Below are 56,060 nucleotides of genomic sequence, written 5' to 3' on the forward strand. Positions count from 1 at the left end.
AAGCGCGTGCCTGAACTCATTGAAAAGCTGCCTCCTCTGGCCAAGGAAGCTGCCAGCAACGGCTGGCGTGACTATGGCGAAGTCATCCTCTGCTCCACCCGTGAAGAAGTCGTGGCCAAGTCCGACGAATACGCACCCGAACATCTCGAAGTGCAGGCCACCGACCGCAAGTGGTGGCTCAAGAATCTGACCTGCTATGGCTCCCTCTTCCTGGGCGAGGAAACCACCGTGGCCTTCGGCGACAAGTGCAGCGGCCCCAACCATGTGCTGCCCACCAAGCGTGCGGCCAAGTACTCCGGCGGCCTGTCCGTGCACAAGTTCCTGAAGACACTGACCTGGCAGGAAATGACCCGCGACGCTGCTGTCCATATCGGAGGCGTGGCCGCCCGCATCTCGCGTCTGGAAGGCATGGAAGCGCATGCCCGCACCGGCGATGTGCGCCTGGCCAAGTATGCTCCCGGTCAAACCTTTGATCTGGGCGAACCTGTCAAGGAGTAGTTCTCCTGCCTTTCCATCCCCTGATGCGGGATATGGAATACCGCTTTGAAGAGCTGCCCATTGATTTCTTGAAATCGCGGGCAGCTCTTGGTGGATAAAATGGCAAGTACCGGCCTGCTTTCAGGGCAAAGGCAACCAGCCGTAGGTCCTGTTCGAAAAAGGTGGGCCACCTTAGGAATACCAGCTATCCCGAGGGAACCCTCAAGGAGGCAACAATGAAACTTTCCCTGAACATCTGCATCACCTGCATGGCAGCCGCACTGCTGGTCTTTGCTGGCCCGGCCCAGTCCGCCGAACAGTACAACGGCAAAAAAATCACCCTGCGACTGGCCAGCCCCAGCCCTACGGGCAGCAATATGGTGCGCGGCTACGAAAAATTTGTAGAACTGGTCAAGGAAAAATCCAATGGCAAGGTCCGGGTCAAGCTCTTTGCCAATGCCCTTCTGGGCAGCGACCGGGCCACCATGGAAGCCGTGCAGCGCGGCACGCTTGACATGGCTTCCTGCTCCTCCCCCAATATGGCGAGCTTTGCCCGCGAATACATGGTGTTTGACCTGCCCTACGTCACCTCTCCGGCCCATCAGAAGCAGCTCTATGCCGCTCTGGACTCCGGCGAACTGGGCAAGCGTTTTGACGCCGTGGCCTCCGGCATCGGCCTGAAAACCATTATGTACAGCGAATATGGCTACCGCAACTTCGCTTCCACCAAAAAGCCCCTCAATTCTCTCGAGGATCTGAAAGGCCTCAAGGTCCGCACCACGGACTCTCCCATCGAAGTAGCCGTGGCCTCCGCTCTGGGGATGCAGCCTTCGCCCATTGCCTGGGGTGAAACCTATACTGCCCTGCAGCAGGGCACTGTGGATGGCGAGGGCAATAACTGGGAGCACATGGTCAACGCCAAGCATATCGAAGTGCTCAAATATGCTGTGGATTCCCAGCATAACTACAGTATGCACATCCTCATGATGAACAAGAAGATTTTTGATAGTCTTCCTGCTCCCGTGCAGGATATCCTGATGGAAGCCGGACGTGAAGCACTGCAGTGGCAGCGCGAGATCACGATCGAGCATGAAGCCCGCGCCGAAAAGGCCATGCTGGATGCCGGCATGGTCATTCATCGCCTGAGCGATGAAGAACGCGAAGCCTTCAAGCAGGCCACCCGCAAGGTCTGGGACCAGTTTGCCAACGAACTGGATAAGGACCTCCTGCAACTTGTGCTTGATACCCAGAAGTAGTCTCCTGAGGGCGGAGGCATGCGGCCTCCGCCCTTTTCCATTTCTTTTCCTCTATTTAGATTATTGCATTACAGACAGTTAGGACGAAAAAACTTTTCGCCTCCTTCAACGAGGAATGCTTAATGACAACTCCCCACGATGAACTCCCCCAGACACAAAGAAGCTTTTGGCAGCGTCTTGACGAGGACCTGGAAAAACCAATTCTTATTATTGGTCTATTGGGTGCCATCCTTCTGATTTCCTTCCAGAGCCTTGGACGCTACATCCTGTCCAAGTTCATGCCCGACGTCAGCGTACCTGTGTGGACGGAAGAGCTGGCAAGATTCCTGTTCATCTGGGCCTCCTACATGGCCATTCCCCTGACTATTCGTCTGCGCAACAATATCCGCGTTGACATCATCTACGATAAACTTCCACCCAAACTTCAGGGAATGACATGGATCATTGTTGATCTAGCTTTTCTATCCCTGGCAGCAGTGGTTTTCTATACGAGCACAGGCTATGTAGAAATGCAGATAGAGTTTGAGCAGTATTCTCCAGCCTTGCGTATCCCATACTACATACCGTATCTCGTACTTCCTTTGGCATTTGGCCTCATGATGCTGCGCCTGATACAGGATATTATACGCCAGGTCAAAGAAAGCGGCCTGCTCTACACGCTGCTTGGTGTACTTATCTTTGTGCTGGTGAGCATTCCCATCTTCTATGCAGAGGATGTAAGCGTTGTCTCGCTGCTGTTCGGTTATTTTATTGTTTTCCTGATTCTTGGCGTTCCCATTGCCATTTGCCTTGGCCTGGCAGCCCTTGCCACCATTCTCTGCGCAGAAACCCTGCCTGTGGACTATGTTGCCCAAATTCCCTTTACCTCCATTGACAGCATGCCCATCATGGCTATTCCCTTCTTCATCGCTGCGGGGGTCTTCATGGGCGCAGGGGGGCTTTCCAAGCGCCTGCTTGCTCTGGCCGACTACCTGCTGGGAAGCCTGCCGGGCGGGATTGCCCTGGGCAGCATCGGCGCCAGCATGTTCTTTGCAGCCATCAGTGGTTCTGGCCCGGCCACTGTGGCCGCCATCGGTATGCTGACCATTCCGGCCATGGTGGAACGCGGCTATGACAAGCTCTTTGCCGGGGCCATTGTGGCTGCTGCCGGGGCCATCGGCGTCATGATTCCCCCCAGCAATCCCTTTGTGGTCTACGGCGTAGTCGCGCAGGCCTCCATCGGCAAACTCTTCCTGGGGGGGATTATTCCCGGTATTCTGACCGGGCTTGCACTCATGGGTTTCACCTATTTTTATGCCAAGAAACGTGGCTGGATGGGAGAAAAACAGGAAAGAAGCCCCCGACTGCTTCTAAAGAGCTTCTGGGATGCCAAATGGGCATTGCTTGTCCCTGTCATCGTTCTGGGTGGCATCTATGGCGGCGTCTGTACCCCCACCGAAGCAGCCGCCATCGCTGCGCTGTATGGCATCATTGCCGGGGTTTTCATCTACAAGGAACTGAATCTGCGGTCCTTCCTGACCAGTGTGGTGGAAGCGGCCTCATCCTCGGCTGCCATCATCATTCTTATTGCCATGGCCACGCTGTTCGGCAACATCATGGCAATTGAAGATGTGCCCAGCAGCATCGCCGAATTCATTCTCGGCATTACCAATCAGAAAATGCTCGTCCTGCTGATGATCAACATTTTCCTGCTCTTTGTAGGAACCTTCATGGAAGCTCTGGCAGCCATCGTCATTCTGACTCCCGTACTGCTGCCCGTGGTCACCCAACTGGGTGTCGACCCCGTTCATTTCGGCATCATCATGGTGGTAAACCTGGCCATTGGCTTCGTTACGCCGCCTGTGGGGGTTAACCTCTTCGTCTCCAGCGGCATTGCCAAGGCCAAGATTGCCGACCTTTCCGTGGCAGCCCTGCCCATGCTGCTGCTGATGATTGGTGTGCTCTTTCTCATCACCTACATCCCGGCACTGCCCATGTGCCTGATTCCCGACTAATCGTCGACTCGGGGAAGCCGGCCAGACTGCCACCGGTCTGGCCACAGGCTTTTCTCCCACAGACAGGACAAAACAACGAGGGAGAAACCGTACGGTTTCTCCCTCGTTACTATTCATCTGCCGCAGCGCTCCGGCAGGGACTAGAAGCCTTCCTCCAGCGGAGGCCACACCAGCCACTGCCCGTCAGGCTTCTGCCGGGGTCTGTCCGAAGGCGCTAGGTAGACCTGCCGGCCTGTCACGGTAATGCGCTCTTCGGCCAGCCATTGCAGGGCCTGCGGATAGATACGGTGCTCCATGATGTGAATGCGCTGCATGAGGCTGTCCTCGTCCTCACCGGCATTGACCGGCACAGCCGCCTGGATGATGACCGGGCCGCTGTCCACGGCCTCTTCCACAAAGTGCACCGTGCATCCGCTCAGCTTGACGCCATAGGCCAGGGCGTCCGCCCCGCCATGTACGCCGGGAAAGCTGGGCAGCAGGGCCGGATGGATATTGATGACGCGCCCGGCAAAGGCAGACAGGAATTCCTGCGAGAGCAGGCGCATATAGCCGGCCAGCACCACCAGTTCCGCCCCGCTTTCGCGGATGCGAGACACCATCTCACGGTCAAAGCTCACCCTGTCGGGAAAGGTGGTGTGATCCAGCTCGCAGGTGGGTATGCCCGCCGCCCGCGCCCGGGCAAAGACGCCGGCGCCGGGCCGGTTACCCGCAATGAGGCGGATATCCACATCCAGCAGGCCCGCACGGGCCTTGTCGATGAAGGCCTGGGCATTGGTGCCGTTGCCCGAGGCCAGAATGGCGATCTTCAGGGGCATGCGTTACCTCGCAAAAGCGTCCGCCACTGCCGCCACCAGAGCCGGAATGGTGTATTCCGCAGGCATGATGTGGCAGGGCAGGCCGTGGGATTCCAGCGTTCTGGCCGTCACCGGCCCAATGGCCGCCAGTCGCACACCGGGATGCGCCAGCAGCGTTTCCGCCGGAATGAGCGACAGGAAGTTTTCCACCGTGGAGGAGGAACCGAAGGTCACACAGTCCAGGGTGCCGTTCGCCATGCGCTCCAGCACCTCGTCCTTGCGGGCGGCGGCGGGCACGGTCTCGTAGGCGCTGATGACCTCCACCACGGCACCGGCCTTGCGCAGCTCGTCGGGCAGTACCTCGCGGGCCTTGGCCGCACGGGGCAGCAGCATGCGCACGCCGGCCACATTGCCGCGCGCCAGCATGCCCTCCACCACGCCTTCGGCCACGTAGCGTTCCGGAATGAAGTCGGGGCGGATGCCCCGCGCTTCCAGAGCCGCGGCCGTGGCCGGTCCGATGGCCGCCACCTTGCAGTGCCCCAGGGCGCGGCTGTCCTTGCCGGCCTGTTCCAGGCGGTTCCAGAACCAGCGCACCCCGTTGACCGAGGTGAAGATGACCCAGCCGTACTCTTCCAGACGGGCAATGGCCGCATCCAGCTCGGCATAGTCAGGCAGCGGACGGATTTCAATGGTGGGGCACTGGATGACCTCCGCGCCCAGCTCGGCAAGCTGCGCTGCCAGCCCGCTGGCCTGTTCGCGCGCGCGGGTCACCACCACGCTGCGCCCGTAGAGCGGCCGCTTTTCAAACCAGCCCAGGCTGTCGTGCAGGGAGCAGACCTTGCCCACCACAATGACCGAGGGATTGGTGAAATGAGCCGCTTCGGCAGCCTGCGGCAGCCCGGCCAGCGTGGACACCAGGCTGCGCTGCCTGGTGGTGGTGCCGCGATAGATCAGCCCTGCCGGGGTCTGGGGGTCCATGCCGGCGGCCAGCAGATTGCGCACGATATCGGGCAGGTTCTTCATGCCCATGACAAAGACCAGGGTGGAGGCGCTGGCGGCCAGGGCCTTCCAGTTGTGCACGGAGCCGGGCTTGTCGGGATTTTCATGCCCCGTGATGATGGTGACGGAGCTGGCAAAGTTGCGGTGCGTCAGCGGAATGCCCGCATAGGCCGGCGCGGCAATGGTGCTGCTGATGCCCGGCACTTCCTCAAAGGGCACGCCGGCGGCCAGCAGCTCCTCGGCTTCTTCCCCGCCACGGCCGAAGATGTAGGGGTCTCCGCCCTTGAGACGGGCCACCACCTTGCCTTCGCGGGCCTTGTCCACCAGCAGGCGGTTGATCTCGTTCTGGGGCAGGGCGTGATTGCCCGCCACCTTGCCCACATAGATGAGTTCCGCATCCTTGCGGGCATGCCCCAGCAGGGCATCATTGGCCAGCGCGTCGTACACCACCACGTCGGCGGCGGCAAGGCAGTCCCGCCCCTTGAGGGTGATGAGGCCCGGATCTCCCGGACCGGCACCGATCAGATAGACTTTCATTTATACACCTCCCCGCGCCAGCTCAAGCAGCGTGCGCGCACCAAAGCCCGTGGCGCCGCAGACGCCCAGCGGCTGCACGCTGTCGGCCCAGTCCACGCCGGCAATATCCAGATGCGCCCAGCGCACGCCGTCGCTCACAAAATGTTTAAGGAACAGGGCCGCATGAATGGCGCCGCCTTCGCGCGGACCCATGTGGCAGATATCCGCCACCTGACTCTTGAGGTTCTTTTCGTAGCCCTTCCAGAGGGGCAGACGCCAGAAGTGTTCCCCCCCCACCTGGCCGGCGGCCAGGATGCGCTCCACCAGAGCATCATCATCGCTGAACAGGCCGGCAACTTCCGTGCCCAGGGCCACGGCGCAGGCGCCGGTCAGGGTGGCAATATCCACCACTGCGGCGGGCGTCCACATCTTCTGCGCATAGCTCAGGGCATCGCAGAGCACCAGCCGGCCCTCGGCATCGGTATTCTGAATTTCCACCGTATCGCCGGAAGCGGCCCGCACCACGTCCCCGGGGCGGCAGGCTCCGCCGTCGGGCATGTTTTCGGCGCAGGCCAGCAGGCCCACCACACGGCGCGGCACATCTTCCTCGGCCAGTGCCGTAAGCACGGCCAGCACGGTGGCGGCGCCGGTCATGTCGCATTTCATGGTGTGCATCTTGGCGCCGGGCTTGAGGCAGATGCCCCCGGTGTCAAAGGTGATGCCCTTGCCCACCAGCACCAGCGGCTTGTCCTGCTCGTGTCCTTCGGGTGCATATTCCAGCACCACCAGACGCGGCGGGCGGGCCGATCCCCTGCCCACGGCCAGCAGGGCGCCCATCTCTTCGGCGCGCAGTGCCTCTTCATCCAGCACGGTGCAGCGCAGGCCCTGCTGATGGGCAATGCGGCTGGCCCGTTCGGCCAGGTCCTGGGGGGCCAGCATGTTGGGCGGCGTATTGGCCAGGTCCCGTGCCAGCATGACCGCCTGCGCCGCGCGCTCCCCACGGCGGGCCGCCGCGTGAGCCGCATCGGGCACATACTCGCCCTCAAAGGCCAGGGTCAGCCATTGCGGATCCACGGGGGCTTCGGGGTCTTCCTTCTTGAGGTCCCGGAAATCATAGAGGGCCAGCAGCGCGGCATAGGCGGCCTCTTCCACCAGGCGTTCCCGGCCGCCGGGCAGCCGGGCCAGCAGCGCTTCAGGCAGCAGCAGGCTGGCGTATCCGTGATCGCGGCAGAAGCGCACGGCCCCGGCCAGGGCCTCGCGCAGCACGGCGGGGGTCATGTCCTCCCGTCTGCCCAGGCCCACGGCCAGCACCCGCGGGATATTCTGCTGGGGATGGCCGTGCATGAGGGCCAGCTCGCTGGTCTTGCCGTGAAAATCACGCGCGGCGGGCGCAATGGCCAGCCACGGCGCAGCCTTGTCCAGCGCGGGGCTGGCTTCGTGCAGAACCTCGTCCCGGCAGACCGGCGCCAGCAGAATGTCGGCTTTCCAGTGTTCGGGACCAAGGCATTGAAAACGCAGTTCCATAGGTGTTCTCCGTACAGTGCGGATTGTCTTTCGAGGAAAGGGAATATACGCTGTGTGACGCCGTTTGCCAAGCCGCGCACCACCGCGCACGACCCACAGACGGCGCGCCTGTCCCGCATTGCCGCGCCCGTTTCCGGGCAGGCTACGTCCTCTCGGCGGAGATGCCATGCTTGTCTATATCCACGTTCCCTTCTGCCGCACCAAATGCCGCTACTGCGCCTTCCATTCCCGTCCCCTGGGGGCAGGAACCCTGCCCGCCGCCACCGCGGACGTGCGCCGGTACTGGGACCTGCTCTTCCGCGAACTGGCCCTCTGGGCCGAACGCCTGCCCGGCACCCCCGTGGAGAGCGTCTTTTTTGGCGGGGGCACGCCCAGCCTGCTGCCGCCGTCATGGCTCCAGGAGGTGCTGGACGCGCTGCGGCACAACTTTGCCCTGGCCCCCGGGGCGGAAATCAGCATGGAGGCCAATCCCGAATCCCTGCCCGACGCCCGCGTGGCGCAGGCCTATCTGCAGGCAGGCATCAATCGCCTTTCCCTGGGCCTGCAAGCCCTGGACGATACCCAGCTGCGCCGCCTGGGACGGCCGCACAGCGCGGCGGACGGCCTGCGGGCCATGGCAGCCGCCCGTGAGGCCGGCTGCCGCAATCTGAGCGTGGACCTCATGTGGGCCTTGCCCGGCCAGCATGCCGCACAATGGCGGCAGACCCTGACAACGATCTGCCGGCTGCACCCTGACCATGTCTCGGCCTATGGCCTGACCCGTGAGGAAGGCACACCCCTGGATGCCGATTGTGCCTGCGGCCGCCTGCACCTGCCCCCTGACGAGGAACAGGACCGCATGTTCCACGAAGGCGCGGACCTGCTGGAAGCGCACGGCCTTTACCAGTACGAAATTTCCAATTTTGCCCGCCCGGGCCGGGAATGCCGGCACAATCAGGGCTACTGGGAAGGGGCGGACTATCTGGGCATGGGGCCGGCGGCCACCTCCACCCTGCGGGGCCGGCGCTGGACCCAGCCGGCGGACCTCAATGCCTGGGCCGCCCGCCTTGCGGCCCGCACACCGGATGCGGATGCCGAAGGGCTTTCCCCGGCCATCCGTCTGCGGGAAACCCTCATGCTGCGCCTGCGCACCACCCGCGGTCTGCCCCTGGCCCTGTATACGTCCCTCACGGGACGCCACCTGACGCAGGACATGCCCGACCTGCTGTCGGCCCTTCAGCAGGCAGGTCTGGCCACCCTGACACCGGACCACCTGCGCCTGACCCGGGACGGCATGCTGGTATCCAATGCCATTCTGGCCCGCTTTTTTGCGGAAACGGATGGTCTGGCCCTGCCCTGAACTGCTGGTACGCAAAAATGACGACGGCGGCCCCGAAGGGCCGCCGCCAGAATCTCTCCGCACAGCGTGCGCCGGCACGCCTGCCTCTAGAAGGTATAGCTGATGCTGCCGGAATAGATATTGGCCGAGGTGCTGGAACTGTGACCGCCCATAATGCCTGTCGAGCTGTCAATACCTGAAGCCCGGGTCTGGTCGTAGTCGACATTGTTGACCCAGAGATGCGCATAGGCCAGGTCCAGTTTCCAGTTGCCCCAGGTGAAGCCCAGGCCCACACTGGCGCCGGTACGCCCGTAGGACGGCACCATGAATTCGGCGTAGCTCTCGTTGGTCACCGGCGTCTCGTACCAGATGCCGGCACGCAGGGCCAGCCAGTCCAGCGGCTCGTATTCCACGCTGGCATTGAAGTTCCAGCCATCGCGCCAGTTCTTGATGCTCTTGGCGTCGTAGCCGGATTCAAAAGAGATGTCCAGGGAATCAAAGGTGGACCAGCGCGTCCACACCGTGCCCACTTCAAAGCTCAGATTGTCCAGCGGCTTGTAGCTCAGGCCCAGCGCAAAGGAATCGGGCATGATCACCGTGCTGCTGGCGCCGCAATCCACGGCATGCGGCACCTGGTTCCTTTCCGCCAGAAAATTCATGCCATGGGTGGCAAAATCGGCTTCGCCGTTGATGTTCAGGGCCACCTGGCTCTTGTAGGCAAGCCCCAGCGACACCGTGTCACTCAGGCGGAAATGCGCGGCCACATGCGCGCCCACGCCCCAGCCCGTGCCGGCAATGTCCAGCTTGTTGTCATCACCCTTTTGAGGGATAAAGCCCCCACCCAGTGTCAACGTCGGAATCTGCTGCCCCATGCCGAAGGAGGCATACATGATGTCCAGACCGGCAGCCAGCGACAGGACATCATTGACCTTAAAAGCCACCGTGGGCACAAAGGAAACGGTCTGGAAATTGACATCCGTGAGATTGTACCTGCCCACCCAGTTGCCGGCAAATTCATTGCCCAGACCGAAGCGGGAAAATACGCCCAGGCCCAGCCAGAAGCGGTCATTGAGCTGGTGGGTCACATAGGCATGCGGCGCGGGCCAGACATTGGGCTTGGTGGTGGTATCCTTGGAATAGCCGCCCGCATGTTCCGTGGAGATGGTGCCCATGGGCGCAATGACGGCAAAGCCGGCCATGATCTGTGTTCCGGGCAGCTGGGTGATGCCGGCGGCATTGTAGGCCAGGGCAGACGGATCATCGGCCCGGCCCACCAGACCCCCAGCCAGGGAGAGGCCGCGAGAACTCCACTCGGTCAGGCCAAAACCTTCCGCCCAGACCGGGGCCACGGCAACAGCCCACAGGGCACAGCTCAACAGAACAAGGCGCAGCGCTTTCACGATTCCTCCAGGGATATGAATACCACAATGCCCGGCAGGAATGGCGGGCACACGCAAAGCATAAAATCGAATCATTCTAGCTTAATAGGAGAGAAAAGGCAAGGCGAAGCGGCAACGAACAATATGGCACGCGCTTCCGCCAGAGTGGAAAAAATGCTCTGCGCCCAGGTTCCTGGGGCAGGACCTGCCCCAGATCATGCCTGCCGAAGCCGCAAAGGCGCTGTTCAGGCAGTCCGTGCCCCGGCAGAGACATTGCCGCAGGCGGAACATGGCCGTGCCCTGAAAAAAAAATGCGGTAGGCTCTCCCGGCAGCACGACCCGTGCCGGAAACGGGGCACACCACACGGAGGTGCCCCGTTCCGCAGCGTCTTTGCAGCAAACGGCATCCTTGCCGGGCCTGGGCACTCCTGCCGGACGCACGCGCCATGCCCATGCCCGGCAGGTCCGATACCAAAGGGCCGGCTACCGGCACAGTGCACGGAGGCACCAGCCTAGACGGCAGCATCCAGCAGCATATTGTCCCGGTGAATGACTTCGGGATAATGGGCATCGCCCAGAATGGCCGCCACCTCGATGCGCTTGAGGCCCATGATCCTGCGCAGGTCTGCCGCGCTGTAGTTGCTCAGGCCCACGCCCAGGCTCCGGCTGTCTTCCGCGCACGCAATGCGCACCAGCGCGCCCTGCTGAAAATTGCCCTCCACCTGACGGATACCGCCGGGCAGCAGGCTGCTGCCGCGATGCTCCAGGGCGGCCGCGGCCCCGGCATCCACCAGCAGCGTCCCCGCCGGATCGGACTGATAGGCCAGCCAGAACTTGCGGCGGGAAATGGCATGATCACCGGGACGGACCCAGGTGCCCGCCTCTTCGCCACGGAAGGCCCGCGTGATGATATCAGGCTGGCGGCCCGGCAGAATCAGGGTGGGCACACCCAGCTGGGCCGCCCGGCGGGCCGCCGTGAGCTTGGAATACATCCCCCCCGTCCCCACGCTGGTCTTGCCGCCGCACAGACGGCCCAGATCAAGGGAAGCCACGTCTTCCACGCAGGACAGCACGCCCGCACCGGGGTCCTCGTCGGGATTGCCTGACAGCACGCCGGGCGCGGACGTGAGATTGATGAAAAGATCGGCCCCGGTCAGGTTCACCAGCAGACTGGACAGACAGTCATTGTCCCCGAATTTCAGCTCCGCCACGGACACGGTGTCATTTTCATTGACAATGGGCAGCACATCCCATTGCAACAGCTCGGCAAAGGTATTGCGCGCATTGAGAAAGCGCTGCCGCGCGCGCAGGTCGTCGCGGGTGAGCAGCACCTGGGCCGTGGGCAGACCGTGCGGAGCAAAGGCCCTGTCCCAGGCGCGCATGAGCTGCCCCTGCCCCACGGCAGCCGCAGCCTGACGGGCCGCCAGGCCCACCACCTCAAAATGCCGTCCGTGCCGGGCCAGCGTGGCGCGCCCCGCCGCAACGGCGGCCGAGGAGACCAGAATGAGCCGGCGGGCCGGGCCGTCGGCCGGCACCTCGTCCATTCCCAGACCGGCGCGCAGGGCCGCCATCTGCGCGGCGATGTTTTCCAGCACGGGGGTGCACAGGCCCTCCCGGTCCGTCAGCACGGCGCTGCCGATCTTGATGATGATAAGACGGGCCTGCGCCAGGGCCTGCCGCTTTTCCACGTGCCAGTCTTGGGGGCGGGTCTTCATACGTCCTCCCGGCGGACCGTGCATGCCCACGGCCCGCGGCTGCGGTTACGCCCTCTGCCGCACACCCCGAAGGGGTGCGCCGGCTCTGCCCTATTCGCGGGTATAGATGACCTCGATGTCCTCGAAGTCCTCGTCGTCCTCTTCCACGGCATCATGGAAGCGGTGCAAGGGTTCGTGCGTCTCCATGCTGTCGCGCATGCGCCACATTTCGGCCACCAGCGGCTCAAGGCCCACCTGGTCACGGGCGGAGATAAAGAATATCTGCCGGCCATCAGCCGCCGCCCGTGCCCGGAGTTCTTCCAGACGCTCGGGCGACACCAGATCGATCTTGTTGACCACCTCAATCTGGGGGCGCGCCCCCAGCTCCTGGCTGAAGCGGCGCAGTTCCTCGTTGATGAGGTTGAAACCGGCCCAGGGATCGTCATCGTCCACATCCTCGATGCTCAGGATGTGCACCAGAAAACGGGTGCGCTCCACATGCCGGAGAAAGCGATGACCAAGGCCCTGCCCCTCGTGCGCCCCCTCGATGAGGCCCGGAATGTCCGCAATGACCATGCGCCGGTCGGGATCATATTCGTCAATCATGACGCCCAGATTGGGCGTCAGCGTGGTGAAGGGATAGGCGGCAATCCTGGGCCGCGCCGCCGATACCCGGGAAATGAAGGTGGACTTGCCGGCATTGGGCAGACCCAGCAAGCCGGCATCGGCCAGAATCTTGAGTTCCAGGCGCAGGTCCAGCACCTCGCCCGGCTCGCCCGGCTGGGCAAAGCGCGGGGCACGCATGGTGGAGGACTTGAAGTGCTCGTTGCCCTTGCCGCCGCGTCCACCCCGGGCGGCCAGCACTTCCTGGCCCGGTTCGCTGAGGTCGGCCAGCAGGTATTCGCCGTCTTCACCCATGGCATAGACCAGGGTTCCCACCGGCAGATTGAGCACCAGGTCTTCGCCCTTGCGGCCATCGCACTGGCTGCCCATGCCGGGCTGCCCGTTGCGGGCCTCGTACAGACGCTTGAGGCGAAAATCGTACAGGGAGAGCAGGCGCGGGTCGGCCCGCAGGATGACGGATCCGCCCGTCCCGCCGTCGCCGCCGTCCGGTCCGCCGCGCGGCACAAACTTTTCCCGCCGGAACGACACGCAGCCGTGCCCGCCCTTGCCGGCGCGCACCTGAATTCTGGCTTCATCTACAAATCGCATACTGGCTCCGGGCCGCCGGCATCCCGGCGGCAAAAGACCGGGCGCGCACCGGGCGCGCCCAACAACAAAGGGGGAAGAAGCCGTGCGGCCCCTTCCCCCCAAAAATCTGTCCGACCGCTGCAGACCTAGCCGACAGCGGGCACTTCCACGTGCACACGGGTCATTTCGCGGCGCTTGCGGGTATACTTTTCGTAGCGCACCACGCCGTCAACCTTGGCAAACAGGGTGTAGTCCCTGCCCATGCCCACGTTTTCACCGGGGTAAATACGGGTACCCAGCTGGCGCACCAGGATGTTGCCCGCCAGCACCTGCTGACCGCCGAAACGCTTCACGCCGCGTCTTTGGCCCGCACTGTCGCGGCCGTTACGCGAAGAACCGCCTGCTTTCTTATGAGCCATGATAAACTCCTTGCTTACGCGCCGTGGCGCGACTAGCCGTTAATGCTCTTGACGCGGATGGTGGTGTAGTCCTGGCGATGACCGCGCAGCTTGCGCGAGTCATTGCGGCGCCAGCGCTTGAAGACCATGACCTTGGCGCCACGGCTCTGTTCCACCACTTCGGCGGTCACCGCGGCATTGGCCACGTAGGGGGCGCCCACCTTGCAGTCGGCACCGCCGATCATCAGCACCTTGTCCAGCGTAATTTCACTGCCGGCCTTGGCGGCCAGCTTTTCCACAACGATTTTGGAACCTTCTTCCACGCGGTACTGCTTACCGCCGGTTTCCACAATAGCGTACATGTCGACCTCCGAAAAGAGAAAGGCTTTTTTGCCTCATGAATATCAAAATGTCAACCGAATTATGCGGTTTTCCCATTTTGTCGCCGTGGCGGCTCTTACCATGCTTTCGGGCGCATGGCAAGCCCGCAGCGGCCGGCCCTTGCGGGACAGCCGGCGAATCCGTACAAGAAGGCATGACCTACCCCCTGCTTGATCTGGACATCCTTGCCCCCAGTCCCGACGGACGCGGTGTGGCCCGTACCCCCGAGGGGGTCGTCTTCGTGCGTGACGCCCTGCCCGGACAGCGGGTGCGCGCCCGCCTGCTGCAACGCCGTGCCCGCTTTGCCGAGGCCCAGAGCGAGACCGTGCTGACCCCGGCGCCGGGGCAGCTGCCCCCCCTCTGTCCGCATCAGTCCCGCTGCGGCGGCTGCCCCTGGCAATGCCTGCCGGCGGAAGCGCAGCACCACTGGAAAACACGCCTGCTGACGGATGCCATGCAGCGCATCGGCGGCTTTGCCCGGCTGCCGCTGGAAACGCTGCGGGCCGCTACGGCCCGCACGGGCTTTCGCAACAAGATGGAATTTGCCTTTGGCCCCGCAGATGACGGGGGGCTGGCCCTGGGGCTGCGGCGGCGCGGCACGCTGGAGGTCATGGACGTGCCGGGCTGTGTCCTCCTGCCGCCGGAGGCCATGGCCATGGTGGATACCGCCCGCCGCCTGGCGCTGGACGCCCGGCAGAACGACCCCGGCCTGACGGCCTACGTACCCCCCCGGCACAGCCGCCAGCATCGGCCCCCGGCCCGGAACCGGCGGGAACAGCCGGGTTTCTGGCGCTTTCTCACCCTGCGCAGCGGCTTTCTGCCGGACACGGACCTCACGGCAGCCGCGGCCCTCTCCACACCGCAACAGCTGCGCTACTGGGCCGTGTGCCTGACCAGCCCCGGCAATGCCGCCCGGCGGGCTGCCGTGCGTCGCCTGGGGGAAGCCCTGCTGGATGCCCACCCGCTGCTGACCGCCTTTGTGCACGAGGAACGCCAGCAGACCGATGCCCTGGTCCAGGGCGAACGGCGCGTGCTGGTGCTGGACCGCCACGGCGCACCCCAGGCCCACCTGCTGCGTCTGCCCCTGCACGGGCAGTGGTTCACCCTGGATGCGGCCTCCTTCTTTCAGGTCAATACGGTGGCGGCCCAGCAGCTGGCCGCCCTGTCCACCGCCATGCTCACAGCGCCGGGCCTGCCGGAAGAGAACGGGAACCTGCTGGACCTCTACTGCGGGGCCGGCGCGCCCGGCCTGCTGGCCGGGCGGCACTTCCGCCATACTCTGGGCATGGAATACGACCCCCGCGCCGTGGCCCTGGCCCGTCGCAATGCCGCCGCCCTGGGCGTACAGGGCAGCTGGCAATCCGGGGATGCGGCCCGCCTGCTGCGCAAGATGGATGCCGGGCCGGGCCATTTTGCCGCCGCCCTGGCAGATCCGCCCCGTGCCGGCATGGATGCGGATGTGCTGGAACGCCTGCTTGCCCTGCGCCCGCAGCGCCTGGTCTACGTGTCCTGCAATCCGGCCACCCTTGCCCGCGATGCGGCCCGCCTGGCCACGGCCTATGCGCTGACGCGCCTGGTGCCCGTAGACCTCTTTCCGCACACCCCGCATCTGGAAAGCGTGAGCCTGTGGGAGCGCCCGTAACGGGCCTCATGGCCCGCGTACGGGAGAAAAAGACCGCCTGCGGGCCTCTTCGGCGCGCCCTGGCCGGCCTTGCATTGACGCCGCAGGCCATCCCTGATAAAGTTCACGCGGTTACAGGCAGGTTGCGCGCAGCGTTTTGCCGCCCGCAGACGTGCCCGGCCGGGAGCGCCATGTCCCTCAAGGAAATTTTTCGTCAGCAGCAGCGCGGCGTGGAACTCATGGGCAACGTGGGTGTCATCGGCCTGCACATGGTCAGCGGCCCGCTGGTGGGCTTTGCCATCGGCTACGGTCTGGACTACTGGCTGGAAACGGGGCCGTGGCTCAAGCTGATCTTTCTGCTCATCGGCATCGGGGCGGGCTTTCTCAATGTGTATACGGACAGCCGCCGCCTGCTGCGCAAGATGGATGACGAGGCCGCCCGCAGCCGGGCTGCCCGACAGGGACAGGAAGCGCCCGCCCATACCGTCCACACCGCGGAAGCCGCGCACCGGCCCCCGGCAGACGGCATGACGGCGCCGGCCGGACCAGACTCGCCGGCTGCGCAGGCCGCACCGCCTGAGCGGCGGGAGCCTGGGGCATGAGCGGAGGACCGCTGCACCATCTGGACAGCTGGCTGTGGCGCCGCGGCATCTGCCATCCGCTGCTGCTGCCCCTGCTGCGCAATGAACTTTGCGGGCTGGCGCTTCTGCTGCTGCCGGGCATGGTGTTGCTGGCCGCGGGCTGGAGTCCGCTTTTCTGGGCAGCCGTGGGCTTTGGCCTCATGACGGCCATTCTCTGGGAGCTGACGCGCTTTTTTCTGCGCCGGTCCCTGCGGGCTGCGGGCATGGGGCTGCTGCCCCTCATCCTGCTGCGCTGGGGGCTGCGCCTGGGGCTGGTGGCCCTGCTGCTCTATGCGGCACTGGTGCACTGGCGGGCATCGCCCCTGGCCCTGACCGCCGGCCTGGCCCTGGCCCAGCTGGTGGCCCTGACAAGTTATGCACGCGCCTACCGGCGCGCCGGAAGGATCCCTTCCCGCCCTGCGCAGGAAGACCGGACCGCCCCGGCGGTCAAAGAGTAAGGACAGCCGCACGCCCTGCGTGCGACCTGAAAAAAACGGCAGGGACCGTCCCCGGTCCCCCATAATGAGGAGGCTCCGCCATGGCTGGAGGATTGCCGCATCCGGTACTGCTTTCCACCTTTCTGAACATGGACGAGGTGGTCATCAACGGTCAGGTCATCGAGTTCAAGCACGTCTTCTTTTCCTGGCTCTGCATGGCCATTCTGTTTGTTCTGGCCTACATCGTGCGCCGCCGCCTCACCCTGGTGCCCGGCCAGATGCAGAATGTCTTCGAGGCCGTGGTGGACACCATCGAGACCTTTGTCTGCACCACCATGGGCGAGGCGGGCCGCAAGTTCGTGCCCCTGCTGGCGGGCATCTTCATCTACATCTTTGCCATGAATCTCATGGGCCTGGTGCCCGGCCTGGACGCGCCCACGGCCAACCTCAACACCACCGTGTGCATGGCCCTCTTCGTGCTGGTCATCTACAATGCCGTGGGTCTCATGAAGTGGAAGGCCCACTATATCTACCACTTCACCGGGCCGTCCAAGTATCTCATTCCGCTCATGTTTCCGCTGGAAGTGGTTTCGCATCTCTCCCGCCCCGTCTCTCTGTCTCTCCGTCTTTTCGGCAATATCCGGGGCGAGGAAATCGTCATGATCCTCTTCTTTGTCATGGCGCCCATTCTGGGCACCATCCCGATCTATGCCCTCTTCCTGCTGGGCAAGACCATGCAGGCCTTCGTCTTCTTCATGCTGACGATGACCTACATCAAGGGCGCTCTGGAAGCTCCCGAACACTAGGTGGGGAATGGTCGCGCGCGACCCAATCATACAAACGCACAAGGAGTTTCTCTCATGCGCAAACTGCTTCTCGTTGTTCTGAACACCGCGGCCCTGCTGGGCATGGCCAGCATGGCCTTTGCCGCCAATCAGCTTGACGCCGCCGCCCTGGGCTACACCTGCCTTGCTGCCGCTCTGGGCATCGGCATCGCCGCCTTCGGCTGCGGCATCGGCATGGGCCTGGGCCTCAAGGGCGCCTGCGAAGGCATTGCCCGCAATCCCGATGCCAGCGGCAAGGTGACCGGTACCATGATTCTGGCCTTCGCCTTCATCGAATCCCTGGCCATTTACGCCCTGGTCATCAGCTTCATCCTGCTCTACGCCAATCCCTACGTGTAGCCGGCAGCTTCTCGGTTTTCAGCAGGGGAGCCTTTTGCGGCTCCCCTTTTTTTATGGCGCTTCCGGCGATGTCGCTGCCGGTTGCCGCCCTATCCCGGAAAAATCATGGCCACCACCATCTACATGCAGCATGCCCGGACGGGGCGCATCCGCCGGGGCTTCACCGGCTTCAGCTGGACCGTGCTCTTTTTCGGCCCCTTGCCCATGCTCTGGCGGCGGGACTGGCTGCCCGGTCTGAGCTTTCTGCTGCTGTACTGCCTGTTCCGGCGCTGCCTGCCCTGGCTGGACAGCCTGCCGCCCCTGCCGTTCTGGCTGCCTCTGCTGACCAACGTGCTGCTGGCCCTGTGCTATAACCGGGCCTATACCCTGAACCTGCTGCGGCAGGGCTATTTCTTCTGCGAGACAGCAGACCGAAACCGCCTGGCTGCCCTGGCGCTGGGCCTTGAACCAGCCCAATGCTGCCCGCCGTGGGGCAGCGGCATGCCGTCCCTGCCCCGGGACAGGACCCTCCCCGCGATTCTGATCCTTGGCATGCTGGCCCTGCTCGTCTCCCTGCTGGCAGCGGCCCTGTACCATACACCGGCTCCCCGGCCCCTGCCGCCCGTGCCACGCCACAGCCCCCTGCCGCCGGTGCAGCCCATACACCTGCCGCTCCCCAGCTCCCCGGCCTGTCCCGTCTAGGCGTGCCCGCTTTGCCTGCCGCTGCCGCAGGCAATTCCGCAAAAAAAAAAACGCCCGTTCCCGGCGAACGGACGTAACCTGCCGGACAAGGCACAACAGGGCACAAAAAAGGGCCTGTGCAAAACACAGGCCCGGACTTTCGGTGGTGCCGAGGGACAGAATTGAACTGCCGACACGGGGATTTTCAGTCCCCTGCTCTACCAACTGAGCTACCTCGGCCCATGCGACACATGATCGCGGCAGAAGTATGTCTATGCTTTTCCGCAGCGCTTGGCAAGCATTTTTTTGTCTTTTTTTGCAAGCAGCTTGAATTGCCGGCACATTGCGGCCATACTTGGGGTGCCCCACGGGGGGGAATAACGCCTTTTTTCCTGCAATGTTCACGAGTTGGCATGAATTATAAAAAATTTATCCCGGCCTCCCTGCGCGAGGCCCAGACCATGGACGCCCTGGGTGCCGGCACGCTCTGCCTCCAGGCGCTGCTCACCGGCCTGGTGTCAGGGGCCGTCATCGGCCTGTTCCGCTGGCTGTATGATACCCTCCGCCAGAGCACAGTGGCCTGGCTGCACCTGGCGGCCGGACATACGGCCCTTTCCTGGCTGGCCGTGGCTGCCGGCCTGTGCCTGCTGGCGGCTCTGGCCTACCTTCTGCTGCGGCATGAGCCGCTCATCAGCGGCAGCGGCATTCCCCAGGTGGAACTCATGGCTTCCGGCCAGCTGCCGCCCATGCGCTGGCACCGCGTGCTCTGGACCAAATTTGTGGCCACGCTGGCCGCGCTCACAGCCGGTCTTTCCGTAGGGCGCGAGGGGCCGTGCATCCAGATGGGGGCCTGCGTGGGCGCAGGCGTGGGCAGCCTGTGGCATGCCCCGGATGACCTGCGGTCCCGCTTTCTCATCGGCGGCAGTGTGGCCGGCCTTACCGCGGCCTTTGGCGCTCCCCTGGCGGGCATGCTCTTTGCCTTTGAGGAAATGCGCTCGCGCCTGGCCGCGCCCCTGCTGCTCTTTACGGCCCTGTCCGCCCTCGGCGCCTGGGCCGCCCTGCAACTCTTCGGCTTCGGTCTGGTCTTTCCCTTTGCCCGCTGGAGCAATCTGGACTTCCGGCTCTACTGGATCGTGCTGCTCATGGGCCTGCTGTGCGGCCTGCTGGGCCTGTTCTACAATACGGTCCTCGTGCGCCTTACCCTCTGGGAAGACAGTCTGCACCGGCTGCCGGCCTGGCTGCGGGCCGCCATCCCCTTTGCCGTCAGCGGCCTGCTGCTCTGGCAATGGCCCGACCTGGTGGGCGGGGTGGGCATTGACACGCTGGACCTGGCCTCGCCCCAGCTGCTGGCCGGCGGTCTGACGCTGCTGCTGCCCCTGCTGCTGGGCAAAATCTTCTATTCGGGCATCAGCTTTGCCTCGGGCATTGCCGGGGGCCTGCTCATGCCCATGCTGCTCACCGGTAGTCTGGCCGGAGCCTGCGTGGCCGCGCCCCTGCTCCAGGCGGGCATCATCCTGCCCGATCAGGTCCCCGTGCTGCTGGTGCTGGGCATGGGCAGCCTGTTTGCCGCCACGGTGCGCGCCCCGCTTACCGGCGCCGCCCTGGTCATGGAAATGGCCGGCTGCTTCTCGGCGGCTCCGGCTGTCATTCCGGCCGCCCTGCTGGCCGCCCTGCTGGCCTCGCGCCTGGGCGGCATGCCGGTCTATGACAGCCTCAAGCTGCGCATCCTGCGGCGTCAGGCCGCTGCCACGAGCACTTCCTCCGCAGAACGTGTCATGAAAAATGCCAAGTAACCAATTGAAATAATTTGTTTTTTAAAAAAGTTCTTGCAAAGATGCGCACAATTGGCTAACAAAAAAGACTTCAAACAAATTTCGTGACAAGGTGATGCCATGACCCGCAAAGACCGCACCGAGGGTATTTATAGCCGCCGCGAAGTCCTGGATGAAAGCGAACGCCGCCAGTATTGCCTCATCCAGCTCAAGGATCTGCTCTCCTATGCCTACCGGTATTCGGAGGATGTCAAGAAGCGCTTTGACCGTGCTCAGTTCAATGTGGAGAAGTTCAAGACGCTGTCCGACATCAAGCACATCCCCATTCTCAAAAAGAAGGAACTCATCTTTCTGCAATCCATGGGACCGCGCCTGGGGGGCCTGCTGACCAAGGACATCGGCGACCTCAAGCGCATTTTTCTTTCCCCCGGTCCCATTTTTGACCCGGAAGACCGCGCCGAGGATTACTGGGGCTATACCGAAGCCTTCTATTCCGTGGGCTTTCGCCCCGGCGATGCGGTGCAGAATACCTTCAACTACCAGCTGACGCCGGCGGGCCTCATGTTTGAGGAACCCCTGCGCAACCTGGGCTGCGCCGTCATCCCGGCCGGTCCGTCCGATGCCACCACCCAGCTGGACATCATGCAGAAGCTGCGCGTCTGCGGCTATGTGGGCACGCCCAGCTTTCTCATGCACCTGGCCCAGAAGGCCGAGGAAAAGGGCCTCAACCTGCGCAAGGACCTCTTTCTGGAAGTGGCCTTTGTCACCGGCGAGCGTCTGTCCGAAAAGATGCGCTCGCAGATGGAAAAGAAGTACGACCTGCTCATGCGCCAGGGCTACGGCACGGCTGACGTGGGCTGCATCGGCTACGAATGCTTCCACAAGACCGGCCTGCACATTGCCAACCGCTGCTATGTGGAAATCTGCCATCCTGACACGGGCATCCCGCTGAAGGACGGCGAAGTGGGCGAAATCGTGGTCACGGCCTTCAACAAGACCTATCCGCTCATCCGTCTGGCCACGGGGGACCTGTCCTATATCGATCGCAGCCCCTGCGCCTGCGGCCGCACCAGCCCGCGCCTGGGCAGCATCGTGGGCCGCGTGGACACCACGGCGCGCATCATGGGCATGTTTGTCTATCCGCATCAGGTGGAACAGGTCATGAGCCGCTTCGAGGAAGTGAAGCGCTGGCAGATCGAGGTCACCAACCCCGGCGGCATTGACGAAATGACCCTCTTCATCGAGACCAGCGGCTTCAAGCGCGAAGAGGAGCTGCTCCACCAGTTCCGCGAAAAGATCAAGCTGCGCCCCGAACTGAAGATTCTGGCGCCGGGCAGTCTGCCGCCGCAGATCCGCCCCATCGAAGACAAGCGCCACTGGGACTAGCCCCGCCGCCACGGCCCGGCTGTCCGCCACGGACCTTCCGGCGGGGGACAGGTGAAAATCCCCCGCCCGCACAGGGAGAATGCCATGTCATGCCCCCAGATTGCCGCCCTCAGGGCGGCCCTGGTTCAGTGCCATCACGATGTCATGCAGGCCGAGGCCGAAGCCCTGGCCTGCCTGCAAAAGGGCGACCTGCCCGGCCACGCCGACGGCATGCACCGCAAGGCGCAGCTGCTGGCAGACCTCAAGAACCGCACGGCCCCCCTGCTGGCGGCGCTGCCGGACAGCGTGCCCGCCCAGGAGCGGGAACGCCTGCGCCACCGCCTGCACTGCTTTTCCGCCAGCGCCACCAATGCGCTGCGCCTGGATTCGCTCTTCTACATGTCGGCCCTGCTCTATCCCGAAGATCACCAGCCTGGTCAGCCCGATGACCTGCTGACCTTCATCCACAGTCTTGACGGCTAGCCCGTCCGTCCGCCACCGCCGGCCCCGGCCGGCACGCACGGTTCATGACCGAGAAGGAGTTCCCATGCGTCTGTCCTTTGTTGCCAGCCTGTCCCTTGCCGCCCTGCTGGGCCTCTGCGCAGCCGGCACCGCCGCTGCCATGCCGGGCATGGAAGCCGCTCAGGAAAAATTTGCCAAAATGGATGCGGACAAGGACGGCAAGCTGTCCGAAGCCGAATTCTTTGCCGCCTATCCCAAGATGCAGAAAGCCGCCTTTGCCGCCATCGATACGGACAAGGACGGCTTCATCAGCGACAAGGAGTGGAACGGCTTCCTGCTGGACCATGCCCGCGGCCGGGCCGCCATGCCTGCTGACAAGGGCATGCCGGGCAGCATGCCGCCGGCCCCTGCCTCCGGCGAAGTGCCTCTGGTCATGCCTCCCGCCAAATAGGCGCAGCCCCTCCGCCAGCATGCCCAGCACCCCCTTTCCACCAGCGTCACGACGGGCCGCTCCCGCGCGGGAATCCGCAGGCACGGCCCCTGCTTCACGCGCCGTCTCTTCCGGCGGGACGGGACGCCGCGCCTCCCGCCAGGCGGCGCCCGCCGTATCCCGCACGGCCCCGCGGGCTGCGCATTTCCCGCCACAGCCCGAATACCTGCCCATGAGCCGCCGGGAAATGGACGCCCTGGGCTGGAAGGAGCTGGATGTCCTGCTGGTGAACGGGGACGCCTACGTGGACCATTATGCCATGGGCTGCGTCCTGCTGGGGCGCTGGCTGCTGGCCCACGGCTACCGCGTGGGCCTTGTGTGTCAGCCGCGCTGGGATACGGAAGAGGACCTGCTGGTCATGGGCCGGCCGCGTCTTTTTGCCGGCGTAAGCGCCGGCGCGCTGGATTCGCTGCTGGCCCACTACACGGCCTTTCGCAAAAAACGCCATGACGATGCCTATACCCCCGGCGGCAAGGCCGGGGCGCGCCCCAACCGGGCCTGCATCGTCTACGCCAATCTGGTGCGCCGGGCCTTTCCGGGACTGCCCGTGATCCTGGGCGGCATCGAAGCCTCCCTGCGCCGGGTAAGCCATTACGACTTCTGGACCGACAAGCTGCGCCATTCCCTGCTCATGGATGCCAAGGCAGACCTGCTCATCTACGGCATGGGGGAACGGGCCATGCTGGAATGCGCCCGGCGCCTGGAAAAGCGGCAGGACATCCGGGGGGTGGACGGGACGGCCTGGATGGACAGCCTGGACGAAAACGGGCAGCCCGCGCACCTGCCCCCGGAGCTTCAGGGCCAGCCCTGCATGCTGCTGCCCAGTCACGAGCAGCTGCTGGAACGCCCGGCCGAACTGCTGCGCCAGACCCGCCTGCTGGAACAGCAGGTGCATCGCCTGGATGCCTGGGCCTTCGAGCCTGACGGCAGCCGGGCCGTGGTGCTGGCCAGACCGGCGCCCCCCCTGAGCACGGAGGAAATGGACGCCCTTTACAGCCTGCCCTTCACGCGCAGGGCGCATCCCTCCTACCGCGCGCCCATACCAGCCGAAGAAATGCTGCGCACCAGCATCACCAGTCATCGCGGCTGCGGCGGGGGCTGTTCCTTCTGCTCCCTGGCCCTGCACCAGGGGCGCCGCATCTCCTCCCGCTCGCGGGAATCCATTCTGGCCGAAGCCGCCCGCCTGGCCGAAGACTTTCCCTCCCGGCGCGGCGGCGTGGCCATTTCCGATGTGGGCGGCCCCACGGCCAATATGTGGAACGCCCACTGCGCCCTGGATGCCGAGCGCAACGACACCGGCCATGCCCCGCGCTGCCGGCGCAGCAGCTGCTGCTATCCCACGGTCTGCCGCGCCTTCATCACGCCACAGCAGCAGCATGTGGACCTGCTGCGCGCCGTGGCGGCCCTGCCCGGCGTGCGCCAGGTGCGCGTAGCCAGCGGCGTGCGTGCCGACCTGGCCCTGCGCGATGCCGCCGCGCTGGCCGCCTATACGGGCGAATTCACGGGCGGACAGCTCAAGGTGGCGCCCGAACACTGCGTGCCGGCCGTGCTGGACCTCATGCGCAAACCGCCGCTGGAAACCTTTGAAGCCTTTCTGGAAAGCTTCATGCGCCAGAGCCGCCTGCTGGGACGGGAACAGTACGTGGTACCCTATCTCATGAGCGCCTTTCCCGGCTGCACGGACGAGGACATGCGCGTGCTGGCCCGCTGGCTGGCGCAACGGCACTGGAGTCCGCAGCAGACGCAATGCTTCATTCCCACGCCCGGCAGCCTGGCCACGGCCATGTTCTATGCTGGCTGCGACGAAACCGGCGAACCGCTCTATGTGGCGCGCAGCGATGCGGAGCGCCTGCGCCAGCACCGCATCCTCATGCCCCATTTCGGTCGTCCCGGCACGGGCAGCGACGAGACCACGCCTTCCCCCAGACCTCGCCGTCGTGCTGCGGATACTGACGACATGCCCCCGCCCCGCCGTCCTGCCCGCCGGTCGGCCGCCCGAACCGACGACAGCCCTGCCGCCCCGGCGGACTGGCGTCCCCCGCGCCGCCGCTACGGACGCTGAAACCGTTCAGGAGAAAACGCATGTGCCATGATGCACGGCTCATCCGGCTGGAAGAACAGGCCGTTTTTCAGGAACGCCGCCTGGAGGCCCTCAACGAGGCCCTGATCCGGCAACAGCGCCAGCTGGATGAGATGGAACGCCAGCTGGGCGACATGCGCCGCCTGCTGCGCCTCATGTGGCAGCGCATGGATCAGGAAGGCGACGCCCCCGAAAACAGCCTGCCGCCCCACTACATGCCCGAACGCTATTGACCGCCCCCCCGCTTCCGCGGCAGCGCCGCTGCCTTCCTGCTGACCCCAGGCCACGGCCCGGCACGGGCCGCAAGGAGACACCATGCGCCATCTGCTCACTGTCACGCTGTGCGCCGTTCTGCTGACGCTTGCCCCGCAGCCGTCCCCGGCTGCGCCTGATTCCGCCCCGCAGAGCCGTCCCGCCACAGCGCCTACCCGCGCGGCCCATGCCGCGCAGCATGCCCTGCTTGACGCTGATGACGGCCAGGACTGGCAGGATGCCCACCGGGGCTATGTGGCTCCGTTGCCCGACATGGGCCGCATCCTTGACAGCCAGGGCCGCGAAACCTGGAATCTGGCCCCCTATGCCTTTCTGTCCCCGGGCATGACCCTGGACTATCCGCCCTCGCGCATTCTGCCCACTGATGCTCCGGATACGGTGAACCCCTCCCTCTGGCGGCAGAGTCAGCTGGTCCTGCGCGACGGCCTGTACAAGGTGGTGGACGGCCTCTACCAGATACGCAATGCCGACCTGGCCAATATGACCATCATTGAGGGACAAACGGGCCTCATCGTGGTGGACCCGCTCCTTTCCAGCGAAAATGCGGCCGCGGCCCTCAATCTCTACTATGCCCACCGGCCCCGGCGGCCGGTACGGGCCGTCATCTATTCCCACAGCCATGCCGCCCACTACGGCGGCGCGGCCGGGGTAGTCTCGGCAGAGGATGTGTCTGCCGGCCGGGTGGAAATTCTTGCCCCGCAGGGCTTCATGGCTGCGGCGCTGCGCCAAGGAGCCATGACCGGCCCCATCACGGCGCAACGTGCCCGCTATCTGTACGGCACATCCCTGCCGCCGTCGCCGCGTGGTCACGTGGGGAGCGGCCTGGGGCTGACCCTTTCGCAGGGCACGCGCCATCTGCTGGCGCCCACCCGCCTCATCCGGCATGACGAGCAGCTCACCCTGGACGGACTGACCTTCATCTTTCAGCTGACACCGGATACGGAAGCTCCGGCCGAAATGCACTGGTACATTCCCCAGCTCAAGGCCCTGACCACGGCCGAAAACTGCCCCCATACCATGCACAGCCTTTCGCCCCTGTGCGGAGGGGCGGAACGCGATCCCCTGCGCTGGAGCCAGGCGCTGGACGAAAGCCTGCAACGCTGGGGCCAGGACGCGGAAGTGCTCTACAGCATGCACCACTGGCCGGTGTGGGGCAAGGCGCGTGTCCGGCAGGAGCTGGGCCTCATGCGCGACCTGTACCGCTACATTCATGACCAGACCCTGCATCTGGCCAATCAGGGCTACAGCATGCTGGATATTGCCGAAAACCTGCGCCTGCCCCCGGAACTGGCCCGGCCCTTCAGCCTGCGGGGCTATTACGGCACGCTCAGCCAGAACGTGAAGAGCGTCTACACCCGCTATCTGGGCTGGTTCGACGGCAATCCGGCCCACCTGCATCCCCTGTCGTCCGTGGCGGCAGCCCGCAAGTATGTGGCGTACATGGGCGGCGCCGACGCCATCCTGCAACGTGCCCGCAAGGACTATGACGCCGGCGAATACCGCTGGGTGGCGCAGGTGCTGCAGCATGTCATCCTTGTCGTTCCGCAGAACATGGCCGCCCGCATGCTGGCCGCCGACGCCCTGGAGCAGCTGGGCTATCAGGCGGAAAGCGGCCCCTGGCGCAATGCCTATCTTTCCGGCGCCCGTGATCTGCGCGGCCTGCCGCCCCACCGGACGGCACAGATGGCCGTGCCCGGCACCCCGCAGATCCAGGCCATGCCCGCGGCCCTGTATTTTGCCTATCTGGGCGTGCGTCTGGACGGTGTGCGGGCACAGGGGCAGCAGCTTTGCCTGCGCATTCACCTGACCGATACCGGAGAAAGCTGGGACCTGCGCCTGGGCAACAGCGTACTGCATGCCCGCCGCGCTGCGGACACTAGCCCGCCGCACCTGCGCTGCACCCGGCAGCAGATGCTGGACCTTTTCGAGGGCCGCCTCTCGCCGGAACAGGCCCACCGGCAGGGCCTGCTCACAGCGGATGCCCCGCTGGAACAGCTGTTGGCGCTGCTGACCACCTTCCGTCAGGATGTCTCCCTGGTGCTGCCCCGCACCGACACGGCCCGGACTGCCGGCACAGCGGACCCGCTGCCCCGCTAGAGGGGGGACGCCAAAAAAACGCCAAAACGCCCCGTCCGCATGCGGACGGGGCGTTTTTTAGGCCATGGCAGGCGTTATGCTGCCTGGGCAAGGGATCAGCGGGCGCCCTTGGGAAAGAGCACCACACCCATGGTCTTGAAGATAATGTGAATATCCAGCAGGATGGACATATTCTTGATATAGTAGAGATCGTATTCCAGCTTGCGGCGGGCATCCTCTTCCGACGCGCCGTACGGATAGCAGACCTGTGCCCAGCCCGTGAGGCCCGGCTTCACGGTATGCCGCAGGCTGTAGTAGGGGATGCTTTCCTTGAGCTGGCGCACAAAGGCCATGCGCTCGGGCCGCGGCCCGATGAAGCTCATGTCTCCCTTGAGAATGTTCCATATCTGCGGCAGCTCGTCGATGCGCACCTTGCGGATGAAGCGGCCCACGCGGGTCACGCGGCTGTCATGGGCCGACGCCCAGACAGCGCCGTCCTTTTCGGCATCGGTCCGCATGGAGCGGAACTTGAAGACCGTGAATTCCTTTTCGTGCAGGCCCACGCGATCCTGACGGTAGATGACCGGCCCCGGCGATTCCAGCCGGATGAGCAGGGCCGTCACGGCCATGATGGGCGCGGCCGGCACCAGCAGCACCAGCGAGATGAGCACGTCCAGCGCGCGCTTGAGCCGGCGCAGGGAGCCGCGCGTATTGAGCGAAAAGCCCTCACACTGCAACAGCCATTCGTCATTGATCTGCGATATGGGCAGGCGCTGCACCACATGCTCGTAGAAGGAGCGGATGTCCACCACCATGCGGCCGCGCAGCTTGGCTTCCAGCAGGGCGTGGGCAATGTCGTCGTCAATGGGGGCATCGGGCAGCAGCAGAATGGTGGTGGCCCGGTGCTCGTCGGCAATCTTGAGCACGTCATAGGGCGCCCCCAGGCAGGGGCCGGCCTCGGGGTCCATGTCCCGCTCGCCCACATAGCCCATGATGCGGGCCGTGGGCAGCCCTTCGGCCAGCAGCTGGCGCACCTTGCCCGCACGGTCCACCCCCACCAGCAGCACGCGCATCTGGAAGGTCAGCTTGTCCGTATTGCGGAAATAGAAAAGCCGCCAGCCCAGGCACAGGGCCATGGACAGCAGAAAGAGCAGCCCCGTGCTGCTCCGGTCAAAGCGCCAGTGGTCAAAGACATAGGACGACGTGGCCGAGCAGATGATGGCCAGTACACCGGCCACCAACACGCGCCCCACACTGTCGCGGAAGTCCTCCACCCCCACGCTGTAGGCGTCGAGGATATAGAAGAAGAGCATGTAGAAAAAGATGGTGAACAGGGAGGCGCCGGTATAGTCCTCAAAAACGCTCAGGTCCGGCGCGATGGACACCATGCCCACAATGCCCAGAGCCAGCAGAATGCAGAAAAGGTCCAGACTCTGCAACAGTGCCATGCGATAACGGCTGACCATGATATCTCCTTAACGGGCGGACGCGCCCGGCTGGGCCGGTGCCTGCGGCACAAACATGTCATCAAGAATGCGACGGGACACGATGTCGGCGTCCAGCTCGCGGCAGGCCAGTTCGCGGCCCTGCGCGCCCATGCGGGCAATGTCTTCGGGATGCAGGATGAAATGCTCCATGGCCGCGGCCAGACTCTGCGGATCACGCAGCCGGCACAGACGGCCGTTGACGCCATCGGTCACCAGCTCGCGGCAGCCGGGCGCATCCGTGACCACGGCCGGACGCCCCATGCTCATGCCCTCCATGATGGACGTGGGCGAGCCCTCGTGCCACGACGGCAGCACCAGCACGTGCGCCGCCGTCACATAGGGGCGCACATCGCTGGTGGCGCCCAGATATTCCAGGCTGTCCCCGGCCCACTGGCGCACGGTCTCCAGGCTCACGCTGCCAAGGCCCTGTTCCTCCGGTCCCAGCAGCTGAAAACGGCAGCGGGGATAGCGGGCCTTGAGCTGCCGGGCAGCCATGGCATATTCACGCAGGCCCTTGGCCTCCAGCAGGCGCCCCACCAGCAGAAAGACGATTTCCCGCTTTTCCGGAGCCACCTTTTTCTTGCCCTTGGGCAGGGGCGGCAGCTTGGTAACGGCAAAGTGATGGGTATCCACCCCCGTTCCGCGGACCATGAGCACACGGGATGACGGTCCGAGGATGCCGGACGCCTGAAAGGTGCGCAAGTCGTCCCGGTTCTGGAAAAAGATGCCCCTGGCGCCGGCCAGGGCCTGACGGTACAGAAAGACGCTCAGGCGGTTGATCCAGCGCTTGAAGCGGCTGTCCGCCTCAAAGGCATAGCCAAGGCCGGTGATGGTGGCATAGATATGCGGCACCCTGGCCAGACGGGCCGCCATGCAGCCGTAGATCACCGGCTTGATGGTGGAGGCAAAGAGCAGGTCCGGCTGTTCCTCGCGAAATATCCTGTACAGCGCGGCAAAGGTGGCCATGTCCCGGAAGGGGTTGAGACCCTTGCGGTCCAGCGGGTAGTGCAGGATGCGCAGCGACGGCATGCGTCCACCTTCCGCCGGCAGTTCCGGCTTGGAAGCCGCCAGGATGCGCGCCTCCGCCGCGGGGTCTCCGGCGGGCACCATACAGATGACATCATGTCCCCCGGCACGCATATGCCGCATGAGGACTGTCCAGAAATTGGCGACGGCGCGGGCCTGATTGCCAAGCACAACGATTTTCATTGTCATTTCCTCTGCCGCTCGGGCATTTTTCTTGAATCCATACCACCAAGCACGGCGACTGAAAAGAGCGCAGCCTGTGCCTTTCCTGCCCGGAAGGGATTTTGACAGCGCTCTCCGTCCATCGTACAGTGGCAGGAAGCGCCCCTGCCGTCAGCGGGACAGATGTCCTGCATGGGACACGGCGGGCATCCTCTTACTCATTTTCAAGAAGGATCGGTTATGACTGCCTGGAATACCCTGCGCAACGACATGCAGGCCGCGCCCTCCCGCTGGCTTGTCACGGGCGTTGCGGGCTTCATCGGCTCCAATCTGCTGGAAAACCTGCTTCTGCTGGGCCAGACCGTGGTCGGGCTGGACAATTTCCTCACGGGCTATCAGAAAAACCTGGACATGGTGCGTGACCTGGTGGGGCCTGAAGCCTGGAGCCGCTTTTCCTTCATCGAAGGGGACATTCGCGATCTGGAAACCTGCCGCACGGCCTGCCAGAACGTGGACCACGTGCTGCACGAGGCGGCCCTGGGGTCCGTGCCCCGCTCCATCGACGATCCGCTGCTGTCCAACAGCTGCAATATTGACGGTTTTCTCAACATGCTGCTGGCCGCCCGCGATGCCGGCGTCAAGAGCTTTGTCTATGCTGCCTCCTCCTCCACCTACGGCGACTCGCCGGAACTGCCCAAGGTGGAAGACAAGATCGGCCACCCCCTGTCGCCCTATGCCGTGACCAAGTACGTGGACGAGCTGTATGCTGATGTCTTTGCCCGCTGCTACGGCTTTACCAGCGTGGGGCTGCGCTATTTCAATGTCTTCGGGCAGCGCCAGGACCCCTACGGGGCCTATGCGGCCGTCATCCCCCAGTGGTTTGCCAGCCTCATCAAGGGCGAAACCGTCTATGTCAACGGCGATGGCGAGACCAGCCGCGACTTCTGCTACATTGACAATGTGGTGCAGGCCAATCTGCTGGCCAGCTTTGCGCCGGAAGAGGGCCGGAACAAGATTTACAACGTGGCCTTCGGCCAGCGCACCACGCTCAACGAGCTTTTTGCCCTCATCCGCGAGGAAGTGGCCCGCCACAAGCCCGAAGCCGCCGGCGCCACGCCCGTGCACCGCGACTTCCGCGCCGGGGACGTGCGCCACTCGCTGGCGGACATTACCCGCGCCCGCACCCTGCTGGGCTATGACCCGCAGTACGATGTCAGGCAGGGGCTGCGCCTTGCGGGAGACTGGTACGCCGCCAACCTCTGATGCTGAAACCGGCAGGGGCGGAATGCCCCGCCCTGCCGTCCCTGCCTGCGCAGCTGTTCCCAGGCCGGCTTTCTCCGGCACGAGCCACAGGACGGAGGGCGCTCCGGCGCCCTGCCGTCCCGCTGCCCCCTCATGGCCGGCCTGCGCTGCCGGCCGTTTTTCCGCGTCATCTTACCCTGTCCGGGAGGCTTCATGAAACGTGTTCTGCTCTGGGCCGTCATTCTTCTGCTCCTTGCGGGAGCGGGCGTCCTCATTGCCATCAGCCAGATTGACACCCGTTTCGTGGCCGACAAGATTTCGGCCGCCCTGCGCGAGGCCACAGGGGCACCCCTGGTCTTCCGGGAAGCGCCGAGAATTTCCCTGCATCCGCTGGGTCTGTCCTTCGGCCATGTGGACTGGCACCAGCAGCAGCCGGGCAGGGACCTGCATATTACGGCCGAAGGCGGCCACGTGCGGCTGGACATCACCCCCCTGCTTTCCGGCAATCTGGTGGTGTCGGAAGTTACCCTGCGCTCGCCGGACATTGCGCTGCGCCTGCGGCCGGACACGCCCGGCACCCAGACAGATGCCCCCACGGCAGACAGCAGCCTCCGCCAGGAGGCGCCCGCAGGCAAGGAAACGTCGCAGACCGGCGAGAGCATGTTCCCCGTGCCGTCCGATGAACTGCCCCTGGAACTCCAGCGCCTTGTGGTACAGGACGGGCGCCTGAGCCTGGATGACGGCGCGGGCCGCCACGTGGAAATCAACGGCCTGCAACTTGTGCTCACCGATATCCGCAGCCGCGCCGACATGGGGCTGGACCTGGCCCTGGCCTATGCCCTGCGCCAGCAGCAGAACGAGGCGTCGGGAAAGCTCTCCGTGCGGGGCCTGCTGCGCTATTACGCCCCCAATATCCTTCTGCGTGATCTGGAACTGGCCATCACGCCCCTTACCGGCCCTGTTCCTGCGGCGCTTGGCCCGCTCTCCCTGCGCGGCGGCCTGGCCCTGGACCTGAAGGACGGCCGCCTGAAGCTGCAAAGCACGTCCCTGGCCTGTGCCCACAGCCATATGGACCTGGCCGGGGAAATCAGCCTGCACGATCTGGCCTTTGCCGGCGCCCTCAACATCACCACCGCGCCGCGCGCCGTGGCTGCCATTCTGGGCGCCCGCCTCAAGCCCAGTGATCAGGACAGCCTGAATCTGTCCACCGGGGTGGAATACTCTTCCCGCGGGCTGGTGCTGCGCGAATTCAAGGGCACCCTGGACAAGACCTCGCTGGCCGGTTCCCTTGACCTGCGTTTCGGGCCACGACCGGCCCTGACGGGCAATCTCCACCTGGGACATGTCAATCTGGATCACTGGCTGCCCCTGCCGGAAGCCGCCACCCGACAGCCGGCACCCGCCGCAGAAGCGGACAGCCCCAAGGCCGCCCCGAAACCGGACACGACAGACCGCCGCCGCAACCGGCAGAAGGCCGGCCGGGATGTCCCGCCTGCCGCCCCCAACGGCTACCCTGATGTGAACCTCCAGCTCCAGGTGGAAAGCCTGCGCCATGCCTCCCTGAAGCTGACCCAGATTTCCGCCCATATCCAGGGCGAACAGGGGCGCTACACGGCCTCTCCCGTCAGCCTGAACCTGGGCAGCGGCGGACAGGTGCAGGGCAGCGCCCAGACCGATCTGACGGCCCACAGCTACGCCCTGGACGTGACGGCCACGGCCGTTGATCTGGGCGGCCTCAGCGGCATGCTGGACCTGGGACATCCGGCGGACGGCACGGCGGACCTGCGGGCCAATCTGACCACACAGGGCCAGGACAGCAAAAGCCTTCAGGCCCATGTTACCGGCACGGGCCAGCTGGACATCCACCAGCTGCGCCTTGCGGAACTGGCCAAAATCACGGCAGAACATCCCGTACTGGGCAAGGCCCTGCCCGAACGCTTTGAACTGGTGCGCCTGCCGCTGGAGGCCAAGCAGGGGGAAATCATTTCCCGGCCGGTCACCATCACGTCCAGCAAGATCAACGGCACCGGTCAGGCCACGGCCAGCCTGCCCCGGCAGTATCTGCATGCCACTGCCGATGTGCACGCCCTGGGCATGACCATTCCCCTCATCGTCAAGGGGCCGTTCTCGCAGATATCCTGCAGCGTGGACCCGCGCTTCCTGGGCAATCTCACCAGGGGACTTACCGACGCCCTGAAGCAGGGCGGCGAAAGCGGCGGCCGTGCGGCCGGATCGGCGGCCAAGGCCGTGGAAGGCGCGGCCAGCGGCGTGGGCGGCCTGCTGCGCGGCGTCATGGGCCGCTAGCGTCGTTTGAGCAGAGACAACGGGGGAGGGCGGGTCCCGCCCCCGTCCCTGCCCGGCATGGTGCCGGCAAACAGCACGCCGTACCAAACGCCGGTATGCCTTATCAGCACACCGGCTGCGCACGGCCCCTGCCCCGCAGCCCCCTTGTCGCAGGGTGGCTCCGTCCTCCGGCACCGGACGCAACAGCCGCAGCTCCGGCCGCCTCATCCCCGCGCGACCCTTTCTCCGAAAACAAAGAGGGCAGCCTTTCCCGCAGGAAAGGCTGCCCTCTGGCTATGGTACAGACGTATGTCTAGGAGCGGGCCAGCTCCACCAGTTCACGGCGCGTGAACAGGGCGCGCAGGTCGTAGCCGGCCTCCCGCAGCTTTTCGCGGCCGCCTTCCTCACGGTCAAGAATGGCGCACACGGCCACAATCTCCAGCCCCGCTGCCCGCACGCGCTCGCAGGCCTTGAGCAGGGAACCGCCGGTGGTCACCACATCTTCCAGCATGGCCACCTTGTCACCGGGCTGAAAATTGCCCAGCCCTTCCACAAACTGCCCGGTGCCGTGACCCTTGGCCTCCTTGCGCACCAGCAGGCCGTGAAGCGGCCGGCCGCACTCGTGGGAAAGGACCGTGGTGGACGACACCAGCGGGTCCGCCCCCATGGTCATGCCGCCCACGCCCGTAATGGGCAGGTCACTGAGCAGATGATTGAACAGGGAACCGATGAGCCACGAGCCTTCGGCATGCAGGGCCGTGACCCGGCAGTCGAAGTAGTAGTCGCTCCGGCGGCCCGAGGCCAGCAGGAAGTCACCCTCGCGGTAGGATTTTTCCACCAGCAGGCGGGCCAGCCGCCGCTTGAGCTGCATCACGTCGTCGTGCATGACTAGTCCTTTCCCAGCACGCGGGCAAAGATGACATCCTCGTGCTTGAGGTAGTAGGAGGGGTCAAAGAGATCATCCAGGCTGTCGCCCAGACGGGCGCGCATGTCGGCATCGGCCCGCACCAGTTCCGGGAAGGAACGGCGCGTTTCCCAGCTCTGCATGGCCAGGCGCTGTACGGCCTCGTAGGCTTTCTGCCGGGGCATGCCCGTGGCGATGAGCGCCGTGAGCACGCGCTGGGAGAAGTAGAGGCCAAAGGAACGATCCATGTTTTCCTTCATGCGGTCCGGCTTGACCACCAGGCCGTCCAGCAGGCGCGTCAGGCGGTTGAGCACATAGTCGGCCAGAATGGTGGAATCGGGCATGATGACGCGCTCCACCGAGGAATGGCTGATATCCCTTTCGTGCCAGAGGGCCTGATTTTCCAGCGAAGCCAGCGCATTGCCGCGCATCAGGCGGGAAAGGCCGGCCATGTTTTCGGCGGAAATGGGGTTCTTCTTGTGGGGCATGGCCGAAGACCCCTTCTGCCCCTTGCCAAAGCCTTCCTCCACTTCCAGCACTTCGGTGCGCTGGAGGTGGCGCAGCTCCACGCAAAGGCGCTCCACACCGCCGGCCATGATGGCCAGGGTGGTGAAGAAGTGGGCGTAACGGTCGCGCTGCACAATCTGGGTGGAATGGGGATCCACGGCCAGGCCCAGACGGTCCAGGGCCTTGGCTTCCAGCTCCGGCGAAAGGAAGGCATAGGTGCCCACCGCGCCGGAAATCTTGCCCACGCGCACATCTTCCAGCGCGGCGCACAGGCGTTGCAGATGGCGCTGGAACTCGGCATGAAAGCCCAGCATCTTCAGGCCGAAGCTGGTAGGCTCGGCATGGATGCCGTGGGTACGGCCCATGCAGAGCACGCCCTTGTGCTTTTCGGCCAGGCGGCGCAGCGAGGCAAGCAGGCGCTCCACATCTTCCACCAGCAGGCGCCCCGCCTGCGCAAAGAGGTAGCCATTGGCCGTGTCCACAATGTCGGACGAGGTGCATCCCAGGTGAATGTAGCGGGCTTCGGGACCGATCTTCTCTTCCAGCGAGGTCAGAAAGGCAATGACATCATGCCGCGTGGTCTGCTCGATTTCCAGGATGCGGTCCACGTCGATGTCGGCCTTTTTCTTGATGACCTCCACGGCCTCGGCCGGAATGCGGCCCAGTTCCGCCCAGGCCTCGCAAACGGCCACTTCCACGGCAAGCCATGCACGATAACGGTTTTCCAGCGTCCAGATACGGCCCATTTCCGGCCGGGTATAGCGGTCGATCATTACGTTTCCTCACTCAGGACTGCGCGCCCGATGTGCTTTTTTCGGCACTGCCGGAAGAGGAGGAATCCCCTTCCTTGATGCCCTTGCGGTAGCCGTAGTCGCTGACGTACCAGCCACCGCCCTTGAGCACAAAGGATGTATGCGAAATGAGACGCGGCGACGGCGTGCCGCAGTCGGGACAGGGTTCTTGCCCATGTGCCTGCGAGAGGGAAACCCACTCTTCAAAAACCTTGTGGCACTTGGGGCACTCATATTCATAGATAGGCATAGGAGACGCCAATAACGGCCCGGACAGCCCCCCGGGCGGGGGCCGTCGGCCGTGCGAAAAAAGTTGCGCCGTCCCACAGGGCGGCGATGCATTGCCGCGCGCATGCAGCCAGGCGCCACAGGCGGCGGGCAGCTGCCGCATAACGCAACGAGGCCGCCTCAGGCGGCCATCGCATTAGTTCTTGGCGGCAGCCTTGGCTTCGTGCACACGCTGCTTCAGACGCTGGGCACGACGATGACGGCGGCGGTCCAGTTCTTTCTTGCGCTCGATCTTCTTGTGAGCCATGTGTTCCTCCCGATCAGGGGACTGTAGCCCCGTAAGTATTATCTGCACCGCATAGCCTTTTTTCTCTGCAAAGTCCAGTCTGGCCGCCGGTGTTCCTGTCGTGAAAGCCGCTGATATGCGGCCCCACCTGCCAGCAGCAGGGCAGGAAGCCGTAGCCTGCCAGCACCTGGCGCACCTGCCAGGAAGCCGCATCGGGCAGGCGGCTGGCCTGCAACAGCGGCGCCGGCAGCAGCCGCAGACGAAAATCCCCCAGCAGCGGCTGCCCGCTGTCGTCCCGCAGGGCAGCCAGCCCGGCCTCCGCAGCGGCCAGACGCCGCAGGCTGTCCTCGCAGGGAGAAAGGCCGTAGGCAAAGCGGGTCAGCAGGCAGGGACGGGCGGCCTGATCGGGCCGGTCCATGCCCCAGGCCGCAGCCAGGGCACGCAACAGGCGCTTGTCCAGCCCGGCCTCGGCCAGGGGCGACCGCACCCCGGCCTCGCGCAGAGCGCGCAGGCCGGGCCGGAAGGCCCGCTGGTCATCGGCATTGCTGCCGTCGCACAGAATCACCGGAGCAGGGGAGGGCAGGGCGCCCCGCAGTTGCCGCAGCATGGCCTGCTTGCAGGCATAGCAGCGCTGCGGGCTGTTGTGCGCCACATCAGGCAGATCCAGCGGGCAAAAGTCCACCACCCGCAGGTCCAGCGCCTGCTGCCCGGCCCAGCGCAGGGCTGCTGCGCTTTCCTGCGGCGGCACATGCGGCCCGCGGGCATGCAGGGCGCAGAACGGCACGCCCAGCCGCTGCAGGGCAAAGCAGAGAAAGCGGCTGTCCACCCCGCCGGAATAGGCCACGGCCAGCGTGGCGTCGCCGGCCTCCTGACGCAGGCGGCGCAGCACCGCGGCCAGGCGGGCGCCCGCCGCCGCAAGGACGGCAGGCGGCAGCGCTGCTACCACGTCAGGCGCACCTTGGCCCCGTGGCTGGCCATGACTTCCTTGCACTGGCGGATGCTGTACTGCCCGTAGTGCACAATGGACGCAATGAGCGCCGCCGAAGCGCCGCCGGTGCTCACGGCCTCGTACATGTGCTCGGGCCGGCCCGCACCGCCGGAGGCAATGACCGGAATGGACACGGCATCCACAATGGCACGGGTCAGGGTCAGCTCATAGCCGTCACGGGTGCCGTCTGCGTCAATGGAATTGACGCAGAGTTCGCCGGCGCCCAGCTCCTGGCAGCGTCTGGCCCACTGGATGGCGTCCAGCCCCATGCGCTTGCGGCCCCCGTGAATGACAATCTCGTAGCCGGAGGGGATGGTTTCGCTCACGGGCACGCGCAGCACGTCCATGCCCACCACAATGGCCTGCACGCCAAAGGCATCGGCCCCCCGGCTGATGAGTTCGGGATTCTTCACGGCCGAAGAGTTGATGGACACCTTTTCCGCGCCGGCCACCAGCACGGCACGCATATCCGCCACCGAGGAAATGCCCCCGCCCACGCTGAAGGGAATGAATATCTGCTCGGCCACGCGCTCCACCACATCCAGAAAGATGCCGCGTGCCTCGGCCGAGGCCGTGATGTCATAAAAGACAATCTCGTCCGCGCCTTCCTCATAATAGCGGCGGGCGCTTTCCACAGGATCGCCGATGTCCTCATTGCCCGCAAAGCGGATGCCCTTGGTCAGGCGGCCGGCCCGTACATCCAGACAGGGAATGACTCGTTTGCTAAGCATGGCGCACCTCGCGGCAGTACTCGTAGAAATTCTGAAGGATGCGCAGCCCCGGACGGCCGCTCTTTTCCAGATGGAACTGCACGGCCCACAGGCCGTCACGCCCGTAGACGGAGCAGAATTCCCGACCGTAGGTGGTGGTGGCCATGACCAGCTCCGGCGCCGGCTCCACAAAATAGCTGTGCACAAAATAGAATTCCGACGCCGGATCCAGGCCGGCGAGCAGGCGGCCAGCACGCCGCACGTGCAAGCTGTTCCAGCCCATATGCGGCACAGGGGCCGGGGTGCCGTCCTCCTGCCGCATGTCATCGGCAAAGCGCAGGCAGCGGCCGGGTACGATGCCCAGGGTGTCCTCGTTGTTTTCCTCGCTGTGCTCCAGCAGAATCTGGCAGCCCAGGCAGATGCCCAGCAGGGGCTGTCCGCTGTCTATGGCCTGCCGCAGCACGGCGTCCAGCCCGGTGGAGCGCAGATGTTCCATGGCCTGCCCGGCAGCGCCCACGCCGGGAAAAATGATGCCTTCCGCCGTGCCAAGCACAGCGGGGTCCGCCGTCACGGTGCAGGAAATGCCCAGATGCTCCAGCGCGCGCCGCACGCTTGTCTGATTGCCTGCCCTGTATTCCAGAATCGCCAGCATGAAATCGTCCTTACCTGAAAAAATGCAGGGCCGCCGCGTGCGGCCCCTGGAAAACCATAGCCACAAGCGCCACGACTGGCAACGGCAGAAAGGGGCACTTCCCCCTTTACAGCCGGCACGGGCTGGGGCAGGGTAGGCGCGTTCCCTTTCACCTGCCCGAGGATGTGCCCATGCCCGTCACCCGTTCCCTTTCCGTCAGTCCCGCGCTGCCCATCGGTCTTTTTGATTCCGGCATCGGCGGCCTTACCGTCCTGCGTGCCATCAGCCACCGCCTGCCCCAGGAAAAGCTGCTCTATCTGGGCGATACGGCCCGCCTGCCCTATGGTACCAAAAGCCGGGACACCATCATCCGCTACACCCTCAAGGCAGCCCAGAAACTGGTGGACGAGGGCATCAAGATGCTGGTCATTGCCTGCAATACGGCCACCAGCGCCGCCTTGCCCACCCTGCGCGAGCATTTCTTTCCGCTGCCGGTGCTGGGCGTGGTGGAGCCAGGCGCCCAGGCAGCCGTAGCGGCCACGCGCAACCGCTGCATTGCCGTCATCGCCACCGAGGCCACCATTACCGACGGCGCCTACCAGCAGGCCATCACCCGCCTGTGTCCGCAGGCCACGGTGCTGGGGCGGGCCTGTTCCCTCTTTGTGCCCATGGCCGAAGAAGGCTGGATTGACGGCCCCCTGGCCGAAGGCGCGGCCCACCGCTACCTTGACGATATCTTTACACCGGCCGTCACGGCCCCGCGACCCGATACCCTGGTGCTGGGCTGCACCCATTTTCCGCTGTTCAAGAAGGTCTTGCAGCGGGTCATCGGCCCGCAGGTCCACATTGTGGACTCGGCGGAGACCACGGCCCTTGCCGTGGACGGGGAATTGCAGCGCCTGAACCTGCTGCGCCCGGCAGATGCGGCGGAAGAGCCGGCTCCCCGCTTCATGACCACGGACAACCAGCAGCGCTTTGTGCGCACGGCCAGCCTTTTTCTGGGGCGCACCCTGCATCATGGCGAAGTTGAGCTGGTCAATCTGTAAAAAATGAGCAAAAAAACGCGCCAAAAAGCCTTTTTGACCGCAAGAATACCGACTTTTTGTTGACAGGGGGTGCCGCCTTCCTTACAACAACTCAATCCAACTCGGGGCGCCTCGCCCCTCATCATAACTGGAGAACGATCATGACCAAAGCCGAGCTTGTTGAAAAGATTTATGCCAAGGCCGGTCTGCCCACCAAGGCCAAGGCGGAAGAAGCCCTTGATGCCGTCGTGGCTTCCCTGCGCGAAGCCCTGGCCGCCGGAGAGTCCGTGACCTTTACCGGCTTCGGCAGCTTCAAGGTCGTGGAACGCGCCGCGCGCAAGGGGCGCAACCCCCGTACCAACGAGGAAATCACCATCCCCTCCAGCAAGGTCGTCAAATTCACTCCCGGCAAGGGCCTGAAAGACGCCATCAAGTAAGCTTTAGCGTCATCCACAATACAAAATGGCGTCAGCCCTTCGGGGAGGACGCCGTTTGCATTGCGGAGGGGTGGCAGAGCGGCTGATTGCGGCGGTCTTGAAAACCGCTGAAGGTTTACGCCTTCCGGGGGTTCAAATCCCTCCCCCTCCGCCAAACTAGAGTTCACCAAAGTTCGTAGAAGTCCGCAAAGCCTTGAGCTGCGCGGACTTTCTTCGTTTTTGAGGTTCGTTGAAGTCCGCCAAGGTTCATAGACAGCCGCGAAAAAGGGGGGTACGTTTGTGGGGTATCTGAAAAAACATACCCCCTGAAAGTCAGGAGTACCCCCAATGGCCAAGAAGCTGACGGATACCGCTGTGAAAACGGCGAAGCCCAAGGAAAAGCCCTACAAGGTGGCGGATGGTGACGGGCTGTATGTGCTGGTCAACCCAGGCGGCGGCAAGCTCTGGCGGCTCAAATACCGCTTTGAGGGGAAAGAAAAACTCCTGGCCATCGGCACCTATCCTGCCGTTTCTCTCAAGGAGGCGCGGGCCCGGGCGGTCACGGCAAAGGAAATGATCGCACGCGGCATAGACCCCTGCGCCGCACGCAAGGCAGCCAAGGCGGAAGCCCTCGCCAAGAGTCTGACCTTTGAAGTGGTGGCGCGGGAATGGCACAAGAAGAAGCTGGCGGGCTGGACGCCCAACCATGCCCGGCAGATCATCCGGCGACTGGAGACCCTGGCCTTTCCTGACCTTGGCAGCAGGCCCATTGCCGAGCTTGGCGCGCCGGACTTCCTGGCTGTGCTGGGCAAGGTGGAGCGGCAAGGCCACCTGGAGACAGCCCGCCGCCTTGCCCAGATATGCGGACAGGTGACGCGCTACGCACGCCTTGCCGGGATGATCGTCGCAGATCCGGCAAGCCATCTGACCGAAGCCCTGACCACAAAGCCGGTGCGCCACCATGCCGCCATCACCGAACCGCAGGAGATCGGCGCCCTGCTCCGGGCCATAGATGACTATCCGGGGGACGTGTCCGTTTCCTTCGCCCTGAAGATCATGCCGTATGTCTTTGTCCGCTCCAGCGAGCTGCGGCGGGCCTCCTGGACGGAAATCGACCTGGACAGGGCGGAATGGCTGATACCTGCCGAACGCATGAAGATGCGGCGGCCCCACCTTGTCCCGCTTGCCCGGCAAGTGGTGGGGATGTTCCGAGCCCTGCACGCCATCACCGGCAACAGGGAGCTTGTCTTCCCCGGTACGGCTTCTGCCACGCGCTGCATATCAGATGTTGGTCTGCTCAACGCCCTGCGCCGGCTGGGCTATGGCCGGGATGAAATGACCGTCCACGGCTTCCGCAGCATGGCTTCTACCCGGTTGAACGAAATGGGCTACCGCCCTGACGTGATCGAGGCACAGCTTGCCCATGCCGAAAAGAACAGCGTAAGGGATGCCTACAACCGTGCCCAGTATGTGGAAGAGCGCCGCCGCATGATGCAGGAGTGGGCCGACTACCTGGACAGCCTGCGGGACGGTGAAGGGGGTAACGAATAATGAGCCCCTGCCCTTGCCGGTGAATTGCCTACCTTGGCCGTTTTGGAGGTGTAAAAGGTGTAAAGGTGTAAGCGCCCTACAGCCACAAGGGTTTGCGGCTTACACCTTTCGGATTACACCTTTTTTGAAGGTGTAAAGGTGTAAGCGCAGGGCTTGTAATAGTGCAACTATTGCTCTATTATGGCGGCATGCCCACATTGAAACGCTTCCCATCCTTCAAGATCGAGATCCGTTACCGCGACCACCTGCCGCCCCATGTGCATGTTTTGTCCAGAGATCGGCGGGAAGTCCTGGTAGAGCTGGAGAGGCTGGCCGTTACCGGTAATATCCCCCGGCATGACCTTGCCGAGGTCCTGACATGGATCGCGGACAACAGGGGGGAGCTGATGACGATATGGAGGAACTACCACCCATGAGCAGATTTTTCTTTCCCGAATTGCAGGGGGTGGAGGCGCTGGCCCCCTATCGCCTGCGGACGCGCTGGAGCACCGGCGAAGTGCTGGACGTGGACGTGTCCGGGATACTCCACAGCCTGCCGGAGCTTGCCCCCCTGCTGGAGCCGGAGACCTTCGCCCTGGTGCATGTGGGGGAATGGGGCGGCACGGTGGAATGGTTTGATAGCGAGCTGGGCGCGGATAACGTCTATGCTTGGGCAAAGGAGCAGGCCGGGCAGCCAAGCCATGAGATGCTGGCGGCATGGATGAGGCGCAACGGCCTTTCCCTGACTACCGCCGCCGCTGCCCTGGGCATGAGCCGCCGCATGGTCTCCTATTACCGCACGGCCCGGAAGCCCATCCCCCGGCATGTGTGGCTGGCCTGTCTTGGATGGGAGGCGGCGGGATGCAAGGACGGCCTGCCCTTCTCCTTGCCGGGAAAGGTGGCCTGAGCTGGCGGCCTTCTGGGGATTACCCAAGGATTTCAGGGGCGTTGAAATAACAGGGGGGGGTGCCCCGGCAAGCAATGTTGTACCATGGCAACCGGTGGAGTGGGTACCATCCATGTACACCCATGGAGTCAGTTCAGGTCTGAGAGCTACGGCAGGCCGCTGCGGTGATGGGCCGTAGCTGGATTTGTTGGACTTTTCCCCGGCTAGGCATGGCGTCATGAACCATGCCGAAAAGGCGGAACCCTTGCCGCCCTGCCGGGGAGCTATCAAGGGAGACCCTGCAAGGGGGGATATATGATCGCGGAAAGAGTGCTGAAACAGCTGGAAAGACTGCGAGAAGGCACGCCCGCCTTTTTTGATTTTGGCCTAAGTGAAGCACTAAACAGATTTGAAAATGAAAGATATGATAAATCTATCAAATATATATTCATTCCATGCGACTTTGAATCGTGGATAAAAAAGAAGTTATGGACAGTACATGAGGCATCTGTAATTTTTTTAGGACTAGAACCTTCAGTTTTTCTTGGGTATGAACAGAGATATTTTTATCTAAAAGATAATCATAAAGACCGAGGTGCTGATTTTAAAATATATTGTGAAATAGCTTATTTTACACTGGAAAGAACAGAAATATTAAAAGAAATTGAACGTTGCGTCATGGAAAGAGCAATAAGTGTAACAAATACTACAGAACGAGCATATATTAATGCGTCTGCTATTTGCCATCTTTTCATGGTGCGAGGTATGCCTATTCCTAATGAGTTGTTAAATTTTGCAAAAGGAAATATGGACCCTGTAACGATATGGGAAAAATTCTTAGAAAAAGAACAAGATAAAAAGACTGTAAAAACTCTTTCCACATACCTATATAGGAAGCAAGGTAGATCGTGGAAGGAAATCGCCTCAATTTTCAATGTCCAGGAACGCACTGCTATGCGCTGGATTGAAAATGAGGCAGGTGAGCAGCTCCGGCAAAAAAACGGCCTTCCTGAACTCCCCTACAAGATAGGATAGAAAGGGCAGATGTCATAGCATGTCGCATTTTGTCATCTTCATGACAACCACAAAAGTTCGTTAACCTCCTTGCAAATACATTAAGCTGCAAGGAGGTTTTTTTCATGTCCGCTACTGTTCAAAGCTCCCCCGCCCCTGTCCTGCCGGAAACCGGATTTCTGCGCCTGGCCGATGTGCTGCTGTTCGTACCTGTCTGCCGGACTGCCTGGTACAACGGTGTGAAGTCCGGGCTGTTTCCCCAGCCCGTGGCCCTGGGCAAGCGTGCCCGCGGCTACCGCGTGGAAGATGTGCGCGCCCTGATCGACCGTCTCAATGCCGGTGAGGGGGCTGTCAATGCGTAATAAAAAAGCCCCCAGCTTGGCGGCGGTGGGGGCAGGTAAAAAAGGCGGCAAGGTGAGGGATCTTGCTTGTCCCCATTCTGCCACACCTGCCCGCCCCGCACAAGCCGAATGCTGCGACCGCTGCCAGTTTTTCCGCGTTGTGGCCCTGGCTTCCGGCCATGACCGCAAGCTGTGCATGATGACCGGTTCAAAGCTCACCACCGCCGCCGGCTGGTGTGACCTGTTCGCGCCCGGCAAGTGGGAAGAGACCTGGGCCGATCCTGCACCGGCCCCCCGTCAAAGCTGGCTCTACCGTGTCTGTAGGCATGGCATCGTGCCGTCCTTCCGGGCCGCCATCATCGGCCTTGTGGGATGCCGTTCCCATTACCTGCCGGACGGTCGCGGCTGGCCTGTCCTCTGCCCCGGCTTCAAGGTGAAGGAGGGCTGCCATGCCGCGTAGCAATACCGCTGGATCTTTGCGGCCCTTGACGCGCGCCCTGGCTTTGGGCATGGTTGAGTTCCCAAATCAAACGAGGCGTAGCAAGCGCCTTTCCTGCATCCCCAATGCCGGAAGAAGTCTTGCCGCACAGACTGCTTTTGCTGTCAACGCTCCTGCCGGACGTATGCCCGGCGGGCTGCTTGCGCATATTGGCAGGGTTGTAACGTCCAGTATCCGTGAGGACTGGCGGCTTCGTTTGAGCCGGGGAGCGTTATACCCTGCCTTTTTTATTTCTCCCGAATCAAACGAGGCCCTCATGATTCCTTTCATCCCCGCCGCCCTGTGGCACACCGTCGCGGCCCATCCCTGCAACGTCATTCCTGCCGGGGAGGTGCGCCATGCGTAACGACCTGCCCACCATTGCCCCCGATCAGATGAAGACCCTCAAGGCTGCGGTGCTGGCCGCTGCTCTCTCCCCTGCCGATGCTGACCTTGACCATGCCGGGAAGTCCCGCCGCTGCAACGCCCTGTATGGGCAGCTCTTCCGCCGCTACGGCATCGACCGCCCCCAGGACATGCCCGCCATGGCCCTGGGGGACGCGCTGCGGTGGCTTGAAGAGCAATCCCGCCCCAACTCCCATGCCGGGCTTGAAGAACGCGCACGCGCCGCGCTGGAGCGTCTGAGGGCCGCAAGGGCCGACCTGTATCAATACCAACAGGCGGTGAAAGAGATGCGGGCCGTGGCCGGTGAGCTGCTGCCCCTGGCCTATGACCGTATGGGGCTGTCCGGCAACGCACGGGCTTTTGTGGCGGATGGCCTGAGCGGGGCAATCATGGGCCAGATTTGGGACGTGGAACGCTCCCTTGTGGAGACAGGGGACAGGGCGGAAGCGTCGGCCCTGGGCCTGCTGCGGCTGGCCCGTGGTCTGGATCAGCAGGAGGTGCGCGAATGAGTGACGACATTTTGAACGCCTTCACGGAAAGCCTGCGCGCCGCCGGGCTGGTGGTGGAGCACGTCCGGACGGACGGCCACCTGCACCGCTGCGGCACCACGGACAGACCGCGCGGCACGGACGGGGCCTACCGCATCCATCTGGACGCCCCGGCCTGCTGCTGGTGGAAGAACTGGCGGACCGGTGATGAAGGATCCCACACGACCAAGCCGGAAAAAGACCTTACCCCTGCCGAGCGCAAGGCCCTGCGGGAGCGCATCGCCGCCGCCCGGAAGGAGGCCGAAGAGGAACAGGCCACGCGCTGGGCCGCGTCTGCCAAGCTGGCCCGGACCATTTGGGATGCGGCGGGCAGTGCATCGGATGCACACCCCTACTTGCAACGGAAAGGCGTCCCTGCCCTTGCCGGTATCCGGCAACGTGAATGGCGGGGCGTAACGGAGCTTCTGCTGCCCGTTCTGGATGCATCCGGCCAACTGGTGAGCTTGCAGTTCATCTTGCCGGAAAAGCCTGCTGAGGGGGCGGACAAGCGCTTTCTGAAGGGTGGCAGGACGGCGGGTGGCTACTGCCCCATCCCGGCAAAGGACGGGAGCAAGGACGCCCCCCTGCTCATAGCGGAGGGCTACGCCACCGCCGCAAGCCTGCACCTTGCCACGGGCCACGCCTGCCTTGTGGCGTTCAATGCCGGGAACCTCCTGCCCGTGGCCCGCATGGCCCGGGACAAGTACCCCGACAGGGAGATCATCCTTTGCGCCGACAACGATTGTGGCGGCGGTGGGGACAGGAACCCCGGTGTGGAGGCGGCAACCAGGGCAGCGCAAGCCATCGGCGGCACGCTGGCCGTCTGCCCCGCCCTGGACGGCAGTAAGGCGGACTTCAACGACCTGCACACGGCCCGGAGCCTTGAAGCGGTGCGCAGGGTGATAGAGGAGGCCCGCCGGAAAACCTTCGCCGTCCATCTGCCAGAAGGCTTTTTCATCCGGGAAACCGGCAAGCATCCGGGCCTGTTCAAGGTGGAGACGAAGGGGGATGATAGCTTTGACCTGCGCATAGGGCCGCCGCTGCGGATCATCGGCAAGACCTTTGATGACGTGTGGGAGAACTGGGGCACGCTCATGACCTGGAAAGACCCGGCCGGGACGGAACACCGCTGGGCATTGCCGGATGACCTGTTGCAGGGACAGGGGCGCGAGTATGCCCAGATCCTTGCGCGTGGCGGCTACTCCATCGCCCCCGGACAGGCGGCCAAGTTCGCCGCATTCATCCAGGGCGTGCGGACGGATCGCTTTGTGACCTGCGTTCAGCGCATCGGCTGGCATTCCGATGCCTATGTCATGCCTGACGTAGCCTATGGCGTCCCTGCGGATACCGTCGTGCTCCAGTCCGCCCGGCATGCGAAGATGTTCAGGACGGGCGGCATGCTGGATGGCTGGCGCGAGATCCCCGGCCTGTGCGCGGGCAATTCCCGTCTTGTCTTCGCGCTGTGCCTCGCCTTTGCCGGGCCCCTGCTGCGCCTGTCCGGCATGGAGGGGGGCGGCTTCAGCTTTGAGGGCGGCTCATCCTCCGGCAAGACCACGGCCTTGCAAATAGCCGCTTCCGTCTGGGGCGGGCCGGAGCATGTGCGCTCATGGAGGACGACGGACAACGCGCTGGAAGGCGTGGCGGCGCTCCACAATGACAACGTGCTGATCCTGGACGAGGTGGGGCAGGTGGGGGCGGCGGCGCTGTCTGAGGCCGCCTACATGCTGGCAAACGGACAATCCAAGGGCCGCGCCGCCCGCGACGGTACACCCCGCGCCCTGCTGACGTGGCGGCTGCTCTTCCTGTCATCCGGTGAGCTGGGGCTTGCGGACAAGCTTGCGGAGAACGGTCTGAAGTCCAGAGGCGGCCAGGAAGTGCGCTTTGTGGGCCTGCCCGTGGACAAGGCCATGCTGACGGATTTTCACGGCCTGCCGGACGCCGGGGCCGTTGCCGACCGCCTCAAGATGCTTTGCGCCGAACACTACGGACATGCCGGGCGGGCCTTCCTGCAATGGCTGTGCGCCCATCGTGAGGAAACCGGCAAGGATATACAGGCCAGCATCCCCCTGATCGTGGACAGTATTTGCCCTCCGGACGCCACGGAACAGGTGCGACGGGTGGCAAAGCGCTTCGCTCTTGTCCTTGCCGGTGGCCTGGCCGCCCAACGGGCCGGGCTGCTGCCCCCTGATATGGAGATCTTGCCCCACGTCCAGAGCTGCCTTGACGACTGGCTTGAGGCCAGGGGCGGGGCCGGAGCCGCTGAAGATGCCGCCATCCTTGCGGCGGTGCGCCTGTTCATCGAGCAGCACGGGGCAAGCCGCTTCCAGGACATGGACACCAACGCCGCCACCTGCATCAATCGTGTTGGTTTCCGGCAAAAGAGGGCGGACGGCATGACGGAGTACCTGATCCTGCCGGAGCCCTTCCGGGCAGAGGTGGTCAAGGGCTACTCCCCACGCCGGGCCGCCGCCGTGCTACGTGATGCCGGATGGCTGCGCAGGAACGGCAACAAAAACTCCGCTGTCTGTACGCTTCCTGATATGGGACAGCGGCGCGTCTACGCTGTCACCTTGCCGGAAGATCGAGAAAACGAGGATGTGTAAACCTGCCCCGCCGTTTTCCGGCGTGTAAGACGTGTAAAGGTGAAAAATCCTACATCCATAAGTGTTTGCGGGCAAATACCCTACTTACACCTTGCTTACACCTTTACACCTTCAAAAAAGGTGTAAAGCCAAAGGTGTAAGCCGCAAAGCCTTGAGTACCAACGGTTCTTACACCTTTACACCTTTTACACCTTCAAAACGGTCTAGGTAAGGGCAGGACTGAAAGGGATGTACCGAAGGAGGCACGGACATGGAGACCATGAGCGATACCATATATCCGGGGCAGGAGTTTTTCCGCATCATCCACGAGGGGGAGCGGGCCGGGCTGTACAGGGTGGAGGTGCTGGCGACCGGCAAGGAAGAGGCAACGCTGCTGGGGGCACCCCTCATAGTGAAGGTGGTGGACGATGCAGCAGGGGACGGCAGGGCGCTGGCTATGGAGTGGCTGGACCCCAACGGCACACGGCACACACTCACCTTGCCGGAAAAGATGCTTGGCGGGCGGCGGATCAGGCCCATCGTCAGGCGGATGGTTCGCGGCGGGTGGCGGTGCTTCCTGCTGGGGAGAGAATCCATATTGATGTTCTCCCGCTTCCTGGTGGCGGCATGGAACACGGAACGGGGGGCGGGCGGCTATGAGTGAAGGCCTGTTCGACGCGGTGCTTGCCTCCCTTCATGACAGGGGGCGGGACCTTCAAAAAACCTCATGTACACGGCAGGGGGAGCAGCCGCCACAAGGGCATCCATGGCCGGTACTGCACGAGCTGAACGAGACATACCAGGTGGGGGCCCTGCCTGCCGATGATGGAAACGGGCTGGTACTGTGGCCGGCGGCGGGCCTGCTGCGATCCGAGAAGCTGGAAGCCCTGCGCTATGCCCGGAACAATATTGAGGCCCTGCTGCATGATCTGGCTCTGGAGCATCTGCCCCGGCAAGTATGGCTGGCTGGACAACAAAAGGAGGGCGGCGGTGCGCGTGATCATTGATAGCAGGGAGCAGGCCCCCTTTCCCTTCCGGGGGCCGCGCTATGAAGGCGTGACGGTGGAAGTGGGCGGCCTGAGCGTGGGCGACTATTCCCTTGCCGGACTGACAGACAGGGTGGCGGTGGAACGCAAGAGCCTGCCGGATCTTGTCATGTGCCTGGGCAGGGAGCGGGAACGCTTTGAACGGGAGCTTGCCAGAGGGGCGGCGCTGGACGCCTTTTGTGTAGTGGTGGAAGCCTCGTGGGCTGATCTGGCCGGTGGGCAGTACCGCAGCAGGATGAACCCGCATGCGGCTTGCCAGAGCGTGGCGGCATTTATGGGACGCTACCGCCTGCCCTTCCTCTTTGCCGGAAGCCGCCCCGCCGCCGAATACTGCACATGGTCTTTCCTCCGGCAATACCTGGAGGGGGCCCGGAAGAGGTTGGCCGCCATCGTGAAAGCCCATGACGCGGCTTAAAAGTCAACGGCTTGTCAACGGTGTTGACCTAAAAAAATGAGGGGCTTTGAACGCATGGGGCAACGTGTGCTTTTCAAAAAATGCCCTGTTTGTGGCGGGCTCTGGAGATTTTTTTGTTATGGGGTGGTGCACGGCGATGATGGTGGAGTCATACGACGTTACTTTCATTGCCGGAAATGCGGTAGCCGCTTGTCGCGTGAATATCGTGAAGAGTGGCGCGTCGTATCAAGAAAGAAAACAACGTGAAGGAGTTTTGCATATGTCCATGAAACAATGGTGGCAGCAATATCGTCCAGGGGAAGTTGAGAGGGTTCTTGCTCAAAGCGAGCAACAGAAAGAGGCCGAACAAAATGCCCATATCGGGCAGTATTTTCAGCAGGAAGCGGAACGGCATCGGGCTGAAAATATACGTCAAGCAAAAGAAGCCGAGGCCATGCGTGCCAAATACGAAGAACGGCGGCGGGGCGGCAAACTAGCGTGGGCGGCCCGCATTCGGGAGACCCCGCAAATGAGGGAAATCCGCCTTGCCGCCGAAGCCGAATCAGCGAAAAACGCAAAATGAGAAGGAGTACCAAGTATGAAGAGAATAGAATTTGTGAAAGGGCAAGAGTTCCTCGGTATGCGGCATCCCGTGGCCATTACTTCCCCTGTTGACAACAATGTGACGTTGGTTCCCGTCACCTCCTTGCCGGTGGCCATTAAGCGCCTGGAGTGGCTGGCAACTGACATGGTTGAGGCGGGGAACCTCTCCACTGATCTTGTGGCCGTGGTCAACGCCATTGACCTGCTTCGCCAAGAAAGGGAGCGCCGCCGCTCGCGCAGGCAGCGTGCGCGGGAAAACAGGAGGGCCGCCAAATATGGACAGCGTTAAACATACCGCGAAAAATGGCGCTGGCCGGGATTCCGGCGGGCGTTTTGCCCCCGGCTGTCATGGAGGGCCGGGCCGCCCAAGGGGGAGCTCAAACAGCCTGCTTGTACAGGCCCGGCAATGGGTGGAGGCGCGGGGCCTGCCCATGATGATAGAGGCCGCCGAAGGTGGCGACATGGACGCGGCCCGGCTGCTGGTGACGCTGGCCATGCCCAAGGTGAAGCCCGTGGCGCCGCCGCTGGAGTGCTTGAAGGACATGCCCATGCCGGAAAGAGACAAGGATCTTGGCCCCGTGGCCGTCTTTCTGCTGGACAAGGTACGCGAGGGGCAGCTTGCCGTGGCCGACGCCGAAGCCGTCTATGAGATGGCGGCACGGGCCACCACGGCGCAGGGCATCGGCAGGCCGTTCAGGCTTGAACCAATAGAGGTGGACTTTGGATAGCCTGATACCTTCATACGCCCAGCCCCGCATCTTGCCGGGCCAGACATGAGGCGCCAAGACCAGGGCCGGGACGCCCTGCAAACGGAAAGACCTGTACGGCAATGGCCGGTGCAAACTGCATGGCGGGCTCTCCACCGGGCCTAGGACAGAGGAAGGCAAACGGCGCTCCGCTGCCAACGGGAAATGTCCCAAGCGGAAGCGCAGGACGGACAGGGAAAAGCCAAGTCCATGAGTGGGTGGGAAAAGTTGGTGTTGGCAGCCAGAGGAGCAGGGAGCAAACGCAATACCTGAACGCAAGAGATCAAGGGGCGTCCAAACTATGGACTCCCTGAGACAGCCCCAGGGGGCAACAACTGGCCGGATGCTATGAAGCGTCCGGCTTTCTTTGTTTCAAGGCTCTACGGGGCCATTGCGGGCCATGACGGGCGGGGATCATGGCGGACAGCCAGGGGCCGGGGGAGACAATGACCGGCAAGGAGAGAGGATACCCTATGCATACGGTATCCATACCCATCCATGCCCTTCAATCGTGCTACTGTACTGTTACACCTTCCGGCAAAACTGAATTCAAAAACAAAGCTTTCCACCATTTCATACTAAAATACTATGTATCATAATTCCAATAGGTTATAGAAAATTCTTTCCCCTTGCCGGTCGCTTCTTTTGAGCTGATGTACCCCTGCTGATACGGGTGATTTTTGGGTAAACGTGGCACGCTGTCCCTGCCGGCAACATCGGTACGGTATCGCCACCCAATTTGGTTTGATCAATCTGATCCGGCATGTGGGCTGTTGGTCGCGGAGAGGGTCGCAGGGGGCTACCTCAAAAAATAACCCTTCCTCTTGCCGGACATTCCCCCGGATGTTATGCATGGCCCATGCCATAAGCAGGGCAAAAAGGGGCAGCAAAATTTTTTGGGGGTACATTTGGGGGTACGAGGCATTTTGTTGCACACAATAAGCTAGTATTTTCAGCATGTTATTATACAATATAGTATCCCTCCCCCGCCAGTATTCCTGCCTGTTCCGAGACAAAAAAAGACACCCGGCAGTACGGCTGCCGGGTGCTTTTTTTTGTTGACAGCGAACAGGGCATGCTCTCGCATCTGGTCCTTTCCCTTTGCCGGACATGCCGACAAGGACCGGGAAAACGACACTTGCGCCGGACGGCATGGCCGCCTGTCCCGCATTATTCCATGGCCCTAATGGGTATGGTCCATGACGGGAAAGTCCTCACCCAGTTTGGCGCGAATGGCCCGGAGCATCATGGCCTTGTTGGGACAGGGGAAATCAATGGGCGTTCCCTTGGTAATACAGGAGGCCAGGGCCACCACTTCCGCGCCGCGATCCCTGAGCATCTGCGCACGGGCCACGGCGCGCTTGCCCGGACAGCCGCCACAGGACACCACTCCCACCACCTGACAGGCACCAAAGGCCTCAAAGCCGCCCTTGCCGGCAGCAGCCATCATCAGGTCCGTGGTACCGGGACACAAATCTTCCGTCTGCTGGCAGCGAATGATACCAACCTTTTTCATGATTGCCTCCCTGAAAATAGTGTTTGCTGCATTCTACATGAGGGAGCCGGCCGGAGCAAGGCCGCCCTGCCGCAAAAATGATGCAGAGAGGCCGGCTTTCCGCAGGCCCTGCCTTGCCATATCCCGCTTTCGATGGCAGAGTACGGACCGATTCCCTGAAAGGAAACTGCACGATGTATGAAACACCCCTCCGGCGCGTTGCGGCCATTCACGACCTCTCCGGCCTGGGCCGCGTCTCCCTGACGGCGGCCATCCCCATTCTGAACTGCATGGGCATTCAGACCTGCCCGCTGCCCACGGCTGTTCTTTCCACCCAGACAGGCGGCATGACGGGCTTTACCTTTCATGACCTCACCAGCGAGATGTCCCCCATCCTTGACCACTGGGAAAGGCTGGGGCTGCGCTTTGATACGGTCTATTCCGGCTTTCTGGGCACGCCGGAGCAGGTTGCCATTACCCTGCGCTGCATCCGTGACTTTCTCAAGCCCGACGGCTTTGCCCTGGTGGACCCGGTGCTGGGCGACAATGGCGAACTGCATGCCACCCAGACGCTGGACATGGTGCGCGCCATGCGCCAGCTGGTGACGCACGCCCACACCATCACCCCCAATATGACGGAAGTGGCCTACCTGCTGGACGAACCATACCGCGATCAGCTCACGGAAGAGGAACTGAAACAGCAGATGCGCCGCCTGGCCGATATGGGACCGCGCTGTGTGGTCATCACCAGTGCGCCGTCCACCCGTCAGGGCTTCTGCACCACCGTGGCCCATGATCGCGAGGACGGCCGCTTCTGGAAGGTGGAAAGTCCGTGGATTCCCGCCTTCTACCCCGGCACGGGCGACATCTTTTCCAGCGTGCTGCTGGGCGCACTGCTGCAGGGCGACAGCCTGCCCCTGTCCGTGGAACGGGCCGTGCGCCTGATTTCCAGGGGAATCCACATCAGCATGGAAGCCCAGACCGTTCCCACCGAAGGCATCCTGCTGGAACGGGTGCTGCCCATGCTGGCAGACCGGCAGGACCGGCACATGTACGAGGAATTCTAGGGGGCAGACCGCAGGCGATCTGCGGAAACGGCAACCCAACCGCCCGGATGCGCCGGCCTTCCCGTGCCTGCCCGGCAGCAGGCTGCCGCATGAAAAACGACAGGGCCTGTGCCGGAAGAAACGCCGGAAGACGGCAAAACGTGCCCGCAGGCAGGGTGCCGCCTTGCCCCCGGCGCATCGCGTCAGGCGTTCCGCGGAAACGCGGAATGGCCCCGTGGCGCGCTAGCTGCCCGGCTGTTGCAGGAGCTTGGCGGCAAAGGCGGCTGCCCCGAAACCATTATCGATATTGACCACGGCAATGCCGGGCACACAGGAACAGAGCATGGTGCTGAGGGCGGCAAAGCCCCCGCTGCCCACGCCATAGCCCACGGACGTGGGCACTGCCAGCAGCGGACAGCGCACCAGACCAGCCAGCACCGAGGGCAGGGCGCCCTCCATGCCCGCCACGGCAATGACGCAGCGTGCCTGCCGCAGGGCGGGCAGATGCGGCGTCAGCCGGTGCAGACCGGCCACCCCCACATCGGTGATGAAACCGCAGGCATGCCCCCAGAAACGCAGAGCGCCATAGGCTTCGGCGCCCACGGGAATGTCCGCCGCCCCGGCCGTAACCACAAGAACCTCGCCGGCCTGCGGCCACGGCGGGCCGAGTTCCAGGGCATCTTCCTGTCCGCCATCGGCACGGCGGGGACCCAGCGTAAACAGGCGGGCCTGGGGCCAGTAGCGTCCCCCGGAAAAACTGTCCAGCAGCAGCTGCCCCTGCCGGGGATCTGCCCGGCTCACCAGAACCGGGCTGCCATCAGCATGCAGACCGCGCACCGCGCCCAGCAGGGCCTCGTCACTCTTGTTCTGGGCAAAGACCACTTCGCCGATACCGGTGCGCACGGCACGCTGCGGGTCCAGCGCAAGCCCGTTGAGGCTGTCTTCCAGCGGCAGGGCGCTCAGATGCCGCATGGCCTCTGCCGGCAGCATGTCGCCACGGGCCACGGCGTCCAGCAGCTGCCGTATCTGTAGGTTTTCCATATTCTTTCCTCCGGGATGGCCGCCCCTGCAACCAATGTCCCGCCCATGCCCTGCCTGCCGGCAGGCGCCGGGCCTGGACCTGCCCCGCACGGCACACGATCCGCCACGGCAGCAGGGGGCAACGCCGGGCGGCAGAAGCCTCTAGCCCATTTCCGCCCGCTTGTCAGCCCGTTGCCGCCGTCCGCTGCCCGCGATGCCGGGAGCTGTCCCCGCGCTCGCAGCTTGAGTTTCAACGGCTATACGGCTATGCTGAAGCCTTGTGCGCCCTTATGGTGTACCAATCCGCTCTACCGGAGTCCACATGCTCGATTTTATCCGTTCCAATACCCAGTCGCTGGGTGTCAAACTGATCTTTGGCCTGATCATCGTTGTCTTTGTTTTCTGGGGCGTGGGAAGCCTCACGGATTCCAGCAGCGGCAATGTGGTGGCCGTGGTCAATGGCGACGGCATCTCCATCCGTGACTACGAACAGGCCTATCAGGATGCGCTTGAGGCCATCCAGCGCCAGAATCCCCAGATCACCCGCGAACAGCTGGCCGCAGAAAACCTGGGCCAGCGCGTGCTCAATACGCTCATCATGCAGAAGCTGCTTGAGCAGGAGGCCGCCCGCGCGGGCATTGCCATCTCTCCCCTGGAAATGCGCCAGGCCGTGGAAAACGTGCAGGCCTTCCAGAACAGCGAAGGCAAGTTCGACCCCGAGCTGTTCAAGCGCCTTGTGGAAAACCAGCACCGCAGCGTGGCCGCCTTTGAACGCAAACTCGCCAGCGACATGCTCAATCAGAAGCTGGAACGGCTCGTGGACGCCGGCGTGTGGAACAATGCAGCGGAATCCCGCGCCTATTACGACTATCTGCGCCAGAAGCGCGCCCTGACCTATGTCTTCCTGCCGGCATCGCGCTTTGCCGCCTCGGTAACTCCTGCCGAAACGGACATTGCCGCCTATTATGAGGCCCACAAGCAGGAATTCACCCGGCCGGCCCGGGCCGCGGTGGAATATGTGGCCATTTCTCCCACCCTGCTGGTCACGCCCCAGAGCATCAGCGAGGCCGATGCCCAGGCCCAGTATGAACGCAATCTTTCGCGCTATGCATCCCCTGAACAGGTCAGGGTCTCGCATATTCTGGTGCCGCTCCGGGAAGATGCCCCGGCCGATGCGGTGAAGCAGGCGGAAGAAAAGGTGGCGGCCATCCGCCAGGAACTGGCGTCGGGCAAGCCCTTTGCCGAGGTGGCCAATGCCCACAACGGCCCCAATGCCGCCGGTCCCGGCGGGGAACTGGGCTGGATACAGCACGGCCAGACCGTGCCCCCCTTTGACGCGGCCGCCTTTGCCCTGGAACCGGGCACGGTCTCCGATCCGGTACGCACCACCTTTGGCCTGCACCTCATTCTCGTGCACGAAAAGAAAGCCGCCGGCACCCTGCCCTTTGCCGAGGTGGAAAAGGGCATTCGTGACGACCTGGCCCGGCAGCGCGGCCTGGAAAAGCTCAATGACGCCCTGGACAGCCTCATCGAAGACAATATCCTCAAGAAGCCCCTGGCTGACAGCGCCAAACGCTTCGGCCTGAGCGTGAGCAGTACCGATCTGCTTACTGCCGATGCCCTGCAAAAGGAACTGGGCATTTCCGCCGACAGTGCCAGGGCACTGCTGAGCGCGGGCAGCGGCAATCCCGTGGACACCGCCCTGGAAGCCGGCGACCACTATCTGGTGGCCCGCATCAGCAAGGCCGAGGCGCAGCGCGTGCCCGACCTGGCCGAAGTGCGCGAGACCATTCGGGAAAAGCTGGTGGCGGACGGCGCGCTCAAGGCAGCCCTTGCCGCAGCGGCCGGGGAACTCAAAAGCGCCCGCGAGGGCAGCGCTCCCCAGGGCGAAAAGCAGGGCGATCTGGGCCGTGACGGCCTGCTGACCGGCTTTGCGGCCGATACCTCTCTGGCCAAGGCCGTGTTTGCCGCGCCGCTGGAACAGTGGCTGCCGCAGGCCTTCAGCCTGACCAGCGAGGCCGAGGGCGCCGGCGCCTTCATCTGCCGGGTGGACAAGGTGGTGGAAGCCGATCCCGCCGAATGGGACAGCATGAAGCAGACCTTTGACGGCCTCATGCGCAGCCGCCGCAGCAGCGAACTGTTTGCCCTGTTCCTGGGAAATCTGCAACGCAAGGCCGAAATCAAACAGAATGCCGCGCTGCTCAAGCAGATTGGCGGCTAGCTGACGTTCTTCCGCTCTGCGGAAGGAACACAAGGATCACAAGGGGAGCAACGCTTTTTGCCACGCGCAAGGGGGCGTT

Annotated in this window: 55 protein-coding genes, 2 tRNA genes and 1 pseudogene (1 of these 58 running past the window's edge); 39 read left to right on the forward strand and 19 right to left on the reverse strand. The window is 63.6% G+C overall.

The window, feature by feature from the left end; translation table 11 throughout:
- The 3 genes from hisD to Q0J57_RS08255 all read left to right on the forward strand — a co-directional run.
- Positions 1-498, forward strand: partial view of a histidinol dehydrogenase gene (hisD, locus tag Q0J57_RS08245; RefSeq protein ID WP_297219148.1) — the 3' end only. 816 nt of this gene lie to the left of the window's left edge; 498 of the gene's 1,314 nt are visible here — the last part of the coding sequence; its start codon lies off the left edge, out of view; it ends in the stop codon at positions 496-498.
- A 215-nt stretch (positions 499-713) separates the two neighbouring features.
- Positions 714-1,733, forward strand: coding sequence for a TRAP transporter substrate-binding protein (locus tag Q0J57_RS08250; RefSeq protein WP_297219150.1), 1,020 nt, complete (start codon positions 714-716; stop codon positions 1,731-1,733).
- Positions 1,734-1,855: 122 nt separating this feature from the next.
- Positions 1,856-3,727: a TRAP transporter large permease subunit gene (locus Q0J57_RS08255; protein WP_297219152.1), complete on the forward strand. Its 1,872-nt coding sequence runs from the start codon at positions 1,856-1,858 to the stop codon at positions 3,725-3,727.
- A gap of 140 nt (positions 3,728-3,867) precedes the next feature.
- Here the strand turns inward: Q0J57_RS08255 and purN are convergent, their stop codons facing one another.
- From purN to Q0J57_RS08270, 3 genes are read right to left on the reverse strand one after another with little or no spacing between them, the layout of a single operon-like run.
- Entirely contained in the window at positions 3,868-4,542 is a 675-nt protein-coding gene (gene purN, locus Q0J57_RS08260; RefSeq protein ID WP_297219154.1) for a phosphoribosylglycinamide formyltransferase, read from the reverse strand.
- A gap of 3 nt (positions 4,543-4,545) precedes the next feature.
- Positions 4,546-6,057: a uroporphyrinogen-III C-methyltransferase gene (gene cobA / locus Q0J57_RS08265; protein WP_297219157.1), complete on the reverse strand. Its 1,512-nt coding sequence runs from the start codon at positions 6,055-6,057 to the stop codon at positions 4,546-4,548.
- Positions 6,058-7,560 carry a leucyl aminopeptidase gene (locus Q0J57_RS08270; RefSeq protein ID WP_297219158.1) on the reverse strand — a complete coding sequence of 501 codons (1,503 nt, stop codon included), beginning with the start codon at positions 7,558-7,560 and terminating at the stop codon, positions 6,058-6,060.
- 166 nt (positions 7,561-7,726) lie between these two features.
- Between Q0J57_RS08270 and hemW the strand changes: the two genes are divergently transcribed.
- The gene (gene hemW, locus Q0J57_RS08275; RefSeq protein ID WP_297219159.1) at positions 7,727-8,899 is read left to right on the forward strand and encodes a radical SAM family heme chaperone HemW; all 1,173 of its coding nucleotides are present in this window, start codon (positions 7,727-7,729) and stop codon (positions 8,897-8,899) included.
- An 86-nt stretch (positions 8,900-8,985) separates the two neighbouring features.
- On the opposite strand, the gene Q0J57_RS08280 is transcribed toward hemW, so the two are convergent.
- From Q0J57_RS08280 to rplU, 5 genes are all read right to left on the reverse strand, one after another.
- Positions 8,986-10,278: an outer membrane protein transport protein gene (locus Q0J57_RS08280; RefSeq protein WP_297219161.1), complete on the reverse strand. Its 1,293-nt coding sequence runs from the start codon at positions 10,276-10,278 to the stop codon at positions 8,986-8,988.
- 491 nt (positions 10,279-10,769) lie between these two features.
- Complete coding sequence (proB, locus tag Q0J57_RS08285; protein ID WP_297219163.1) at positions 10,770-11,972, reverse strand: glutamate 5-kinase; 1,203 nt, start codon at positions 11,970-11,972, stop codon at positions 10,770-10,772.
- Between the two features lie 90 nt (positions 11,973-12,062).
- Positions 12,063-13,163, reverse strand: a complete 1,101-nt coding sequence (gene obgE / locus Q0J57_RS08290; RefSeq protein ID WP_297219165.1) for a GTPase ObgE — start codon at positions 13,161-13,163, stop codon at positions 12,063-12,065.
- A gap of 125 nt (positions 13,164-13,288) precedes the next feature.
- Positions 13,289-13,561, reverse strand: coding sequence for a 50S ribosomal protein L27 (gene rpmA / locus Q0J57_RS08295; RefSeq protein WP_297219167.1), 273 nt, complete (start codon positions 13,559-13,561; stop codon positions 13,289-13,291).
- Between the two features lie 32 nt (positions 13,562-13,593).
- Positions 13,594-13,902 carry a 50S ribosomal protein L21 gene (gene rplU, locus Q0J57_RS08300; protein WP_297219168.1) on the reverse strand — a complete coding sequence of 103 codons (309 nt, stop codon included), beginning with the start codon at positions 13,900-13,902 and terminating at the stop codon, positions 13,594-13,596.
- Positions 13,903-14,075: 173 nt separating this feature from the next.
- Here rplU and Q0J57_RS08305 point away from each other — a divergent pair, with 173 nt between their 5' ends.
- The 6 genes from Q0J57_RS08305 to Q0J57_RS08330 all read left to right on the forward strand — a co-directional run bounded on the left by Q0J57_RS08305 (position 14,076) and on the right by Q0J57_RS08330 (position 18,464).
- Positions 14,076-15,563 (forward strand): RsmD family RNA methyltransferase, encoded by a 1,488-nt coding sequence (locus Q0J57_RS08305; protein WP_297219169.1) that lies wholly within the window; start codon positions 14,076-14,078, stop codon positions 15,561-15,563.
- A 170-nt stretch (positions 15,564-15,733) separates the two neighbouring features.
- Entirely contained in the window at positions 15,734-16,144 is a 411-nt protein-coding gene (locus tag Q0J57_RS08310) for an AtpZ/AtpI family protein (protein ID WP_297219170.1), read from the forward strand.
- On the forward strand, positions 16,141-16,620 hold the full coding sequence (locus Q0J57_RS08315; RefSeq protein ID WP_297219172.1) for a hypothetical protein: 480 nt from the start codon (positions 16,141-16,143) through the stop codon (positions 16,618-16,620). Before Q0J57_RS08310 ends, Q0J57_RS08315 begins: the two co-directional genes overlap by 4 nt.
- An 80-nt stretch (positions 16,621-16,700) precedes the next feature.
- Positions 16,701-17,405: a F0F1 ATP synthase subunit A gene (atpB, locus tag Q0J57_RS08320; RefSeq protein ID WP_297219174.1), complete on the forward strand. Its 705-nt coding sequence runs from the start codon at positions 16,701-16,703 to the stop codon at positions 17,403-17,405.
- A gap of 54 nt (positions 17,406-17,459) precedes the next feature.
- The gene (gene atpE / locus Q0J57_RS08325; protein ID WP_297219176.1) at positions 17,460-17,783 is read left to right on the forward strand and encodes an ATP synthase F0 subunit C; all 324 of its coding nucleotides are present in this window, start codon (positions 17,460-17,462) and stop codon (positions 17,781-17,783) included.
- 105 nt (positions 17,784-17,888) lie between these two features.
- Positions 17,889-18,464 (forward strand): DUF2628 domain-containing protein, encoded by a 576-nt coding sequence (locus Q0J57_RS08330; RefSeq protein ID WP_297219178.1) that lies wholly within the window; start codon positions 17,889-17,891, stop codon positions 18,462-18,464.
- Between the two features lie 143 nt (positions 18,465-18,607).
- Here the strand turns inward: Q0J57_RS08330 and Q0J57_RS08335 are convergent.
- Positions 18,608-18,683 (reverse strand) — tRNA-Phe (locus Q0J57_RS08335).
- A gap of 173 nt (positions 18,684-18,856) precedes the next feature.
- Between Q0J57_RS08335 and Q0J57_RS08340 the strand changes: the two genes are divergently transcribed.
- The 7 genes from Q0J57_RS08340 (at position 18,857) to Q0J57_RS08370 (ending at position 26,982) form a co-directional block, all read left to right on the forward strand.
- Complete coding sequence (locus Q0J57_RS08340) at positions 18,857-20,236, forward strand: chloride channel protein (RefSeq protein ID WP_297219180.1); 1,380 nt, start codon at positions 18,857-18,859, stop codon at positions 20,234-20,236.
- Positions 20,237-20,335: 99 nt separating this feature from the next.
- Positions 20,336-21,601 carry an AMP-binding protein gene (locus Q0J57_RS08345; RefSeq protein WP_297219182.1) on the forward strand — a complete coding sequence of 422 codons (1,266 nt, stop codon included), beginning with the start codon at positions 20,336-20,338 and terminating at the stop codon, positions 21,599-21,601.
- 84 nt (positions 21,602-21,685) lie between these two features.
- Positions 21,686-22,063: a hypothetical protein gene (locus Q0J57_RS08350; RefSeq protein ID WP_297219184.1), complete on the forward strand. Its 378-nt coding sequence runs from the start codon at positions 21,686-21,688 to the stop codon at positions 22,061-22,063.
- A 64-nt stretch (positions 22,064-22,127) separates the two neighbouring features.
- On the forward strand, positions 22,128-22,493 hold the full coding sequence (locus Q0J57_RS08355; RefSeq protein ID WP_297219186.1) for a hypothetical protein: 366 nt from the start codon (positions 22,128-22,130) through the stop codon (positions 22,491-22,493).
- Positions 22,494-22,704: 211 nt separating this feature from the next.
- Positions 22,705-24,594: a YgiQ family radical SAM protein gene (locus Q0J57_RS08360; protein ID WP_297219188.1), complete on the forward strand. Its 1,890-nt coding sequence runs from the start codon at positions 22,705-22,707 to the stop codon at positions 24,592-24,594.
- 20 nt (positions 24,595-24,614) lie between these two features.
- Positions 24,615-24,845 carry a SlyX family protein gene (locus tag Q0J57_RS08365; protein ID WP_297219190.1) on the forward strand — a complete coding sequence of 77 codons (231 nt, stop codon included), beginning with the start codon at positions 24,615-24,617 and terminating at the stop codon, positions 24,843-24,845.
- A gap of 82 nt (positions 24,846-24,927) precedes the next feature.
- Positions 24,928-26,982, forward strand: coding sequence for an alkyl sulfatase dimerization domain-containing protein (locus tag Q0J57_RS08370; RefSeq protein WP_297219192.1), 2,055 nt, complete (start codon positions 24,928-24,930; stop codon positions 26,980-26,982).
- 95 nt (positions 26,983-27,077) lie between these two features.
- Here Q0J57_RS08370 and Q0J57_RS08375 read toward each other — a convergent pair whose 3' ends face one another.
- Complete coding sequence (locus Q0J57_RS08375) at positions 27,078-28,427, reverse strand: sugar transferase (RefSeq protein WP_297219194.1); 1,350 nt, start codon at positions 28,425-28,427, stop codon at positions 27,078-27,080.
- A gap of 9 nt (positions 28,428-28,436) precedes the next feature.
- Complete coding sequence (locus Q0J57_RS08380; RefSeq protein WP_297219196.1) at positions 28,437-29,657, reverse strand: glycosyltransferase family 4 protein; 1,221 nt, start codon at positions 29,655-29,657, stop codon at positions 28,437-28,439.
- 219 nt (positions 29,658-29,876) lie between these two features.
- On the opposite strand from Q0J57_RS08380, the gene Q0J57_RS08385 reads away from it, so the two are divergent.
- Both Q0J57_RS08385 and Q0J57_RS08390 read left to right on the forward strand, forming a co-directional pair.
- Positions 29,877-30,899 carry an NAD-dependent epimerase/dehydratase family protein gene (locus Q0J57_RS08385; protein ID WP_297219198.1) on the forward strand — a complete coding sequence of 341 codons (1,023 nt, stop codon included), beginning with the start codon at positions 29,877-29,879 and terminating at the stop codon, positions 30,897-30,899.
- 192 nt (positions 30,900-31,091) lie between these two features.
- A complete protein-coding gene (locus tag Q0J57_RS08390; protein ID WP_297219200.1) occupies positions 31,092-33,182 on the forward strand; it encodes an AsmA family protein in 2,091 nt (696 codons plus the stop codon).
- Positions 33,183-33,474: 292 nt separating this feature from the next.
- On the opposite strand, the gene pyrE is transcribed toward Q0J57_RS08390, so the two are convergent.
- From pyrE to hisH, 6 genes are all read right to left on the reverse strand, one after another.
- Entirely contained in the window at positions 33,475-34,035 is a 561-nt protein-coding gene (gene pyrE / locus Q0J57_RS08395; RefSeq protein ID WP_297219281.1) for an orotate phosphoribosyltransferase, read from the reverse strand.
- A 14-nt stretch (positions 34,036-34,049) separates the two neighbouring features.
- Positions 34,050-35,345, reverse strand: a complete 1,296-nt coding sequence (purB, locus tag Q0J57_RS08400; RefSeq protein WP_297219202.1) for an adenylosuccinate lyase — start codon at positions 35,343-35,345, stop codon at positions 34,050-34,052.
- Positions 35,346-35,358: 13 nt separating this feature from the next.
- Positions 35,359-35,613, reverse strand: coding sequence for a zinc ribbon domain-containing protein (locus Q0J57_RS08405; protein ID WP_297219204.1), 255 nt, complete (start codon positions 35,611-35,613; stop codon positions 35,359-35,361).
- A 298-nt stretch (positions 35,614-35,911) separates the two neighbouring features.
- Positions 35,912-36,823 carry a PP-loop family protein gene (locus Q0J57_RS08410; RefSeq protein ID WP_297219206.1) on the reverse strand — a complete coding sequence of 304 codons (912 nt, stop codon included), beginning with the start codon at positions 36,821-36,823 and terminating at the stop codon, positions 35,912-35,914.
- On the reverse strand, positions 36,817-37,596 hold the full coding sequence (hisF, locus tag Q0J57_RS08415) for an imidazole glycerol phosphate synthase subunit HisF (protein ID WP_297219208.1): 780 nt from the start codon (positions 37,594-37,596) through the stop codon (positions 36,817-36,819). Before hisF ends, Q0J57_RS08410 begins: the two co-directional genes overlap by 7 nt.
- Positions 37,589-38,227: an imidazole glycerol phosphate synthase subunit HisH gene (hisH, locus tag Q0J57_RS08420; protein WP_297219210.1), complete on the reverse strand. Its 639-nt coding sequence runs from the start codon at positions 38,225-38,227 to the stop codon at positions 37,589-37,591. The genes hisF and hisH overlap by 8 nt, the downstream gene beginning before the upstream one ends.
- Positions 38,228-38,397: 170 nt before the next feature.
- Between hisH and murI the strand changes: the two genes are divergently transcribed.
- From murI to Q0J57_RS10160, 18 genes and pseudogenes are all read left to right on the forward strand, one after another.
- On the forward strand, positions 38,398-39,252 hold the full coding sequence (gene murI / locus Q0J57_RS08425) for a glutamate racemase (protein WP_297219212.1): 855 nt from the start codon (positions 38,398-38,400) through the stop codon (positions 39,250-39,252).
- A gap of 140 nt (positions 39,253-39,392) precedes the next feature.
- Positions 39,393-39,668, forward strand: a complete 276-nt coding sequence (locus Q0J57_RS08430; RefSeq protein ID WP_297219214.1) for an HU family DNA-binding protein — start codon at positions 39,393-39,395, stop codon at positions 39,666-39,668.
- 64 nt (positions 39,669-39,732) lie between these two features.
- Positions 39,733-39,822: transfer RNA gene (locus Q0J57_RS08435), tRNA-Ser, on the forward strand.
- A gap of 173 nt (positions 39,823-39,995) precedes the next feature.
- The gene (locus Q0J57_RS08440) at positions 39,996-41,198 is read left to right on the forward strand and encodes an integrase arm-type DNA-binding domain-containing protein (RefSeq protein ID WP_297219216.1); all 1,203 of its coding nucleotides are present in this window, start codon (positions 39,996-39,998) and stop codon (positions 41,196-41,198) included.
- A gap of 188 nt (positions 41,199-41,386) precedes the next feature.
- Positions 41,387-41,614: a DUF4160 domain-containing protein gene (locus Q0J57_RS08445; protein ID WP_297219218.1), complete on the forward strand. Its 228-nt coding sequence runs from the start codon at positions 41,387-41,389 to the stop codon at positions 41,612-41,614.
- Positions 41,611-42,084 (forward strand): DUF2442 domain-containing protein, encoded by a 474-nt coding sequence (locus Q0J57_RS08450; protein ID WP_297219220.1) that lies wholly within the window; start codon positions 41,611-41,613, stop codon positions 42,082-42,084. The genes Q0J57_RS08445 and Q0J57_RS08450 overlap by 4 nt, the downstream gene beginning before the upstream one ends.
- Positions 42,085-42,378: 294 nt before the next feature.
- Entirely contained in the window at positions 42,379-43,098 is a 720-nt protein-coding gene (locus Q0J57_RS08455) for a hypothetical protein (RefSeq protein ID WP_297219222.1), read from the forward strand.
- A 104-nt stretch (positions 43,099-43,202) separates the two neighbouring features.
- Positions 43,203-43,439: an AlpA family phage regulatory protein gene (locus Q0J57_RS08460; protein WP_297219224.1), complete on the forward strand. Its 237-nt coding sequence runs from the start codon at positions 43,203-43,205 to the stop codon at positions 43,437-43,439.
- A 52-nt stretch (positions 43,440-43,491) separates the two neighbouring features.
- Complete coding sequence (locus tag Q0J57_RS08465; protein WP_297219226.1) at positions 43,492-43,878, forward strand: hypothetical protein; 387 nt, start codon at positions 43,492-43,494, stop codon at positions 43,876-43,878.
- 377 nt (positions 43,879-44,255) lie between these two features.
- Positions 44,256-44,810: a hypothetical protein gene (locus Q0J57_RS08470; RefSeq protein WP_297219228.1), complete on the forward strand. Its 555-nt coding sequence runs from the start codon at positions 44,256-44,258 to the stop codon at positions 44,808-44,810.
- Positions 44,807-47,431, forward strand: a complete 2,625-nt coding sequence (locus Q0J57_RS08475; protein WP_297219230.1) for a DUF927 domain-containing protein — start codon at positions 44,807-44,809, stop codon at positions 47,429-47,431. Before Q0J57_RS08470 ends, Q0J57_RS08475 begins: the two co-directional genes overlap by 4 nt.
- A gap of 250 nt (positions 47,432-47,681) precedes the next feature.
- Complete coding sequence (locus Q0J57_RS08480) at positions 47,682-48,074, forward strand: hypothetical protein (RefSeq protein WP_297219231.1); 393 nt, start codon at positions 47,682-47,684, stop codon at positions 48,072-48,074.
- Entirely contained in the window at positions 48,067-48,417 is a 351-nt protein-coding gene (locus Q0J57_RS08485; RefSeq protein ID WP_297219233.1) for a hypothetical protein, read from the forward strand. Before Q0J57_RS08480 ends, Q0J57_RS08485 begins: the two co-directional genes overlap by 8 nt.
- Positions 48,407-48,871, forward strand: coding sequence for an ERCC4 domain-containing protein (locus Q0J57_RS08490; RefSeq protein ID WP_363315472.1), 465 nt, complete (start codon positions 48,407-48,409; stop codon positions 48,869-48,871). The genes Q0J57_RS08485 and Q0J57_RS08490 overlap by 11 nt, the downstream gene beginning before the upstream one ends.
- 46 nt (positions 48,872-48,917) lie before the next feature.
- Positions 48,918-49,433: a hypothetical protein gene (locus Q0J57_RS08495; RefSeq protein WP_278337787.1), complete on the forward strand. Its 516-nt coding sequence runs from the start codon at positions 48,918-48,920 to the stop codon at positions 49,431-49,433.
- A 15-nt stretch (positions 49,434-49,448) separates the two neighbouring features.
- Positions 49,449-49,742 (forward strand): hypothetical protein, encoded by a 294-nt coding sequence (locus Q0J57_RS08500; RefSeq protein WP_278337786.1) that lies wholly within the window; start codon positions 49,449-49,451, stop codon positions 49,740-49,742.
- Positions 49,743-49,884: 142 nt separating this feature from the next.
- Positions 49,885-50,181: a hypothetical protein gene (locus tag Q0J57_RS08505; RefSeq protein WP_297219236.1), complete on the forward strand. Its 297-nt coding sequence runs from the start codon at positions 49,885-49,887 to the stop codon at positions 50,179-50,181.
- A gap of 61 nt (positions 50,182-50,242) precedes the next feature.
- Positions 50,243-50,413: pseudogene (locus tag Q0J57_RS10160) on the forward strand (HGGxSTG domain-containing protein); the annotation flags it as partial.
- Positions 50,414-51,382: 969 nt separating this feature from the next.
- On the opposite strand, the gene Q0J57_RS08510 reads toward Q0J57_RS10160, so the two are convergent.
- On the reverse strand, positions 51,383-51,715 hold the full coding sequence (locus Q0J57_RS08510; protein ID WP_297219238.1) for a CGGC domain-containing protein: 333 nt from the start codon (positions 51,713-51,715) through the stop codon (positions 51,383-51,385).
- Positions 51,716-51,888: 173 nt separating this feature from the next.
- Between Q0J57_RS08510 and Q0J57_RS08515 the strand changes: the two genes are divergently transcribed.
- The gene (locus Q0J57_RS08515) at positions 51,889-52,761 is read left to right on the forward strand and encodes a pyridoxamine kinase (protein ID WP_297219240.1); all 873 of its coding nucleotides are present in this window, start codon (positions 51,889-51,891) and stop codon (positions 52,759-52,761) included.
- Between the two features lie 222 nt (positions 52,762-52,983).
- Here the strand turns inward: Q0J57_RS08515 and larB are convergent, their stop codons facing one another.
- Positions 52,984-53,781: a nickel pincer cofactor biosynthesis protein LarB gene (gene larB / locus Q0J57_RS08520; RefSeq protein WP_297219242.1), complete on the reverse strand. Its 798-nt coding sequence runs from the start codon at positions 53,779-53,781 to the stop codon at positions 52,984-52,986.
- Between the two features lie 301 nt (positions 53,782-54,082).
- On the opposite strand from larB, the gene Q0J57_RS08525 reads away from it, so the two are divergent.
- Positions 54,083-55,981, forward strand: a complete 1,899-nt coding sequence (locus Q0J57_RS08525; protein WP_297219244.1) for a SurA N-terminal domain-containing protein — start codon at positions 54,083-54,085, stop codon at positions 55,979-55,981.
- Positions 55,982-56,060: the final 79 nt, after the last annotated feature.

This window comes from uncultured Desulfovibrio sp., from assembly GCF_944324505.1.
Classification (GTDB): Bacteria; Desulfobacterota; Desulfovibrionia; order Desulfovibrionales; family Desulfovibrionaceae; genus Desulfovibrio.

Bases quoted from the DNA above. Each gene is read 5' to 3' on its own strand.
- Q0J57_RS08380 (WP_297219196.1), bottom strand. From the start codon at position 29,657: ATGAAAATCGTTGTGCTTGGCAATCAGGCCCGCGCCGTCGCCAATTTC.
- Q0J57_RS08385 (WP_297219198.1), top strand. From the start codon at position 29,877: ATGACTGCCTGGAATACCCTGCGCAACGACATGCAGGCCGCGCCCTCC.
- Q0J57_RS08250 (WP_297219150.1), top strand. From the start codon at position 714: ATGAAACTTTCCCTGAACATCTGCATCACCTGCATGGCAGCCGCACTG.
- Q0J57_RS08405 (WP_297219204.1), bottom strand. From the start codon at position 35,613: ATGCCTATCTATGAATATGAGTGCCCCAAGTGCCACAAGGTTTTTGAA.
- Q0J57_RS08375 (WP_297219194.1), bottom strand. From the start codon at position 28,427: ATGGTCAGCCGTTATCGCATGGCACTGTTGCAGAGTCTGGACCTTTTC.
- Q0J57_RS08475 (WP_297219230.1), top strand. From the start codon at position 44,807: ATGAGTGACGACATTTTGAACGCCTTCACGGAAAGCCTGCGCGCCGCC.
- Q0J57_RS08345 (WP_297219182.1), top strand. From the start codon at position 20,336: ATGACCCGCAAAGACCGCACCGAGGGTATTTATAGCCGCCGCGAAGTC.
- larB (WP_297219242.1), bottom strand. From the start codon at position 53,781: ATGGAAAACCTACAGATACGGCAGCTGCTGGACGCCGTGGCCCGTGGC.
- Q0J57_RS08305 (WP_297219169.1), top strand. From the start codon at position 14,076: ATGACCTACCCCCTGCTTGATCTGGACATCCTTGCCCCCAGTCCCGAC.
- Q0J57_RS08450 (WP_297219220.1), top strand. From the start codon at position 41,611: ATGAGCAGATTTTTCTTTCCCGAATTGCAGGGGGTGGAGGCGCTGGCC.
- Q0J57_RS08485 (WP_297219233.1), top strand. From the start codon at position 48,067: ATGAGTGAAGGCCTGTTCGACGCGGTGCTTGCCTCCCTTCATGACAGG.
- Q0J57_RS08480 (WP_297219231.1), top strand. From the start codon at position 47,682: ATGGAGACCATGAGCGATACCATATATCCGGGGCAGGAGTTTTTCCGC.
- Q0J57_RS08470 (WP_297219228.1), top strand. From the start codon at position 44,256: ATGCGTAACGACCTGCCCACCATTGCCCCCGATCAGATGAAGACCCTC.
- atpB (WP_297219174.1), top strand. From the start codon at position 16,701: ATGGCTGGAGGATTGCCGCATCCGGTACTGCTTTCCACCTTTCTGAAC.
- hemW (WP_297219159.1), top strand. From the start codon at position 7,727: ATGCTTGTCTATATCCACGTTCCCTTCTGCCGCACCAAATGCCGCTAC.
- Q0J57_RS08355 (WP_297219186.1), top strand. From the start codon at position 22,128: ATGCGTCTGTCCTTTGTTGCCAGCCTGTCCCTTGCCGCCCTGCTGGGC.
- cobA (WP_297219157.1), bottom strand. From the start codon at position 6,057: ATGAAAGTCTATCTGATCGGTGCCGGTCCGGGAGATCCGGGCCTCATC.
- Q0J57_RS08255 (WP_297219152.1), top strand. From the start codon at position 1,856: ATGACAACTCCCCACGATGAACTCCCCCAGACACAAAGAAGCTTTTGG.
- purB (WP_297219202.1), bottom strand. From the start codon at position 35,345: ATGATCGACCGCTATACCCGGCCGGAAATGGGCCGTATCTGGACGCTG.
- Q0J57_RS08340 (WP_297219180.1), top strand. From the start codon at position 18,857: ATGAATTATAAAAAATTTATCCCGGCCTCCCTGCGCGAGGCCCAGACC.
- Q0J57_RS08505 (WP_297219236.1), top strand. From the start codon at position 49,885: ATGATGATAGAGGCCGCCGAAGGTGGCGACATGGACGCGGCCCGGCTG.
- Q0J57_RS08370 (WP_297219192.1), top strand. From the start codon at position 24,928: ATGCGCCATCTGCTCACTGTCACGCTGTGCGCCGTTCTGCTGACGCTT.
- atpE (WP_297219176.1), top strand. From the start codon at position 17,460: ATGCGCAAACTGCTTCTCGTTGTTCTGAACACCGCGGCCCTGCTGGGC.
- murI (WP_297219212.1), top strand. From the start codon at position 38,398: ATGCCCGTCACCCGTTCCCTTTCCGTCAGTCCCGCGCTGCCCATCGGT.
- Q0J57_RS08445 (WP_297219218.1), top strand. From the start codon at position 41,387: ATGCCCACATTGAAACGCTTCCCATCCTTCAAGATCGAGATCCGTTAC.
- hisF (WP_297219208.1), bottom strand. From the start codon at position 37,596: ATGCTTAGCAAACGAGTCATTCCCTGTCTGGATGTACGGGCCGGCCGC.
- Q0J57_RS08390 (WP_297219200.1), top strand. From the start codon at position 31,092: ATGAAACGTGTTCTGCTCTGGGCCGTCATTCTTCTGCTCCTTGCGGGA.
- Q0J57_RS08510 (WP_297219238.1), bottom strand. From the start codon at position 51,715: ATGAAAAAGGTTGGTATCATTCGCTGCCAGCAGACGGAAGATTTGTGT.
- Q0J57_RS08350 (WP_297219184.1), top strand. From the start codon at position 21,686: ATGTCATGCCCCCAGATTGCCGCCCTCAGGGCGGCCCTGGTTCAGTGC.
- Q0J57_RS08430 (WP_297219214.1), top strand. From the start codon at position 39,393: ATGACCAAAGCCGAGCTTGTTGAAAAGATTTATGCCAAGGCCGGTCTG.
- Q0J57_RS08360 (WP_297219188.1), top strand. From the start codon at position 22,705: ATGAGCCGCCGGGAAATGGACGCCCTGGGCTGGAAGGAGCTGGATGTC.
- Q0J57_RS08330 (WP_297219178.1), top strand. From the start codon at position 17,889: ATGGCCACCACCATCTACATGCAGCATGCCCGGACGGGGCGCATCCGC.
- Q0J57_RS08515 (WP_297219240.1), top strand. From the start codon at position 51,889: ATGTATGAAACACCCCTCCGGCGCGTTGCGGCCATTCACGACCTCTCC.
- rplU (WP_297219168.1), bottom strand. From the start codon at position 13,902: ATGTACGCTATTGTGGAAACCGGCGGTAAGCAGTACCGCGTGGAAGAA.
- obgE (WP_297219165.1), bottom strand. From the start codon at position 13,163: ATGCGATTTGTAGATGAAGCCAGAATTCAGGTGCGCGCCGGCAAGGGC.
- rpmA (WP_297219167.1), bottom strand. From the start codon at position 13,561: ATGGCTCATAAGAAAGCAGGCGGTTCTTCGCGTAACGGCCGCGACAGT.
- hisH (WP_297219210.1), bottom strand. From the start codon at position 38,227: ATGCTGGCGATTCTGGAATACAGGGCAGGCAATCAGACAAGCGTGCGG.
- Q0J57_RS08525 (WP_297219244.1), top strand. From the start codon at position 54,083: ATGCTCGATTTTATCCGTTCCAATACCCAGTCGCTGGGTGTCAAACTG.
- Q0J57_RS08440 (WP_297219216.1), top strand. From the start codon at position 39,996: ATGGCCAAGAAGCTGACGGATACCGCTGTGAAAACGGCGAAGCCCAAG.
- Q0J57_RS08460 (WP_297219224.1), top strand. From the start codon at position 43,203: ATGTCCGCTACTGTTCAAAGCTCCCCCGCCCCTGTCCTGCCGGAAACC.
- Q0J57_RS08310 (WP_297219170.1), top strand. From the start codon at position 15,734: ATGTCCCTCAAGGAAATTTTTCGTCAGCAGCAGCGCGGCGTGGAACTC.
- Q0J57_RS08365 (WP_297219190.1), top strand. From the start codon at position 24,615: ATGTGCCATGATGCACGGCTCATCCGGCTGGAAGAACAGGCCGTTTTT.
- proB (WP_297219163.1), bottom strand. From the start codon at position 11,972: ATGAAGACCCGCCCCCAAGACTGGCACGTGGAAAAGCGGCAGGCCCTG.
- Q0J57_RS08315 (WP_297219172.1), top strand. From the start codon at position 16,141: ATGAGCGGAGGACCGCTGCACCATCTGGACAGCTGGCTGTGGCGCCGC.
- Q0J57_RS08270 (WP_297219158.1), bottom strand. From the start codon at position 7,560: ATGGAACTGCGTTTTCAATGCCTTGGTCCCGAACACTGGAAAGCCGAC.
- Q0J57_RS08455 (WP_297219222.1), top strand. From the start codon at position 42,379: ATGATCGCGGAAAGAGTGCTGAAACAGCTGGAAAGACTGCGAGAAGGC.
- Q0J57_RS08500 (WP_278337786.1), top strand. From the start codon at position 49,449: ATGAAGAGAATAGAATTTGTGAAAGGGCAAGAGTTCCTCGGTATGCGG.
- purN (WP_297219154.1), bottom strand. From the start codon at position 4,542: ATGCCCCTGAAGATCGCCATTCTGGCCTCGGGCAACGGCACCAATGCC.